This is a genomic window from Rubinisphaera margarita, from assembly GCF_022267515.1.
In the GTDB taxonomy this organism is placed as follows: domain Bacteria; phylum Planctomycetota; class Planctomycetia; order Planctomycetales; family Planctomycetaceae; genus Rubinisphaera; species Rubinisphaera margarita.
On the sequence record NZ_JAKFGB010000007.1, the window covers coordinates 173015 to 230685 of the forward strand.

The 57671-nt window shown below is 58.1% G+C and carries 40 protein-coding genes (2 of these 40 running past the window's edge); 22 read left to right on the top strand and 18 right to left on the bottom strand.

Features of this window, described 5'->3' with window-relative positions; genetic code table 11:
- Nucleotides 1-2335, top strand: the 3' portion of a protein-coding gene (locus L1A08_RS02975; protein ID WP_238754043.1) for a glycosyltransferase. 449 nt of this gene lie to the left of the window's left edge; only the last 2335 of its 2784 coding nucleotides appear in the window; its start codon lies beyond the left edge, outside the window; it ends in the stop codon at nucleotides 2333-2335.
- Nucleotides 2336-2350: 15 nt separating this feature from the next.
- On the opposite strand, the gene L1A08_RS02980 is transcribed toward L1A08_RS02975, so the two are convergent.
- Nucleotides 2351-4105, bottom strand: coding sequence for a hypothetical protein (locus L1A08_RS02980; RefSeq protein WP_238754045.1), 1755 nt, complete (start codon nucleotides 4103-4105; stop codon nucleotides 2351-2353).
- A gap of 306 nt (nucleotides 4106-4411) precedes the next feature.
- On the opposite strand from L1A08_RS02980, the gene L1A08_RS02985 reads away from it, so the two are divergent.
- From L1A08_RS02985 to L1A08_RS03015, 7 genes are all read left to right on the top strand, one after another.
- Nucleotides 4412-5041: a 50S ribosomal protein L25 gene (locus L1A08_RS02985; protein WP_238754047.1), complete on the top strand. Its 630-nt coding sequence runs from the start codon at nucleotides 4412-4414 to the stop codon at nucleotides 5039-5041.
- Nucleotides 5042-5182: 141 nt separating this feature from the next.
- A complete protein-coding gene (pth, locus tag L1A08_RS02990; RefSeq protein ID WP_238754049.1) occupies nucleotides 5183-5749 on the top strand; it encodes an aminoacyl-tRNA hydrolase in 567 nt (188 codons plus the stop codon).
- A gap of 208 nt (nucleotides 5750-5957) precedes the next feature.
- Nucleotides 5958-6401, top strand: a complete 444-nt coding sequence (gene rpsF / locus L1A08_RS02995) for a 30S ribosomal protein S6 (protein ID WP_238754051.1) — start codon at nucleotides 5958-5960, stop codon at nucleotides 6399-6401.
- A gap of 108 nt (nucleotides 6402-6509) precedes the next feature.
- The gene (gene ssb, locus L1A08_RS03000) at nucleotides 6510-7010 is read left to right on the top strand and encodes a single-stranded DNA-binding protein (RefSeq protein WP_238754054.1); all 501 of its coding nucleotides are present in this window, start codon (nucleotides 6510-6512) and stop codon (nucleotides 7008-7010) included.
- Nucleotides 7011-7151: 141 nt separating this feature from the next.
- Nucleotides 7152-7658 carry a 50S ribosomal protein L9 gene (rplI, locus tag L1A08_RS03005; RefSeq protein ID WP_238754056.1) on the top strand — a complete coding sequence of 169 codons (507 nt, stop codon included), beginning with the start codon at nucleotides 7152-7154 and terminating at the stop codon, nucleotides 7656-7658.
- A gap of 194 nt (nucleotides 7659-7852) precedes the next feature.
- A complete protein-coding gene (dnaB, locus tag L1A08_RS03010; RefSeq protein ID WP_238754058.1) occupies nucleotides 7853-9244 on the top strand; it encodes a replicative DNA helicase in 1392 nt (463 codons plus the stop codon).
- Complete coding sequence (locus tag L1A08_RS03015) at nucleotides 9231-10034, top strand: SDR family NAD(P)-dependent oxidoreductase (protein ID WP_238754060.1); 804 nt, start codon at nucleotides 9231-9233, stop codon at nucleotides 10032-10034. The genes dnaB and L1A08_RS03015 overlap by 14 nt, the downstream gene beginning before the upstream one ends.
- Before the next feature lie 86 nt (nucleotides 10035-10120).
- Here L1A08_RS03015 and L1A08_RS03020 read toward each other — a convergent pair whose 3' ends face one another.
- Entirely contained in the window at nucleotides 10121-10630 is a 510-nt protein-coding gene (locus L1A08_RS03020; RefSeq protein WP_238754062.1) for a hypothetical protein, read from the bottom strand.
- 155 nt (nucleotides 10631-10785) lie between these two features.
- A complete protein-coding gene (locus L1A08_RS03025) occupies nucleotides 10786-11136 on the bottom strand; it encodes an Hpt domain-containing protein (RefSeq protein WP_238754065.1) in 351 nt (116 codons plus the stop codon).
- Nucleotides 11137-11463: 327 nt separating this feature from the next.
- On the opposite strand from L1A08_RS03025, the gene L1A08_RS03030 reads away from it, so the two are divergent.
- Entirely contained in the window at nucleotides 11464-12642 is a 1179-nt protein-coding gene (locus L1A08_RS03030; RefSeq protein ID WP_238754067.1) for an LptF/LptG family permease, read from the top strand.
- An 80-nt stretch (nucleotides 12643-12722) separates the two neighbouring features.
- On the opposite strand, the gene L1A08_RS03035 is transcribed toward L1A08_RS03030, so the two are convergent.
- Entirely contained in the window at nucleotides 12723-14783 is a 2061-nt protein-coding gene (locus L1A08_RS03035) for a glycogen debranching protein (protein WP_238754069.1), read from the bottom strand.
- Between the two features lie 177 nt (nucleotides 14784-14960).
- Between L1A08_RS03035 and L1A08_RS03040 the strand changes: the two genes are divergently transcribed.
- Nucleotides 14961-16838 carry a sulfatase-like hydrolase/transferase gene (locus tag L1A08_RS03040; protein WP_238754071.1) on the top strand — a complete coding sequence of 626 codons (1878 nt, stop codon included), beginning with the start codon at nucleotides 14961-14963 and terminating at the stop codon, nucleotides 16836-16838.
- Between the two features lie 297 nt (nucleotides 16839-17135).
- Here L1A08_RS03040 and L1A08_RS22830 read toward each other — a convergent pair whose 3' ends face one another.
- From L1A08_RS22830 to L1A08_RS03060, 4 genes are all read right to left on the bottom strand, one after another.
- The gene (locus L1A08_RS22830; RefSeq protein ID WP_238754073.1) at nucleotides 17136-18152 is read right to left on the bottom strand and encodes a GspE/PulE/PilB domain-containing protein; all 1017 of its coding nucleotides are present in this window, start codon (nucleotides 18150-18152) and stop codon (nucleotides 17136-17138) included.
- A 66-nt stretch (nucleotides 18153-18218) separates the two neighbouring features.
- Entirely contained in the window at nucleotides 18219-19796 is a 1578-nt protein-coding gene (locus L1A08_RS03050) for an Hsp70 family protein (protein WP_238754075.1), read from the bottom strand.
- 335 nt (nucleotides 19797-20131) lie between these two features.
- Nucleotides 20132-20557, bottom strand: coding sequence for a diacylglycerol kinase (locus L1A08_RS03055; RefSeq protein ID WP_238754077.1), 426 nt, complete (start codon nucleotides 20555-20557; stop codon nucleotides 20132-20134).
- 29 nt (nucleotides 20558-20586) lie between these two features.
- A complete protein-coding gene (locus L1A08_RS03060; protein ID WP_238754079.1) occupies nucleotides 20587-23748 on the bottom strand; it encodes a hypothetical protein in 3162 nt (1053 codons plus the stop codon).
- Nucleotides 23749-24408: 660 nt separating this feature from the next.
- Here L1A08_RS03060 and L1A08_RS03065 point away from each other — a divergent pair.
- From L1A08_RS03065 to L1A08_RS03075, 3 genes are all read left to right on the top strand, one after another.
- Nucleotides 24409-24945: a heme-binding domain-containing protein gene (locus L1A08_RS03065; RefSeq protein WP_238754082.1), complete on the top strand. Its 537-nt coding sequence runs from the start codon at nucleotides 24409-24411 to the stop codon at nucleotides 24943-24945.
- Between the two features lie 34 nt (nucleotides 24946-24979).
- Nucleotides 24980-25363: a holo-ACP synthase gene (gene acpS, locus L1A08_RS03070; RefSeq protein WP_238754084.1), complete on the top strand. Its 384-nt coding sequence runs from the start codon at nucleotides 24980-24982 to the stop codon at nucleotides 25361-25363.
- 97 nt (nucleotides 25364-25460) lie between these two features.
- Nucleotides 25461-26150 (top strand): ABC transporter ATP-binding protein, encoded by a 690-nt coding sequence (locus tag L1A08_RS03075; protein WP_238754085.1) that lies wholly within the window; start codon nucleotides 25461-25463, stop codon nucleotides 26148-26150.
- Here L1A08_RS03075 and L1A08_RS03080 read toward each other — a convergent pair.
- The 4 genes from L1A08_RS03080 to L1A08_RS03095 all read right to left on the bottom strand — a co-directional run bounded on the left by L1A08_RS03080 (nucleotide 26141) and on the right by L1A08_RS03095 (nucleotide 29869).
- Nucleotides 26141-27004, bottom strand: coding sequence for a metal ABC transporter permease (locus tag L1A08_RS03080; RefSeq protein WP_238754088.1), 864 nt, complete (start codon nucleotides 27002-27004; stop codon nucleotides 26141-26143). The two genes, L1A08_RS03075 and L1A08_RS03080, sit on opposite strands and share 10 nt — an antisense overlap.
- A 194-nt stretch (nucleotides 27005-27198) precedes the next feature.
- Nucleotides 27199-28056 (bottom strand): sigma-70 family RNA polymerase sigma factor, encoded by an 858-nt coding sequence (locus L1A08_RS03085; RefSeq protein ID WP_238754090.1) that lies wholly within the window; start codon nucleotides 28054-28056, stop codon nucleotides 27199-27201.
- Between the two features lie 503 nt (nucleotides 28057-28559).
- Complete coding sequence (locus L1A08_RS03090; RefSeq protein WP_238754093.1) at nucleotides 28560-29429, bottom strand: hypothetical protein; 870 nt, start codon at nucleotides 29427-29429, stop codon at nucleotides 28560-28562.
- 260 nt (nucleotides 29430-29689) lie between these two features.
- Nucleotides 29690-29869 carry a TraR/DksA family transcriptional regulator gene (locus L1A08_RS03095; RefSeq protein ID WP_238754095.1) on the bottom strand — a complete coding sequence of 60 codons (180 nt, stop codon included), beginning with the start codon at nucleotides 29867-29869 and terminating at the stop codon, nucleotides 29690-29692.
- A 576-nt stretch (nucleotides 29870-30445) separates the two neighbouring features.
- On the opposite strand from L1A08_RS03095, the gene L1A08_RS03100 reads away from it, so the two are divergent.
- The 3 genes from L1A08_RS03100 (at nucleotide 30446) to L1A08_RS03110 (ending at nucleotide 35191) form a co-directional block, all read left to right on the top strand.
- Complete coding sequence (locus L1A08_RS03100; RefSeq protein ID WP_238754097.1) at nucleotides 30446-31987, top strand: sulfatase family protein; 1542 nt, start codon at nucleotides 30446-30448, stop codon at nucleotides 31985-31987.
- A 10-nt stretch (nucleotides 31988-31997) separates the two neighbouring features.
- Nucleotides 31998-33740 (top strand): hypothetical protein, encoded by a 1743-nt coding sequence (locus L1A08_RS03105; RefSeq protein ID WP_238754099.1) that lies wholly within the window; start codon nucleotides 31998-32000, stop codon nucleotides 33738-33740.
- 86 nt (nucleotides 33741-33826) lie between these two features.
- The gene (locus L1A08_RS03110; protein ID WP_238754102.1) at nucleotides 33827-35191 is read left to right on the top strand and encodes a sulfatase family protein; all 1365 of its coding nucleotides are present in this window, start codon (nucleotides 33827-33829) and stop codon (nucleotides 35189-35191) included.
- A gap of 3 nt (nucleotides 35192-35194) precedes the next feature.
- Here L1A08_RS03110 and L1A08_RS03115 read toward each other — a convergent pair whose 3' ends face one another.
- The 4 genes from L1A08_RS03115 to L1A08_RS03130 form a co-directional block, all read right to left on the bottom strand.
- Nucleotides 35195-39859 carry a PVC-type heme-binding CxxCH protein gene (locus L1A08_RS03115; protein WP_238754104.1) on the bottom strand — a complete coding sequence of 1555 codons (4665 nt, stop codon included), beginning with the start codon at nucleotides 39857-39859 and terminating at the stop codon, nucleotides 35195-35197.
- Between the two features lie 158 nt (nucleotides 39860-40017).
- The gene (locus L1A08_RS03120) at nucleotides 40018-41139 is read right to left on the bottom strand and encodes a sialidase family protein (protein WP_238754107.1); all 1122 of its coding nucleotides are present in this window, start codon (nucleotides 41137-41139) and stop codon (nucleotides 40018-40020) included.
- A 36-nt stretch (nucleotides 41140-41175) separates the two neighbouring features.
- Nucleotides 41176-42687 carry a DUF1501 domain-containing protein gene (locus tag L1A08_RS03125; RefSeq protein ID WP_238754109.1) on the bottom strand — a complete coding sequence of 504 codons (1512 nt, stop codon included), beginning with the start codon at nucleotides 42685-42687 and terminating at the stop codon, nucleotides 41176-41178.
- On the bottom strand, nucleotides 42684-44948 hold the full coding sequence (locus L1A08_RS03130; protein ID WP_238754111.1) for a PSD1 and planctomycete cytochrome C domain-containing protein: 2265 nt from the start codon (nucleotides 44946-44948) through the stop codon (nucleotides 42684-42686). The genes L1A08_RS03125 and L1A08_RS03130 overlap by 4 nt, the downstream gene beginning before the upstream one ends.
- A gap of 122 nt (nucleotides 44949-45070) precedes the next feature.
- Here L1A08_RS03130 and L1A08_RS03135 point away from each other — a divergent pair, with 122 nt between their 5' ends.
- Nucleotides 45071-46111: an ankyrin repeat domain-containing protein gene (locus tag L1A08_RS03135; protein WP_238754113.1), complete on the top strand. Its 1041-nt coding sequence runs from the start codon at nucleotides 45071-45073 to the stop codon at nucleotides 46109-46111.
- A 269-nt stretch (nucleotides 46112-46380) separates the two neighbouring features.
- Here L1A08_RS03135 and L1A08_RS03140 read toward each other — a convergent pair whose 3' ends face one another.
- Nucleotides 46381-46935 (bottom strand): hypothetical protein, encoded by a 555-nt coding sequence (locus tag L1A08_RS03140; protein WP_238754115.1) that lies wholly within the window; start codon nucleotides 46933-46935, stop codon nucleotides 46381-46383.
- Between the two features lie 313 nt (nucleotides 46936-47248).
- On the opposite strand from L1A08_RS03140, the gene L1A08_RS03145 reads away from it, so the two are divergent.
- From L1A08_RS03145 to L1A08_RS03155, 3 genes are all read left to right on the top strand, one after another.
- On the top strand, nucleotides 47249-49162 hold the full coding sequence (locus L1A08_RS03145; RefSeq protein ID WP_238754117.1) for an FG-GAP-like repeat-containing protein: 1914 nt from the start codon (nucleotides 47249-47251) through the stop codon (nucleotides 49160-49162).
- 96 nt (nucleotides 49163-49258) lie between these two features.
- Entirely contained in the window at nucleotides 49259-50728 is a 1470-nt protein-coding gene (locus tag L1A08_RS03150) for a sulfatase family protein (protein WP_238754119.1), read from the top strand.
- Between the two features lie 284 nt (nucleotides 50729-51012).
- Nucleotides 51013-51468, top strand: a complete 456-nt coding sequence (locus L1A08_RS03155) for a YiiD C-terminal domain-containing protein (RefSeq protein WP_238754122.1) — start codon at nucleotides 51013-51015, stop codon at nucleotides 51466-51468.
- Nucleotides 51469-51496: 28 nt separating this feature from the next.
- Here L1A08_RS03155 and topA read toward each other — a convergent pair whose 3' ends face one another.
- Nucleotides 51497-54193, bottom strand: a complete 2697-nt coding sequence (gene topA, locus L1A08_RS03160) for a type I DNA topoisomerase (RefSeq protein WP_238754125.1) — start codon at nucleotides 54191-54193, stop codon at nucleotides 51497-51499.
- Between the two features lie 269 nt (nucleotides 54194-54462).
- Here topA and L1A08_RS03165 point away from each other — a divergent pair, with 269 nt between their 5' ends.
- Both L1A08_RS03165 and L1A08_RS03170 read left to right on the top strand, forming a co-directional pair.
- Complete coding sequence (locus tag L1A08_RS03165; RefSeq protein WP_238754127.1) at nucleotides 54463-57066, top strand: hypothetical protein; 2604 nt, start codon at nucleotides 54463-54465, stop codon at nucleotides 57064-57066.
- 187 nt (nucleotides 57067-57253) lie between these two features.
- Nucleotides 57254-57671, top strand: partial view of an FHA domain-containing protein gene (locus tag L1A08_RS03170; RefSeq protein ID WP_238754130.1) — the 5' portion only. 173 nt of this gene lie beyond the right edge of the window; the window shows 418 of its 591 coding nt (coding positions 1-418); its start codon is at nucleotides 57254-57256; its stop codon lies beyond the right edge, outside the window.

Genomic DNA, 57671 nt, shown 5'->3' on the forward strand with positions numbered 1-57671 from the left:
AACAGGCGACGACTGGAGCCTGTTCCGCTGGATCAATTCCCAGGTCGCCACCTGGCTCTCTCGCGGACTCACCAGCGCCAGGGATCCGATGGCCGGTTTCTTCGCGCTGCGACGCACGAGCTTCGAGAGCGCTGAAGCACTCAACCCGATTGGATATAAAATCGGGCTCGAACTGATGGTGAAGTGCGGTTGCCGCCACGTGAGTGAAGTGCCGATTCACTTCCGCGATCGCCTGCACGGCGAAAGCAAGCTCTCCTTGAAGGAACAGCTCAATTACATCCGTCATCTCGGGCGGCTTTACAAGTTTCAGCTCGGAAAGTGGTTCACGCCCCTCGCGTTTGCCGTTGTCGGGGCTTCCGGAGTGATTGTCGACCTTGCTTTGCTGACACTGTTGATGCTCTGGGTTCAGTTTCCCCTGGCTCGAGCCGGCGCCATTGCCGGGGCCATGACGTGGAACTTCGCGGGCAATCGCTGGCTCACGTTCTCGGACCGCCGTGGTGAATCGGCCTGGAAGCAGTATTTGAAGTTCTGCCTTTCCTGCTCGCTGGGAGCGCTGATTTCCTGGGGCGTTTCGACGGCCGTCTGGAACTACGCGGCTTCCGTAGTCCACTCTCCGATGGTCGCCGCGGTCGCAGGGATTCTGAGTGGATTCGCGTTGAATTATCTGCTGAGCAACCACTTCGCGTTCCGGCAGAATGAAACCGTCGTCGACTCCCCTGCGGTTGAGTCGGCGGAACTAACCGCTCAGGAAGCGCCAGCCGCTTTCGGCTCGAAGGTCGCCACGACGATTGGCGCGTTGTCGGTCCTGGTGATGGCCTGCGTTCTCTCCGGCTGGAGTCTGAACCGTCAACAAATTGACGGACCCGATCAGGCTCACAATGTGATGACGAGCATTTTCTTTCACGATATGGCCCAAGATCTCCCGTCGAATCCCGTCGGTTACGCCTTTGAATATCAGCGTCAGTATCCGGCTCTGGGGCTGACATTCTGGCCGCCTCTGTTTCATGCGACAGCCGGCACGATCATGCTCATAACCGGTCCGGACCTGTTTGCTGTCCGACTGACCATGGTTCTGTTCACGGCTCTGTTCGCGATCGCAATGTTCGCCAGCGTGCGTCGTGGAAACTCACTTCTATCGGCGGTGCTGGCAGTCGGCCTGGCGCTTTCGACAGCGGTGATGTTCGATCTGACGAACACGACCATGCTGGAAGTCCCTTCGATGGCCATGGCTTTTCTGGCCCTCTGGCTCTACCGGAATGTTACGACGCGTGGTAGTTGGACACACTGGACGCAGGCGGTGCTGGCCGGAGCGCTGTGTGCGGCGATCGCCTACACCAAACAGCCGGCCGTTTTCGTGCTGGCCGCAATGGGAATCGATCTGCTCGTCAGCCATCGATCTCTCCTCAAAGAGGCCCGAACCTGGATCGCTGCCGCAACGACCGTCGTTCTTATGTTGCCGCTGGCCGCGTTCACACTGAAGTACGGACGCGTCAACATCGCCCAGTCGATCGGAATTCAGGGCAACATCTATGTCGACCATCATCGTGTCGCCGACCGCTGGAGTCTGGAAGGCTGGACGTACTATCTCGAACTGATTCCGACACAGTTTGCCCTTCCCGTTCTTTTCTGTGCGGCTGCCGGAACGCTGCTGATCTTGAGCAGTCGCGATCGCCTCAAGCAGAACGGGCTGTGGCTCTGGTGCATCGTCTGCTGGTATCTGATGTTCTCGTACTTCGACAACAAACAAATTCGCTTCGTGGCCTACGCCACTCCGTTTCTGGCGATTCTGGCGACGACGTTCGCGAGCTGGTTGTCGACGAACATTCGTCTGGCTGGACTGGCCGCCATGATTGTTCTGGCCGGACTGGGAATCAACTCGGCTCGACTCAACGCGATGAACGCCCCACGCGGCTATGATGAGATGAAGCCTCTGCTGATGTCCTGCTCCGAAGAGAATGAACCGGGGAACCTCGGCTGCTTTGGCGAAGATCACCACCTCTTTACCGCTCAGCTCCGCCTGCTGGATTCCAGGCGGCAACGCTTCAATGTTCGAGGCGACGATGCACTGCGGGAATCGGACCAGTCGCTCGTCGCAGCCGCACGTGATTACCAGATTCGCTGGTTGATCATTCAGCCGGAATCCGAACCGGGACAGTCCGCCCTCGCGCAGATTCATACGCACCCGGGACTGTTCACGCCACTGTCCGATGAAATTGTTATGGACAATGGAGAGAAGTCGTTCGCGGTCCAGATGTTCCGTTTCAACGGCGAGCTTGCAACCGAGATGAAGTCGATCGCGCTGAAGAGCCAGATGCTGGGAATCGCCGCCGACTGACCTCTGACAAATTCGCTACGGCATCGGCGCGAACAGCGGACCGTTTTCGGGTGATCCTTCAAACGTTCGCGGCGGCACGCTGTTATCCGGGACGGGTGTCAGCGAGTTAGGGATCGGCGTGACCGGCTGATTCGACGGGACGGGCGATTGCAGCGGCACTGCCGTGTCAGCCAGAACGAAGCTCGCAATCAACCAGCCGTTGCCCGAGTTCAACTCGGCGGCGCGGAACGCCTTTCCGGGGAACTTCTCCTGCGGCAGCGGAATTGTCCGCGGCAGATGCATCGGTTGCAGCTGAGCTTTGAGTTGCGATGCGATCGCACTTTGAGTCAACCCCGGCGGCTCGGGGTTCCCCTCTTTGTCCTCTTCAAAGACATCCACACCGACAGTCCGGAAGACAATGTGACTGTCGTCGAAGCTCGCGGAGATTTTCAGATGGATCTGCTGAATCTCAGTACCAGGAAGGTTTCCCGCCTGAAACGTCCCTCTCAACTGCAGCGACAGATGATCTTCCTCAAACAGCGCGACCAGCGGGGCCGTTTCGGCAAAGCGAAAATCGATTGGCACCGGGAACTGCTGCTGACTGGAGACATCCTCGTCGGTGTAGGCGCTCAGAAAACGGTCGACGATCGCCTTCAGATTATTCAGCGAGATGACCCGCCCGGCCAGAGAACGTTTCGCGGCAATCGTCGCAAACAGACTTTCGTGCAGATGCACTTCGAGATCGCTTTGTGATGTCGACGGCGCGGGGACGATGTTCGGATCGACTGACTGCGACAGATCCGGCAAGGGAACCGCGACGTTGAAAGGAATCATCTTCTCGGTGAGTCGGTAATCCCAGTAAAGACGATCGGCTGAGGAAAAGGCCGACTTCTGCTGAGGCGCGACGTTCCAGTCTTCGAGCCGGGCCCAGAGATCGTTCTGTAGCGAGCGATCGGCTTCGGAAAGCTGGCGGTCAAACTCGCTGTCGAGTTGCGGCTGCAACTTATCAAGCATTCGCTGCCCGGCAATCATGTTCGATTGAGGCGTCCGGGCGACGGCAGCGTTGTAGGCAATGCGGTCGGCGAGACGTCCGAAGATCGGCAGCCGGCCCTGCGGAGTGCGCGCATTCATCACCCGCTGATTGGGCATAACCTGAATCACGGCCTTCTGGGTGAGAATCTTTTCGCCATCGAGAAGGACAGGCTTCGTGGCCGTGAAGACCGAATTGCCCTGCTGCAGAACCTCCGCCTGCGCGGTCCGGGCGGTGATCGTCGACTCGACGTGACCATTGACGATGAAGAGGAACTTCGCCCCCTCCTGACTCGGCTGGCAATCGATATCGACCCGGGTCTGGGTTGTCTGGAGGCCATCGATAACCGCTCCCGGGACAACTTCCTGCACGGGCGAGCTGTTCACATCCTGCCGGGCAAGAAGCGTTTTCAAAGCCTGCTCAGAGAATTCGAAATGCACTTCGCCCTGATAGGCGGCACGATAATCGACGGGAGGCTCGGCAGCCGGAGGAACAAACGAATTTGGCGGCGGTGGACCCGGCACGGCTGCCCCGGGTGGCCCCATGGGAGGATAGGGACGCTGCGGCCGTGGAATCGGAAACTGACCCCAGAGGCGAATCGGTGCGACCAGCGTGACGACCAGGACCAGGAGCAATGTGCTCCCTTGAAAACGTGTGAGTCTGAGATTCGGGCAGCACACGATCATGATTCCTTCCGGTCGGTGCACGAACGTAATGAGCAGTTTTACAGTATCGGCGGCCTTGCCGATGGATTCTCTCATCCGACTGCTGTCTGTCTCGGCTGTTACAGGCCGTTCCCTCAATTTTTAGTAACTGTTCCCGATGAAAGGCTTGTACAAATCGCGGGACGACTCTATCCTCTCGGTTTCTTCTGCGGGACGTAAGTTTAGCTCCGCTCCCAATTGCGTCGAGCCCAATTTCTCCTGCGAAGCCGGTGATATTGTCCCCAGCGATTGCCGGAACGGAGTGACCAGCAGGTCGTGCAACAACGAGGAGAGTCCTTGTTGATCGCCGGGTAGACACACAGATTTTCACAGCAGATTTTTATCTCACAAAGTCGAACAGCAATGTCAGATGATCCCAAATTGGCAGCTCAGCGTCGCGAATCGCTGGGCAGTAGTGCGACCAAAAAACTTCGTCGCGAAGGTCTGATCCCAGGCAATATCTACGGTCACAAGGAAGAAACGATCGCGTTTGCTGTCTCTTCTGACACCTTGAACCCGATTATTGCCTCCGGCCACAAAGTGGTCGACTTTTCCCTGAATGGCAAGGAAGAGAAGGCCATTATTAAGGACGTTCAGTGGGACACCTTCTCCCAGTTCGTTCAGCACTTCGATCTGCTTCGCGTCGACGCCAACGAACGCGTCAGCACTGAAGTCGAGATCGTGGTTCGCGGTATCGCTCCAGGTGTCCTGGCCGGCGGCATCCTCGAACAGACTCACCACTACCTGCCGATCGAATGCCCCGTCATTCGTCTGCCGGAACAGATTATCATCCGCGTGACCGATCTCAAACTCGGTCAGGCCGTGCACGTCAGCGATCTCGATCTTCCGAAAGACTGTTCAACGACTCTTCCGGGTGAAGAAGTTGTTGTTCACATCGTCGAACCGCGGAAAGCCCCGGTCACAGACGAAGAAACCGAAGGCTCAGCTGAGCCGGAAGTTGTCGGAGCCGACAAGGACGCCGACGAAGAGTAATCATCGCCGTTCTTCACTTTTTCGAAGATGGCTCGCCCGGCAGCGTGATCTGATCGACCTCGCCGCAGGAATTCCTCCCGGGAACTCCCTTGCGGCGATTCGAGTTTACCGGCGAGCGTTCAGATCCTCCGAGCACCGGTTATGAAAGCAGTCGTTGGCCTTGGAAATCCCGGACGCCGGTATCAGGGAACACGACATAACATCGGTTTCCTGGTCCTGGATGAACTGGCACGGCGTCACGCCGCCAGCCCGTCGTCCTTGCGACACGACTCGGAGATCAAAGAGATTTTCCTGGGAGGCGAGAAAATCGTTCTCGCTGCCCCGCAGACATATATGAACTTGAGCGGATCGGCAGTCGCCAGCCTGGTGAACTTTCACAAGTTGCCCCTGGAAGACCTGCTGGTCATCTCAGACGACCTGAATCTGCCTCCTGGACAACTTCGCCTCCGGGCTTCCGGTTCCAGTGGCGGGCAGAAAGGTCTCAAAGACATCGCCCTGCGACTCGGGACGGAGGATTTTGCCCGACTGCGTTTTGGCATCGGGCGTCCGAGTGGTCCGATGGACATCTCGGCATACGTCCTGCAGAAGTTCAGCGGAGATGAAGACGACATCATTCAGGAAGCGATCCAGCGAGCAGCCGATGGCGTGGAACTCTGGATTCAATCCGGAGCGGTGGAAGCCATGAATCGCGTTAATCAGAAGGCGTAACGCCCGAGGTCAGGATTCTGGTAGGTCCGAAGATTGATTCTACAGCGAATTTCGCTAACCTAACGTTTTGCGAACGCCGCAAACGAATAACGATTTGATCAGGGCCGAGCTGGTAACAGACTTCGCATCGGTTGTGAATAAGGTCCCCGAGGGGACGTGGACAAGTGGAGTCCCTCAGGGGACAAGGAAACGATTGGGGAGAGACACGTTGGCACTGCGCAGTTATGAAATCATGTTTCTGCTGGACAGCGGAAAATACGCAACGGATCCAGATGGCGTAACTGCCGAGATTCACGGGATGCTCGAGAAAATCGGAGCAGAAATCGTGACGGCTCGTCCCTGGATGGATGGCAAACTGGCTTACCCGATCGAAGGGCACCGCAAAGGTCTGCACTATCTGACCTACGTCAAAGCCGACTCGAACGAAGTGCCGAAGTTGCAGCGTATGTGTCGCCTGAGCAACGTCGTGCTCCGCTACATGTGCATCGTTCCGCCTGAACAGCTGTTCGAGCCGATGTCTCACGCTCTGCTTGACGAGCACGCCAGCCACGGCCATTCCGAAGAGGGAGAAGGCGGCAGCGAAGAGGGCGAGAAGAACGAAAAAAGCGAGAAGAGCGAAGAGAACAAATCAGAAGAAGCCGCAAACGCCTGATCTGTTCCTGCTGCTCATTGAAGACCGGATCGGCCCGTCGAACAGACGCTTTGCCACGAGGCACTCGCGTTTCTCACGGGCAACGTACGGAGAACCAGGAGCTCAACCATGGCCAGCTTTAACCGGGTCATCCTTGTCGGAAACCTCACACGCGATCCACAGGTGCGTTACACCACCGGTGGAACGGCCGTCAGTGAGATTGGATTGGCCGTCAACCGTCAATGGTTTGACAAACAGTCGAACCAGAAGCGGGAAGAGACCACCTTCGTCGACGTCACACTTTGGGGACGCCAGGCGGAAGTGGCCGGCGAATATCTGTCCAAGGGACGCCCCGTGCTGATCGAAGGACGACTCCAGCTCGATCAGTGGGAAGACAAACAGTCGGGTGAGAAGCGCAGCAAACTTCGCGTTGTCGGTGAGACAATGCAGCTGCTGGGCGGACGTGGTGAAGGCGGCGGTGGTGGTGCAGGTGGCGGCGGACGTCCCGCGGGATCTCAGCGATCTCAAGGGGGCGGAAGCTCGGCTCACTCGTCTCGCGACGATGACATGCCCCCTTCTCCAGTCGACTCCTTTTACGACAGTGGCCCCGAAGACGACGTTCCGTTCTAAAGAACGGCCGAAAAACGACGACGGGAACCGAAGAGACAACAATTTTCGCTGCGTGTTTGCCGATTTCAGGGAAGAACTCAGGAAGACGCGACCAGGCAGATCTATCGATACTTTTACAATCCAGACGTTCAAGGTGTGATTATGCGTCAAGTCAAACGTAGACCAGTTTATTCGCCACGCACCCGAGGTGCGGTCGAATTGCTGCTGGCAGAAAACGTTCCCTCTCTGGGTGAGCAGGGCGAAATCGTTCGCGTGAAGCCGGGTTACGCTCGCAACTACCTGCTGCCTCACGGACTGGCCACGATCGCCACCGATGAAAACAAGAAGGCTGTTGAAGAGCACCGTGCTCGCCTCCAGGAAGTCGAGAAGCAGCGTAAGGGCGGTGCCCGCAAGCTGGCCGAATCGGTCTCCAAGTACTCGGTGACCCTGGAAGCGAATGCCAACGAAGAAGGCCACCTGTACGGCTCCATTCTGGGTGCCGACATCAGCAAGGCCCTGATCGCCGCTGGTTATCCGGTTGAGCCGGAACACATTCGCCTCGACGGTCCGCTCAAGGAACTGGGCATGTACACCGTTAAGCTGCAGCTGCACCCCGAAGTCAGCTCAGACGTCAAAGTCTGGGTGGTGCCCGTCAGCAGCCGAAAGTAAGCATCGACTGTTTGCCGCGGCACGTCGCCTGAACTGACGATGCCCGGACCAGTCGCAGAGAATCCGGGGTGTCGACTCTCTCAGGGATCGACATCCCTTTTTTACGCCCTCAGCGAATACCGAATCCGTTTTCGGACCTCGGCCAACACCGGGGTTGCTGAGTGCCGAAGTCGCCTCGACTTGCAGGAGCGTCCATGTCGACCGACACAAAACAGAATGCGATGCAGAGCCTGACCAGCATGCGTCCTCCCAGCAATGTGGATGCTGAGAACAGTGTTCTCGGCTGCCTGATGCTGGTGAATGATACCGTCGATCAGGTGCTCGGCATCCTGCATGTCGACCAGTTCTACGACGATCAGAACCGCCGGATCTTCGGTACGATCACCGAGATGTACGAGCGGGGTGACCGCGGCATCGATGCGGTCACGCTCGCCAACGAGCTGAGCAAACGCGGTTCTCTCGATTCGGCCGGCGGTGTCGCCAAGTTGCTCGAAATCATGGAGACGGTGCCCCACGCCGCCCATGCCGAGTACTACGCGAAAATTGTTCGGGAAAAGTGGCTCCAGAGGCAGCTCATTTACACCTGCAATGAGATCCTGAAGGAAGCTCACCACTCGCCGGACGATATCAACGATATTCTCTCCCGCTCCGAGCAGAAGATCTTCCAGATCGCCGAGCAGCAGGAATCGCTCAGTCGGATCGACATGCGATCGATCCTCATGGAAACCTGGGACCGCATCAACAGCCGCCGTGACCAGGAAGGAACCGTTAGTGGACTTCACTCCGGCTTCCTCGGACTCAATGAACTGACAAGCGGCTATCAGCCTTCGGAACTCATTATTCTTGCCGCCCGCCCTTCCATGGGAAAAACGGCGTTTGTCTGTAACTCGACCCTGGCCGTTTCCGGCATCGCCAAGAGTGGGGTCCTGCTCTTCAGTCTCGAACAGTCGAAAGCGGAGCTTGCCGAACGTCTGCTCTGTATCCACGCCCGCGTCGATGGTCACAAGGTTCGTCAGGGTAATCTCGACGAGATGGATCACCATGCCCTGCTGGAAGCATCGACCGAACTGAGCCAGTTCCCGATTTACATCGACGACGCCCCCGGACGAACCATGTCCCAAATCGCGGCGGTTTCACGTCGTATGAAGCGCCAGCACGATATCGGCATCGTGATCATCGACTACCTGCAGCTCATCGAAGCCGAGGACAAGAATCAGCCTCGTGAACAGCAGATTTCGTCGATCACCCGGCGACTGAAGTTCCTGGCCAAGGACCTCGATATTCCGGTGATCGCTCTGGCCCAGTTGAACCGAGGCGTGGAACAGCGGGAAGACAAACGACCGCGACTGGCCGACCTGCGAGAATCGGGGGCCATTGAACAGGATGCCGACGTCGTAATGTTCCTGCATCGTCCGGAAGCCTACGATCCGGAGGACCGCCCGGGCGAGGCGTTCGTGATTGTCGCCAAGAACCGAAGTGGTCCGATTGGTGACGCCCACCTGACCTGGGTGAAACAGCAATTGCGATTCGCCGATTACAGTCCATTGTCTCAGCCCGAAGGGGGATGGGTCGATGACGGCTTCTGATTCCCCATCGGACAAAGCCATGCCGGAAGAACGATTCGCCAGTCTCGACAGCCGGGCCGCGATGGTAACCGGCTCGTCATCGGGCATCGGTCGAGCCATCGCGCTGGAACTCGCCGCCGGCGGAGCCGACGTGATTGTCCATTACAACAGCAACCGCGATGGAGCCGAGGAAACGGCCAGGCAAATCCGCGATTGCGGACGAAGAGCGGTTCTGTTGCAGGCCGATCTCAGCAATGAAGCCGCCGCCGGGACACTCGTCGAGGATGCCTTCACGGCTTTTCCTCAGCTCGACATCTGGATCAACAATGCCGGCGTCGATCTGCTGACTGGCGAAGCTCGTGACTGGCCCTACGAGACCAAACTGCAGCGTCTTTTCGAAATCGACGTGCGGGGCACGGTTCTGCTTTCAAAATCGGCCGGCAAGCGGTTCATGGAATCGAAGCGAGGCACGATCATCAACATTGGCTGGGATCAGGCCGAACGGGGCATGGAAGGCGATAGCGGTGAACTGTTCGCCACGGCCAAGAACGCCATTATGGGCTTTTCCCGCTCCCTGGCTCTTTCGCTTGCTCCGGATGTTCGCGTGAACTGCGTCGCCCCGGGATGGATTCGCACCGCGTGGGGGGAAGGCGCCGGCAATACGTGGCAGGAGCGGGTTCTTCGAGAAACGCCGCTCAAACGCTGGGGGACTCCTGAAGATATCGCCCACTGCGTGCGGTTTCTGGTGTCCGTTGAGGCGAACTATCTGACCGGGCAGGTGTTCTACGTTAATGGCGGGGCCGAACGCTGACCCGGCCCGCGGAACGCAGCCTGAATTACCCGGCCGCCGGAACGACCGGGTTGTGCGTCGATGCTCGTACAGCTAAGGAATGACGCTTACGGCAGGATACGTTTTTCGAGAATTCTCTGGTGCATCTCATACCGTTTCTGCATCCGCTCGATGGAGTACATGCGGATCAGCCGACCTTTGTAGAGCAGCCGATTCTGCTCGTCGCGGGAAATTTCGTCACCCACTTCCCGCATGGCCATTCCGGCGTACAGCTGGGCAAAGGTGATTGGATCGACGCCATTCCCCTGCTCCAGATCTTCGATGGCGTCGCCGCCGCCGGTGAGAATCAGGAACGGATTCATTGGGACAGCTGCCGGATTGTAGCGTCCTTCGAGTCGCAGCGTTTCCATGGCCTGGGTGAGAGCTTCTGAGGCCATCTGGATCTGCTGGACGGTTTCGTTCGCCAGCGGGATCGCCTGATTTTGCTCGTCTTCATTGGTGGACGGAGGCTGAGCCGCGGTGTGCGACGGCTGCAAAATGTCCGAAGTTCCCAGGAAATATCCGATTCCGACCAGTGCCAGGGAACAGACGAGCCGCTGAACCATTGATTGAGACATCACGCGCATCACCAGACACCTTAACTCAGAAGTTGCAAAGCAGACTGCATACAAAGATCATGCACCGTGCACATATCGTGACGTGCGGACCGACTGCTTGCAACCCGAACCTGAGTCACCGGGGCGGGATATTTGCGTGTCCGGAACTCCTGCCGTTACAGGCAGATCCGTTCCATATAGTCGATCAAACTTTGCACGGCTGCCGGGACTTCCCGTGTGTGTCCCGCCTTGCAGATCGTTTCGAGGCGATGGGCGACGTCGGTGAGACCGGGATAGCCATAGCCCCCTCCGGCTCCTTTGAGTTGATGAGCGATGCCTTTGAGCATGGCAACATCTCCTTCTTCAAGGTTTGCCAGCAGTTGCATCCGTCGTTCCGGAAGTGCGCCAACGAAGTATTCGAGCAGTTCCTGAAAGTCTTCGTCTGCGGCGTACAGTGACCGTACAGGCGTAGACTGCAAGCTGGCGGAATCGGCGATCTTCGACGTTACTTGAGAATCAGTCAGCATTTGTGAGTTCCCCTCAACTCAGATAATGCACCGCCAGCCAGGCTGACGAACCGGCTCGGGACGAGTCCCAGGCTCGGCCATGGTTCTTGACAGGACCGCTCAGCCCTGCACGCATCTCAAACATAGGCCGAAATTGGTGCGTCGGACGATGACATGCGGAAATCCCCTGAAAACAAATACTGATTCTGCACTTCGGGCCCCAGATGGCGAACAACCCCTGTGTCTCAGACGGCACAACCGACAGCATCCGATCTTGACCTTGAACGGACGATTCTCCTATTAGTCCGCTTCCATTCTGATTGCCACATTCTCTCCAGTCCTGCCTCAATGCGTCTGTTACAGCGATACATCACGCTCGAGCTGCTACGCGTCTTCGTCATGGTCCTGCTGGCCATTTCGATTTTGCTGGTCTTCGTTGGCGTGTTCCAACAGGCGACCGAAAACGGCCTGGGGCCAATGGAAGTGCTGCAGATCCTTCCCTATGTGATCTACAGCCTTCTGCCGATCACCATTCCGGCCACCATGCTGCTCACGGTAACGGTCGTGTATGGACGCATGTCGGGAGACCAGGAACTGATTGCCGCCCGAGCCGCAGGCATTAATCTCCTCTCGCTGCTCTGGCCTTCCCTGCTAATGGGAGCCTGCCTGAGCGTCGGATCACTCGTCCTGACCGACCAGGTCATTCCCTGGTCGATCGACAAGATTCAGGAAACCGTGCTCCTGAAGATGGAAAAGATCTTTCTCGATCAGCTTCGCAGCGATCACCAGTTCATCGACGCCAATGGCGGGCTGGTCATCACCGTGATGGACATCGATGACAAGACGCTCGTCAAGCCGACAATTCGCTACACGACCAAGAACGGACGCACGTTTACCATCCAGGCCGACTCAGCCAACATTCATTTCAACCTGCAGGAGCGGCTCGCCAAGATTCGCGTCGTCGGCGGATATATCCACATGTCTGACGGACGGGGCGCGTGGATTCGTGAAGAAGAATATCCGTTCCCGTTGCCGATGATCGACAAGCAACGCAAGGCGCGTCACATGGCCGCTCAAGACATCACCACCGAGCTGGCCAGATTGAAGGACGTCGAAGAGTATCGGACGTCCGAGCGGGCAATTTCAGCCGCCATGAGTCTGACGACCGGACGTTTCGAAGAGTTCACGATGCAGGACTTCACAGACCTGATTCAGGGCGAAATGGTCGATACGCAACGGCGGCATAAGCTGGCGGCCGAATATCACGGGCGATTCGCGATGGCGGGCAGCTGCTTTTTCTTCGTCCTGGTGGGGAGTCCGTTCTCAATCATTCAGGCCAAGAAACAGTTTCTCACCACGTTCTTCATCGTGTTCATGCCAATCGTGTTCATTTACTACCCGATGGTCATGCTCTCAATGAACCAGGCGAAGAATGGCACTCTCGATGCCGCCTGGGTCATGTGGGTCGCCAACGCGGTCACAGGTGTCGTCGGTCTGTATCTGCTCCGCAGGGTGATGCAGAACTAGAGCGGAGCCGAGAACCTGCTGCCACGCGACCCGGCCGGTTGGACTCTAGATCCCCCGCCGGCCGAATCGACTCCAGTTGACTACGTATCCCGACAGAGCACAACGATCGATCGATCGCGAACTTCGTAGGTCGGCTTGTCCAGAACCTGCCAGCCTGCCGGTTCAGCGATGTCGTGAGGGGACTCGAGAGCGGTATCGATAATCCGCTTCCAGGTGATGGCGGAGCCTTCCATGATCTTGAAGTCGACCGGATTCGGCGAGCCGTTGATCATCACGTACAGGTCCCGACAATCGTGCTGCGTTCCAATCAGACTGAACGCCAGCACCTGAGAATTCGCACTCAGATCGCAATGCCCTTCTGGTCCGTACCAGCTGACTTCGTTCCGCCAGAAGCGGGACCGGCAGATGGAATTGAAAGACTTCCGGAACTCAATGATGAGTTTCGTGAACCGGAAGATATCACCGAACTGTTCTTTGCGGGACCAGTCGACCCAGCTCGTTTCGTTGTCCTGGTTGTAGGCGTTGTTGTTCCCATGCTGGGTCTGCATGAACTCATCGCCCATGCGAATCATCGGGGAGCCATTAGAGATCATCAGCAATGTCAGAAAATTCTTGACCTGCCGCCTCCGCGTGTGCATGACTTCGACGGGAGTTTTCTCTTCTCCTTCGTGACCGCAATTCCACTTGAACTCATGCGAGCCATCCCGATTCTCCTCGCCGTTGTCCCAGTTGTATTTTCCGTGATAGGTGACCAGGTCATTCAACGTGGAACCATCGTGAGATGAGATGTAATTCACCGACTGCCAGGGCCGACAGGAGTGCTGAATGTCATCGGGGAACAGATCGGCACTCCCGTAGATCCGGGTCATGAGTTCGGGAACCATGCCGCGTTCGCCGGCGACGAATCGCTGCAACGCATCGCGATAGCGCCCATTCCACTGCATCCACAGCCAGCCGGGGAACGAATAGCCGAGCTGATAGGTTCCGGCCGCGTCCCATGGTTCGGCGATCAACCGCACGTTGAGGAAGTCTTCGGCTGTGACGATCTGCGAAAAGATTGGCGGTCGATCCATCGAGATTGAACCATCGCTGCGGCGGGCGAAGATCGATGCGAGATCGAAACGGAACCCGTCGACATGCATCTCGTCCCGCCAGTACTTCAGGCTGTCGACGATCAGCTTTTTCACCGCCAGCCTGTTCGCGTCGAGCGTGTTGCCGCAACCGGAGAAGTTCGCGAAGTCCGCCTTTCCGTTCGCGCCGGGGGTCGGCATGTAATACATCGCATTGCCGATTCCCTTGAAGCTGTAGTTCGGGCCGCGATCGTCGCCTTCACAGGTGTGGTTGTAGACCACGTCGAGAATGACTTCGATGCCCGCTTTGTGCAGTTCACGCACCATCGTTCGGAATTCATCCCGGACATCGCGGCTTTCGTGGTTCATCGCGTATTCGTGATGCGGCGCGAAGAAGTTCAACGGCATGTAACCCCAGTAATTCCCTTCGGCCGGGTCGTACTGGAAGACCGGCATCAGCTCGACAGCCGTCACGCCGAGATCACGAAGATGTGGAATCTTGTCGACAATACCCGCGTAGGTGCCGCGTCGGACTTCAGGGACCCCGGAGTTCGGATTCTGTGTGAAACCGCGAACATGCATCTCGTAAATCACGAGATCGGAATCGTGGCGAATATAGTGATCATCACCCCAGTCGAACGCATCGTCGGTGTCGATCACCCCGAGTGGCGCTCGGCCGATGTTGCAGCCGGGCTTCTTGGCCAGCTCCCGGTCGAAGTCGGGCGGGAAGTGGACCGCGCGGGCGTACGGATCGAGCAGGAGCTTGTCGAAGTCGAAACGATGGAACCCCGCCTCGTTCTTCTGAGGGCCGTCGACCCGGTATCCGTAGTAGAAGGCTTTCGGCGCTCGCGACTTCGGAATGCGGCAATGCCAGACCGGTCCGGACTTATTGGCGAAGTGATCGAACTCGTACACCAGCTCCGGGGTGTAGTAGTCGTCCTGGGAGAACAGCATCAGAAGGACCCGGGATGCCTTTTCGGCATACAGCACGAAATTCCAGGCTTCCTGCTTTTCAATCCAGCTGACTCCGGGTGGATCGTGCCAGCCCTCCGTCTGATGCCAGTTAATCATCGTGTTCCACTTCACTGTTTTGGCTGCGAACGTTGTCCTGTCAGTCATGCACCATAGATGACTTGCGGCCAGTTCACCAGTTCGCAATGATGGATCAATGACCGGCCATATGAAAACAAGGAGCCGTTCATTCCCGGTTTCGCCCCGTCCTGCACCCTGTTCCACGGATATCGGAATATGCGACTTCTCGCCTTCACTCTTACAGTGCTCACCCTGGTTCCGTTCGCATCCTCGCTGGCTGCTGATCGTCCGAATATCGTGTGGATCACCAGTGAAGACAACGGCATCGAGCTCGGCTGCTATGGCGACGATTATGCCACGACACCGAACATCGACGCGTTTGCAAAGATGGGAATGCGGTATTCCACCTGCTGGTCGAATGCCCCGGTTTGTGCCCCGGCCCGGACGACCATTATCTCCGGCATGTACCCTCCCAGCATGGGAGCGCAGCATATGCGGTCGCATCTGAACATGCCTCAGGCGTTGAAGATGTTCCCTCAGTATCTGCGCGAAGCCGGCTACTACTGCACGAATAACAGCAAAGAGGACTATAACCTCGAGAAGCCGGGCGAAGTCTGGGACGAGAGCAGCCGCAATGCGCACTGGAAGAAGCGGGAAGGTGACCAGCCGTTCTTCGCCGTCTTCAATCATACGATCAGTCACGAAAGCCAGCTGCGGAAACGACCGCATTCGGCCATTCACGATCCGGCCGGCGTCACGGTTCCGAAGTATCACCCCGATACACCCGAAGTGCGACAGGACTGGGCTCAGTATTACGACAAGCTGACCGAGATGGATGAGAAGGTCGGAAACAACATCAAGGAACTGAAAGACGGCAACCTGCTCGAAGACACCATCATCTTCTATTACGGGGATCACGGCTCGGGCATGCCGCGGCACAAGCGCTGGCCCTACGACAGCGGGCTGCATGTGCCAATGATCGTCTACTTCCCGAAGAAGTACGAGCATCTCGCTCCCGAAGAATATTCGGCTAATGGTGTCTCGGAACGACTCGTGAGTTTCGTGGATCTGGCTCCGACGGTGCTGAGCATCTGCGGGATCGAGCCTCCGAAGATGCTGCAGGGTTCAGCCTTCGCCGGGAAATTCGCCACCGAAGACCCCGACTACATCTATGGGTTCCGCGGACGCATGGATGAACGCATCGACCTGGTTCGCAGCGTGCGGAATGAGCGTTTCGTCTACCTCCGTCAGTTCCAGCCGCATCGTCCGTATGGCCAGTTCGTGCATTACATGTTCCAGACCCCGACCACGCGAGTCTGGTATCAGATGCATCTCGACGGCAAGCTGACACCGGAACAGGATCACTTCTGGCAAACCAAACCGGTGGAAGAACTGTACGACGTCGAAAACGATCCGGACGAAGTGAACAATCTCGCCGGTGATCCGGAATACAGAGACACGCTGAAAAAGATGCGAAACGCGCTCTTCAGCCACATGAATTCCACGCAGGACCTGGGCATCATTCCGGAAGCGGAACTGCATGCCCGCGTGCCCGAGGGATCGCCATACGACGCCCAGCGAAACGGACAGCTGCTGGACAATTACGGCGAAGTTCTGTTCGCGGCCGCTGCTGCTTCGCAGGCCCCGGTTGAATCGGCGACCAAAGAAACCATCCAGATGGCGTTCTCGCATCCCGAGAACACGGTTCGGTACTGGGCCTGCCAGTGGGCCTTGATCAACAAGGAAGATGGCGTGTCTCGCTCGCGGGATCAGCTGCTTCGACGTCTCGATGATGAGTCGTCGAGTGTCCGCGTCGCGGCAGCCGAAGCACTCGGACAGTACGGCAGGAAAGAGGACCTGCAGAAGTCGCTGGATGTGCTCGTTAAAGCCGCCAATCTGGAAGAGAGCGATGTCTACACGGCGATTGCTGCCTTGAACGCCCTCGACAACCTCGATGACAAAGCGTCATCGGTCCGTGATCAGATTGCGGACCTCCCCGCCAAGGTCAAGAAGATGCCGCCGCGTACCGATTCGTACGTGCCGCGACTTCTGCAGAAAACGCTGGCCGACCTGGATGGTGAACCGCTGCCGTAAACTTCTTTGAATGGGATCGCCCCCGTTGCATCCGTAACCGGGGTTGATTTGGCTTGCTGAAGCGCGGGATAGCCTCGTTTGAAAGCCGAAGGAAGAGCCTTCCACGATTACCGATAAGGCCATATCGATCGGCATGCTTGCCCTGCTTCGCGATGCAAGCATGGCACCCTCAAAGCATAACTCTACCAGAGTAGACCGCAAAACGATTTGTAGGCTGGGAAAGCCGCCAGGTGTATCCCAGCAATTGTCCTCGCTACTGAGCTACAGTTTCGCGTCGCCCAACGGACTGAGCCAGCATCACTTCAACTTGAGGTGGCTGTCCTTGATCAGGAAGAACGTAACGGGCGGAACGATCAGGACCAGGCCGACGAAGAAGCTCCAGCGGGGAAGCAGGTATTCCTTGATCACAAACTGGTCAACGACAGCTGCGCCGATGGTTGCCCAGCAGAGGATGATGTAGCCGAGCATTTTCTTCTCACGCTTCTCGGCATCAGACATGTCTTCGACCGGCTTCGCCGTGCCGGTCTTGGTCGACCTGGATTTCGACTTCTTACCGCCGCCGGACACGTTCTGGATCGCGACGGCTTCGTCCCGGGCTCCCGGGGCGTAGTACTTGGCGATGGCCTGATTAATCTGCAGCGGCGTCGCGATCACCGCTCGCATCGGCTTACCGAAACGCAGACGGAATTCGTCTTCCAGCTCATGGTCAGGTTCATCCGTGGCTGCGATCAGCACGACATCGTCGTCGACGAACAGCGGCAGGATGGAATACCGTTTGACCAGTTTTCGAGGGACCTGGTCGAGTACATTGTCGTCCGGCAACGTCGATTCCAGATCGACAAAGGGGCGTCCGAGTTCCTGGGCCAGAGCCTCGGCGGCTTTGTCCGGAGTGGCGAGCTTCATCTGCACGACGGCATCGCGGTGCGTGAGCCCACGACGATCGGCAAATTCCTTGATCTCGGAGATCTGACCTTTGCTGATCTCGCCATTCACAGCCAGATACCGCAGCAGCGGCTGACCACCGCTCGTTTCCGGCTCCGCGAATTCGCGGCCCAGACTCTCATCATATTCGCGTTTACGATGCGTGTCAGTCAGGCAGAGCATCGCCTTGGCCAACTCGTTGAGCAAGTCCTGCGACTCGATCATGTAGTCCCCGGTGGCGTACTGCCGAACCAGCGCGTTCAGCTTCTTGTAGTGCCCCCGAATTTTCTCGGGATCATCTTCAAAATCGACCAGCCGAAGCAGCTGGTAGTGGTTGGGCGGGCGAAATTCTTCCGGAATGCCAAGCCACTGCTTGTAGACATCGATTGCCACGACAGATCACTCCCTGAAAGCAAACTGGACGGCCGAAACCGTCCAGTTCGTGAAGAGACAGCGAATTTATTCGACCGAGTATTCGGAGGCGAGGACCTGCATCGCATCGACTCCACCGGAGTCGAGTCCGGAATCCCGGACGATTTGCGTGGCCGCCTCGTTGTTCCCCGTCAGCTCGCGAGCAGTCGCGTTGATACGGCCGCTCGAGTCGTAGCTGTAGGTCACTTCGACAGGAGAGTTTTGCGGCAGATTCGGTGGCAGGTCGACGATCCGGAAATCGCCGATCAGCGTACAGGCGGAAGGATCCTTGGCTTCCCCTTCGAGGATGTGCACATGGATCGATCGCTGATTCGGAGCATTGGTCACGAACCGTTGAGACACGCTGAATGGAATCTGCGTGTTCTTGGGGATCATGATGTGATTGATCTTTCGCGAACGCTCATTGGGATCGGTGATCTTGATCCCGAGTGAGTGCGAGTTAACATCGGCCGTTTCAACGGACTGCAGTCGATCGATCGCCGCCTTGGCCATTCGCGATTCTCCGCCGGTCACCCGGGCTTCGAGAATGGCGGCGTGGATTGCAGCGCCCTGGGACACGGCTTCTTCTGGAGAAACATCGCGGGACGGCTCGCGTCCCCCCACTTCTTTAAGCATGAGTTCGACAGCCGGCATGTAAGTCGAACCACCGACCAGGACGATGTCATCGAGCTGCCCCGGTTTGACGCCGGCCTGCTGCATCACCAGCTCGGTCGTGTCGCGGGTTCGCTGCATCAGGTCGCCGGTCATCCGCTCGAAGTCGGACCGGGTCAGAGCCACCGTCAGCGTTTTGCCCTGGTAGTACAGACTCACGGGAACCTGAGAGTTCTGGCTCAACTGCCGCTTGGCGTCTTCACACTCCTGCGTGAACTGCAGCAGAGTCTCGGGATCTTCGCGAGGATCGCTGCCGTGCTTCTGCAGGTACTGCTCGGAGACATGGTCGACGATACGCCGCGTCCAGTCGAGACCCCCGAGCATCACGTCCCCGTCGGTTGCGAGCACTTTGAAGTTCGTCGGCGTGTACTGCACGACGGTCACGTCGAACGTACCACCCCCGAGGTCGTAGACCATGATCGTCTTGGGCTTGGAATCTGGCTTCTTGATGCCGAGTTCGCCCTTCATCCAGGCATAGGCCAGCGTGGCCGCCGTTGGCTCGTTGATAATATCGACCACGTTCAGACCGGCGATTCGACCGGCGTCCTGTGTCGCCTTACGACGAACGTCGTTGAAGTAGTAAGGCACAGTGATCACGGCGTTGGCAACCGGCCCGATGCGGGCCTCGGCGTCCTGTTTGAGTTTCTTCAGGATCAACGCGGAGATGAATTCCGGCGTCAGCTTTTTGCCCTGATAGACAACGAAGAAGTCCTTGTTGCCCATCTGACGTTTGACGGCTTCGATGATCCGCTGCGGATCTTCAACCGACATTCGTTCGAAGGTCGGCCCGACCACCACCTGGCCTTCCTCACTGAGAATTACGATCGACGGCGTGATCGTGCGATCGTCGGCATTCGGAATGGCGACGGGATTACCGTGTTCATCGAGCTGAGAAAGCGAAGAGTAGGTGGTTCCCAGGTCGATACCGACCGTATTTCCCTCGAGAAATTGCATATTAAATCCTGATGTCTGTTAAATCTCTGCGTAACTCTCAGCATCCCGGAGCTCATGAACGGTCCACACCGGACAGCGTCGGGAACGGACCCATCAACCCTGGCTGATCTATCTACCCAAGATACTGAGAAAACTGATGTCGTTTCAACGATGGGAATGGCAGAAATGCACACTCCACAGGAATCGGAGCGCCTCTAACTCTGCCCGTTGGAGAACTGACGAGTGCTTATTGTGGTCGGCAGAACTGGACGTTTCAAGACTCAACGCAACTTCGGCAGCCTTTTTGCAGAGCCCGAATAATGCGGTCGCGGCCCCTCCGCGACGCACCGATGAGCTTAGAACCAGTCGAGTTCGATGATTCGAGCGGCAAGCACGAACAGCACGGTGATGGCCGAACCGCAGATCAACATCATGCAGGCTGCACAGATGACGTTGAGCAATTCTACGGTCTGCAAACCAAGCCGTTTCTTCTCCAGATGCACAAACCTCTGCACGGAATCATACGTCATTTCCGCGGCCAGAGCGGTCAGAACGCAGAAGATCGTCAGAGCCCACTCAACTACTCTCAGCTCCACAACGACTGCCACACTGATGAGCGTACAGACGGCGAAGAAGTAGAAGAAGAGTGTGCTGCTGGAACGAAAGCAGGTGGTAAAACCGCGTTCGGCGGCGACAAACCGTTGCCGCCACGCCGACCGCTGCCGCGTCTCCGGCTTACCGGTCTGTTCGGTCAACAACTCATCAACTTGAGACATACTCATGCCATGACCTCATACGGCCTGAAGGTCCATCAATACTGCGTACCGAGCAGCGAGCTGAGTCGATCCGAGGAGGAATCCAGCGGACCGAGTCGCGGTTCAATCATGAAGCCGACACCAAAATTGCCCTTACTGCTGTCGACCGACATCCCCAGATGGATGAGGAAATCGGATCGGATCCCGGTGATCGTCAGCGACTGCCCACGATCCTGATGCTCGGCGATGTCGTAGGCGGTGCCAAACGTGGCGATCCACTTCTCGCTCATCGCATAGCTGACACTTCCGGTGATCAGCTGACTTTCCAGCGGACCGGCCTGAATGTTGCGATACCCGACATACATGCTGCCACGTTCGCTCCGCTGCGTGAGAAAACCGATATCCCAGGTCTGGGGAGCATCTTCGAAGAAATCGAACTGACCGTTGGCCAGGAACTTCGTTCGCGATCCAACATCCCAGCTGTAGTTGGCGGTCAGCAGTCCGAAATCCTCACCGAAGTTATCGGCGTCGGCATCCGGAAAGTAAGAAAGTCCCAGATCGAGCGTCATCCAGTCTTTCACCCGCTGCCGTTCCGGCGGACCGACTTTCGTCTGCAGACGATGACTCCAGGTGAAGCGGGCCACCTGTTGATCATCGACGAGTTCGAAGTAAGGCGAGCTGACATTGCGAGCCGAGCCGGAACGAACCGCGTAGTAACGCGGATCATACTTGTCGGAAAGTAACCCGTAGTTGTTCAAGCCGAACGTATTGAAGATGAGCCGCGTGCGGAAACGCTCCTGCGAGTTCTCATCAAACTCGTTGTACTGTGGGACGTCGCCCAGATCCTGGGTCGAATCGGCAAAGTAGTAGTCAACACCCAGATTCTGCTTGTGAGCCAGACCATTCAACCCGAGCAGCGGGCTGAAGATATGCGGGTAAGCTTTCCAGAGCATAATGTTGGCGCGCACCCCGGCTGAGCCGTAGAAACGGTTCAGACTGTTGTTCGTATAGCCATCGTCCTGCCAGTAGGCGGCTTCGCCGAGCACGTAAGGATCGATCTTGATTGGTCCGAGATTGAACGGCATTGAGAGTTCATGCCGCGAGGAAAGCACGACGCCGTCGGCTTCGGGATAATACGGCAGCGGAACGAACAGATCGTTGGGATCATCGGGAGCTTCCGCCGGACGGATCTGCCCATAGCCAGCGGAACTGCGAGAGCTGTAAACCAGTCGATCCCAGAGCAGCGGCTCACCCAGAATCGTGAGATCGCCTTTCGGCAACCACTGGGTTTCGTATTCGAATTCATTAAGTTGAAACCGCGTCATCAGCGAGGCGGCGACGTTGTCTTCCTGGTAGTTCAACCCCAGTAGAGTCTCGTTATCTTTTCCAGAATCCCATTCTTCTTCGTAGTACTGTTCGAGGAAGTTGCGATCGCTAAGGAAGCCGAGCTCGCTGGTCATCGACAGGGAATCGGTCCAATGATGCCGATGCCGCCAGAGGGCGCGGCCACGCGTGTTGTGAGGCACATCGAGATCGCGGCGGTCGAGTCCGAGGTTGTCATTGCCGAAGTCGTTAATCCAGACCCCTTCGGCTTCCCCGAAATAGCTGCCCGATGATCCCAGCGGTTCGGTTCCGGCGTAAACAGCGTCGGTTCCCAGCCAGGCACCACGTTCGGTGTAAACGTGCGTCTGCAGGTTCCAGTCGAGTTCGCCGTCCGGGCAGATGCCGAGCAACTTGGACAGATTCCAGACCGTTTCGACCTGCCCGCCGTAAATGCTGTCCTGGGCCAGCGTCATACTCTCGAGCGGAATGTGAGGGTCTTCGGCTGGTCCGCTGATGTAGGGAGCCACGAAGAGCGGTGTTTCACCGACGCGAAAGCGGTTATTGAGACTGGTCACCCAAGGTTTCGGACGAGCGATCTGCAGACCGGTTTCCGGATCAATCTCGGCATCGCCGCGTCCGACCCAGCCACGGTCGTAACGGTTTTCGATGAAGATGTCGCCGGCTTCCATCCGGTAAGTCGGCACACCGAATTCGCTGCCCGTCAGCCAGGCATTCTGCGCATGGAAACTGTCGTGCGAGATCTGGCGAATCTCCTCAGCTCGCAGTTTGATGTCGCCCTGCAGCTCGGGCATGTGGACCCGCAGTTCACTGTCCAGCAAGACCGCCCGGTCTTCACGAATGTCGTAAAAAGCTTTCGTCGCCCGTAGAACATGATTTCCCTGACGGATCTCGATGTTGCCTTCGAGATACAGCTGCAGTGGAGCGTTCGCGTCCTGGAACATCTCCGCGCTGAATGCTCCTTCGCTGCTCGCCTGCGTCCAGATCACCACCTGGTCGGCGGAGATGTCGAGCGTGCCAACATCGATCCCCTGCACTGCTCCGATCCCATCGATCACGATGTTCACGCCCTGGGAGATGACGGTGATCTGTTCCGGCGGAGAGGACTCGTTGGAAAGAAAGCTCTTCACGTCGAAGCCGATGCCGAAACTGCGAGGTGAGATGATTACATGCCGAGTCGGCCTGGCTTCCTGCTGTGGTGCCAGACTGTCGAAGTCGATCTCGCCCTGGTTGAGCGGAACCGCATTGGTGGGCGGAAGCAACTGCGGCTGGTTCATTGCCGTAGCCGAGTGCCGTTCCCGAGCCGCCGTGGCACGGTCGAGCAAGGGATCGCTGCCGGCAGAAACCTGCTGACTGGTGAATCGGGCCATCTCCTCCACCGTGGTGGAGTAGAGTTCGAGGCAGATCGTCGGTCGCGACTGCTGCTCCGGCCCTTCGACGAGAACGACGTCCTGCTCGCCGTAAACGACCAGCCGTTCCATCGTGCGGTTGTGAACCTGCACGGTCGAACGCCACACGACCATCTGGCTGGCTCGAACTTCCGAATTCCCCTGGCGGATGCGACATGGGTTTCCCCGCAGGACGAACACGCGTTCGTTGCCCTGCGGAGCAGGAACCGAGGTCGACTCGCTGGTCCGGTAGAGTCGATCGGTGATGTCGACTGCGGCTGGGGTGTGCTCGTGCAGCATGTCGCAGCTGATCACGATGGGATCGCTCGCCGTTGGCTGATTGCTCGAAGTCAGAACCGGATTTTCGATCGTGGCCACGCCTGGCGAAGCGGTCCCCAGCGAATCATTGGCGCCACCCTGAGCTCGAAGCGGTGTTCCCCAGGCGAGCGCAAGCAGCAGGACCATCGGCAGGATGCCGACAGACTGCAAGCGTCTGCTCAGGGAGCGCTTATTCGGGAACATTTAGCAGGCGATCGGGGCAGCGGTGAATGGAGAATTCAGTCGCAAATCGGAACCGCACGAGATGGGAGGGTCGCCGTCCTGGCTGAACACGGAAAATCATGGTGCCGGAGTGTACTGGAAAGCGGAAAAGGGGGTCAACGGGGATCACAGCTCCCGGAAATGTTGTAAGTTGAACTTATTTCTTCAGATACGCTAAAGCACACGCTCCCCAGGTGTCGGGGAAAACCCGGATTTCAGGAACGAGCACCCCGCTGGCCATAACTAACTACGCGCAGGCGAGTTACGACAGACCCACCTCATGCGGACGGCGGCTCTTCCAAGGCACTCTTCAAGGCACCTGAAAAAGTCGTCGAGAGAGCGTTCGAGGATGCAAAGATTGCAGGCTCTCAGAACGTCAAATGAGAGGCCTCGACCGACCGTTCTCCGGCGGGCTCCCGACGGGAATCCCCGGATTCAGGACCGTTCAACAAATGGCGTCCACAACTCCATTTCCGTGCCCCAGGGCCCATTTTGCCGGAATCTGATAGCATTTTACCTGGAACGATGAGTAGTGTATCATTTAACCAACCATCAATATGATGGTCCCACCACCGACATTCCCACCGCTACCTTCAACAGGAGGTTCCCGTGAATCAGACGTCCCCCAATCCTGATGAAGCACAAACTCCAGACCTTGTTCGCCCCAAAAAGGGAAGCATTTTCCGCCGCATCATCGTGGTGGCGATTATCGTGTTTCTGGCTCTGCAGCTCGCGCCGGTAGACCGCCACAACCCCGAGGTTGTCGCCGATATCAATGCTCCGGACGATGTGAAGCACATTCTTCGCCGCGCCTGCTACGACTGTCATTCGAACGAAACCAAGTGGCCCTGGTACAGCTACATCGCCCCGGGCTCGTGGCTGATGGCCAAGGATGTTCGCGAAGGCCGCGACTATCTGAATTTCTCGGAATGGGGCGACTACTACGAAGCCGAAGAAACGCCCGAATTTTTCCTGGACGAATGCTGGGGCTCGATCGAGAACGGGGAGATGCCGCTCTGGTTCTATATCCCGATGCATCCGGAAGCCAAACTGACGGAAGAAGACCTGGCCGTGCTGCGAAAGTGGTGCCAGATCGACGAGTCGCTGGCCGAGAATGAAACGGAGTCGGAAGACGATTCCGAATAGACGTCCCGACGCGGCGCGAGCTGAAAAGACCCCCATGCAGATTCTCGGACTCGGGACCGACATTGTCGAAATCAGTCGCATTGCGAGCATGATTGACCGGCACGCTGATCATTTTCTCGACCGGACATTCAGCAAGTCCGAGATCGAATACTGTTCGACCAAGAAGAATGCGACGCAGCATTACGCCGGCCGGTGGGCCGCCAAAGAAGCGGTCATGAAATCCTTCGGCACGGGCTTCGTGAAGGGGATTCACTGGACCGAGATCGAAGTGATCTCGCAACCCTCAGGCCGCCCGGATGTGCGTCTGTCAGGTGACACCGAACGGTTCGCCGCGGACTGCGGCATCGCGAAAATCCTCCTCTCGATTTCCCACGGCAAAGAATACGCAACCGCGACTGCGATCGCGTGCTCTGAATAGCGCCCATCGTGACTGAAAGGCGCCACAGCTGGGACATGAAGGAGCGAACGGACGCTGATTCCCCGGTCAATTTACGCATTCCGCCGACGAGTCCTCTATGCCTGACACCGCCTCCATCGTCGATCTGAAGCAGCTTCGGTACGAAACCGCCAACCGACAGTTTCAGTTGCAAGTCGACTCGTTTCATCTCGGAAGCGGAGAGTCGCTCGCCATCACGGGCAAGAGCGGATCAGGCAAGACAACCTTGTTGTCGCTGATCGCGGGGCTCGAATCGCCGACATCGGGATCGATTCGAATTCAGGATGAAGAGTTGAGTCAGCTTTCGACCGAACAGCGGAACCGGTTTCGCCTGCAACGACTGGGCATCATCTTCCAGGACTTCAGGCTCATCGAGTACCTCACGCTTCAGGACAACATTTCGGTCACGCTGAGACTTGGAGAAGTCGCGGACAAAGCGGCGAATTGCGATCGGGTTCAGAAACTGGCGGAGCAGTTCGAGATCGGACACCTGCTCAAGCGGTATCCGCATCAGGTCTCGCATGGTGAACGTCAGCGAGCCGCGATCGCACGAGCGTTGTTTCATGATCCGGCACTGATCCTGGCCGACGAACCGACGGGAAATCTCGATCCCGCAACCGCTGCGATCGTGCTTGATCTGCTGCTTCGCGTGGCAAAAGAAGGCGATCATGCCCTGCTTCTGGTCACGCACGATCATTCCTGCCTCGACCGATTCGATCGCACAATCGACATGTCGTCACTCAACAGTGCAGCAACCGCTCATGCCTGAGTGGAGTGTTCGCTCGCATCCTGAAACCGGATCGACTGTCGGATCGCCAGGCTGATGACGTAACAGGCCGTCGCCACAAGAACGGTTGTCGCCCCGGCGGGAACCCGGGTGTCGAGCGAGGAGAACACGGCTCCTGCTGCAGCCGAACCCGCTCCGATGAAAGCCGCGATCACAATGATCACTCGCAAATGATCGGACCAGAGGCGGGCGGTTACGGCGGGCGTTATCAGCAGAGCCACAATCATCACCACTCCGATGGCCGGCAACCCGACGACAATCGTCGTCGTCAGCAGCAACAGATGCATCCAGTCGATCCACACGGTCGGCAATCCCTGCACAGACAGAAAACCGGAATCGAAGGCGACGCCAACACTGAGTCGGAACGTTAACGCCACGACGAGAACAGTGCAGATGCAGACCGCCCCGATCAGGTAGACATCGCGAATCAGCAGACTGCCTGGCGAACCAAACAGAAAGGCATCGAAACCGCCCCCCCCCGTGAACTGTCCGCTGTTCTGAATCATTCTTCGGAGCACGACCCCGGCTCCAAAGAAGACGCTCAATACGCCGGCGACTGCGGTCTCGGTTTGGGTCCGGCTGATTCTTGGCAACAGTCGAATCAGAAAGACCGCCAGCAATCCCGTGAGAAAAGCCCCGGCAAACTGCAGCAGTAAATGCTGCCCGCCGGCCAGCCAGTATCCTATGCACACGCCCGGCAATGCCGCATGAGCCAGGGCATCTCCGGTCAGAGCCCGCCTTCGCAGAACGGCAAACGTGCCGACTACTCCGCAAGTCGCTCCCACGAGAGCGGTGCCCATGAGGACCACGGAGGTGTTGTAGGGAAGGCCGAACAAAGGAAACAACTTTCGACGAACTGGCGGAAGAAGCAGGATTGCCCGTTCATCTTAGACGCCATCGGAGTCGCTTGCGAGAGTCGCTAACACCAACCGGTTAAACAAAAACACCGTCGATGCGTCCCACGCATCGACGGTGCGATCCCAAGTTGACCCCAAGGGATAGAGAGAGTTCAGGCTCAGGTCGTCTGGTTTCAGTCGCCGAGTAGTCCGCGGTTCAGGCGGTTGAGTGCTTCCTGTTCGATCTGACGGACGCGTTCCCGGGTCAGTCCAAGTGACTCGCCGATCTGCTTCAGCGTTTTTGGCTCCTCGTCTTCCAGGCCGAACCGCATCCGGAGAATTGTCGCCTGGCGATCCTCCATTTCATCGAGCATGCGGTAGACGTGCTTCAGATTATCGGCATTGAGCAGATCGGCTTCCGGTCCGTCTTCGCGAGTATCGGCAACCATCTCGCCGAGCGACCAGCCGTTTTCGTCGTCGTCAGACTGCGGTGTTGTGTTGTAGAGTTGAATCGCTTTCTTGACGATGCCAAGTTTCTTCTTCGGAATGTCGAGTTCGCGGGCCACTTCTTCAGCGGTCGGCGTGCGATTCAGTTCGTCCTGCAGACGGGCGGTCGCCTTTCGCCATTTCGAAAGCAGTTCCACCATATAGGCGGGAATCCGAATCGTCTTGGCGCAGTTGACCAGAGCCCGTTTGATCGATTGCTTGATCCAGTAGCTGGCGTAGGTACTGAACCGCGTATTCATGTCGGGGTCGAACCCTTCGACGGCTCGCAGCAGTCCGAGGTTCCCCTCTTCGATCAAGTCCTGCAGCGGCAGGCCTTTGCTCGAATAGCCGCGAGCGATGTTCACGACCAGTCGCAGGTTGGCGCGGACCATGCGATCGCGGGCTTCGACATCGCCCATGGCGATGCGGCGGGCCAGATCCTTTTCCTCGTCGGCTGTCAACAGAGCCGTCTCGTTGATCTCACGCAGGTAAGTTTCGAGAGGGTTCTGAACCGACGACGATAACCGTCGGCGGCGGGTCCGGGGACGCAAAGGAGTGCGAGTCATGACAAGGCTTTCATTTTACTCTGAAACCGATCATCGCGGTTTCGGTCGGCGGCGTCGAGATTATGTGATAACCGTATTGACGTCGTTGTCCCACACGAGCGGCCATCATCGAACTTGCGTCCTGCAAAGCGTACTGGTAGAGCTTGTATCGTCGCCGCCCCAACGACGACTGCACAGCGGACGTGTCGAAATCCCCCATGTTCGAAGACGCCCCGGCAGTCACAGCAATCGTGCCAGCCTTTCATAATGTTCCGTCGCGGACTACTCGCAACAGCCATGCCGAAGCCGTCGATTGCACGCGTTCCCGCATTGCACTCAATCCACCGTCGATAGCGGATTGGCCGATTATGTCGGCTGTCGGTATCAGAACGTTTGCTCCATGAAACGGAGACGTTGCCCACCTGCCACAAGGGAGCTCTCTGCATCTCCGTCGATGCCCAACCGGGACACGAACCAGCAGAAAGTGTTCGCGGAGTGCCTGCCTCTCTGGCAGTGCAGCGGACCTACTCTTCGTAGAGCGGGTGGATCTTCTTCATGTCCGTCAGTCGGATCGCCACCATATAGCGTCGGGGGCGTTGAGCATTGCGATTGACGAAGAAGGTTTCCCCAAGCTTGCCAGCGGCTGAGCTGTCCGCCGAAATCACGAGCATCTCCCCGACATTCATCGTGACAGTGAACTCGAGATTGCGAAGCTGTTCGATGTGCTGGCCGCCTTCGTACTGGAACTCGGTTCGACCGGCGACAGGCCGCAGCTGTGCCAGACCGTGGTGCAGCTCAGGCATCAGATGCAGACGCACCCAGCCATCCTGAAGTCGTTCCACTTCCGCCTGCAGCACGCCGTGCGCGTTCTCAAGGACTTTCTCTTCTTCTTCGTCGGGCAGTCGCACCTTCACTTGGGGAGCGGGCAAACTGGTTTGAATCGCCGTGGTTCCGCCCGAAGGCAGAAAGGTACGACGTCCGATCAGATCAGTATGTCGGGACGTACCGGCTGCATCGGTCAGATCGTTCTTCAGACCGAGCAATCTCTGCAGTGTCCGGGGAGGCGTCATGCCGACGAGTCCAACGCGGAATCCGTACTCGCGAAGTTTCGAACGGGTCTTGAGATCGACGGTGCCGACCTGGTCGACATCATCCCAAACCAGTTGAGAGAGCAGCGGATCTTCAGCGTCGCGTTCGACATAAACAATATCGAGCTGCACGGTGTCCATGCCGGGCCGTAACGGTGGCAGAAAGGACTGCCCGTCGGGGGCGGTGTTGGTCACCGAGGTCTGACAACCACACAACGACAACGCAAACGGAACCATACCCCGGAGAAAATCTCGCCGGTGAATGTGTTCGCTGGCCTTGCGGGAGCTGGGTGGTGGAACAGGCATAAAAAAGGTCATTTCGGGGCCATGCGGGGGACCCCGAGATTTCCTGAGGGGGGGGAGGGATTCAATTGGTTGAGCGAATGCTCTGTGAGGAAGGTGAGGGCCTTGTACGGCGGATTCGCCACGACTGTCAACGAAAGTTGAAATGAAGGAATCGTGCGAAAGAAATACAAAAACGCCACGGCTCGACCTGAATCAATGTCAGATCGATACGTGGCGTTTCTGTCGCATGGCAGCGGCGGAGAAAACTCCGAGCCGTCGATTTACCAGTTCGAGCCCTGCTCTTCCATGGCGCGCTGGGCTTCAACGGAATAGCGTGTCAGCGGCATCGCTTCGAGACGAGCGATCGGAATCGGACGTCCAGAGACTTCACAGACACCATACTCTCCTTCGTGGAACTTCTTCAGAGCCGATTCGATCTCGGAGAGTTCGTCTGCTTCCATGGAAATCAGGTGTGTATTCAAGTCGCTGGAGACGTTGTATTGGGCAATGTCCGCTGCGTCACCGATGGCTGAATCATTGCTGCTGTACGATCCTCCCGCGCGGCGGCGGAGTTCATCACGTCGAGCGAGGAGTTGTGCCCTCAGTCTTTCCAAACGTTCTGTACGAGTCACGGGTGCTAGCTTTCTGGTTGCCTGTTAGTTTCTACGGTTCCTGTTCTTCCGTCGCGGGTCTGCTTGAGAACGCGTGCTGCATTGGCGACCCGCAGCGGGCAGGGTATGATCAACAACCACCAATGCGAATGCAAGTCCGCAGAGGTCTGTTCATCCGCACATTGGCAGGAAAAAATGATCGCCCCCGGCAATATTGTTTACGCCTCCCGAGCGGTTTTCATTGGTTATTTAACTCGGACGCTCCAGATTTCCTAAATCTCGGCCGCCCGGACTGAACAGAAAATTGATCGTTGACACTTGGGATTTTCTTATTGGGAATCCCTCGCGAGCCGGAATATACTGAACTTTGAACAGTTACAGGGGGAGTCCTTCGTGGAGTCTCTCCCAAAACTTTGGATGAATCTTATGAAGTTTCTCTCCTCGTCCCCCGGATTGTTCCTGGCACTCTGGAGCGTGTTCGCCATCGTTTCCGAGAGCCCGGCAGATGATGACCGGCCCAATGTGCTTTTTGTCATCAGTGACGACCAAAGCTGGCTTCATGCCTCCGCTTATGGCACGACGGGAATTGAAACGCCAGGCTTTGATCGAGTAGCGAAGGCGGGTGCCCTGTTCAACAATGCGATCGCCGCATCACCGGGGTGCAGCCCCTGCCGCGCTGCCATTTTGACCGGTCGTCACACCTGGCAGATCGAAGAAGCGGGGACCCACGCCAGTTCGTTTCCGAAGAAGTATCCGGTATTCACGGACCTGCTCGCATCAAGTGGCTATCACGTCGGTTACACCGGGAAAGGCTGGGGGCCGGGCAACTACAAAATTTCCGGCTGGGAGCAGAATCCCGCTGGTCCCAGCTACTCGAAGCGGAAAACCAAAGATCACCCTCCGAAGTCCAGCAACCTCGACTACTCGGCGAACTTCGAAGATTTCCTCAGTGAAAAAGAGGAAGACCAGCCCTTCCTGTTCTGGTTTGGTGCCCAGGAACCGCATCGCCCGTATGAAGTCGGCCTCGGCAAACAAAAGGGACGCGATGTCGCGTCCGTGGAAGTTCCTCCGTTTCTTCCCGACCGCGAAGAGATCCGCTCCGATGTCCTCGATTACTACATCGAAATCGAATATTACGACTCGCATCTCGTGCGGATGCTCGACCTGCTCGAGGAACGGGGCGAGCTGAATAACACTGTCGTCATCGTTACCTCGGATAACGGCATGCCGTTCCCCCGAGCCAAGGCCAACTGCTACGAGTATGGCATCCACATGCCACTGGCCATCTGCTGGCCGGAGAAGATGCCGGGCGGTCGAACAGTTGATGACCTGATCGGCTTTGTCGACATCACAGCGACTATTCTGGACGTGGCGGGCGTTGAATATCCTGATAACCCGTTCGGACTTTCCGGGAAGAGCTTTCAGGATCTGCTTGTGAGCAAGAAGTCTGGCGTCCTGGATCCGTCGCGAAAAGCGGTCTATTCGGCGCGGGAACGTCACTCCTCTTCGCGTTATAATAATCTGACGTACCCTCAACGGGCGATCCGCACTTCGAAGTACCTGTTGATTCACAATTTCCGGCCTGAACGATGGCCGGCTGGGGCCCCCCAGGTTCTCGAGAAGGAAGGTCGCCCCGGGCCGCCGCACGGCGGGTATCATGACATCGACGCCGGTCCGTCGCTCAGTTTTCTGGTCGACAACCGCGACGACTCCGAGATCAGCCCGTACTTTCACATGGCGGTCGACAGGCGGCCTGAATTTGAATTGTTCAATATCGAGTCGGATCCTGGCTGCCTCAAGAATCTCGTCGACGATCCCAAATCGCGGCAAACTCTGCAGCAGCTGGCCAGCCAGCTCAATGACTACCTGAAGAAAACGGGTGACCCGCGGGTTCTCGATGGAGGTGACATCTATGAGAGCTATATCCGCTACAGCCACATCCGCAGCTTCCCTCCTCCGGAAGAATAAGGAACTCCGCTTGCCGCCCAGCTGGATTCGCTGTCTGTCGCCTCTTCTCTGTACGCTGATTGTGTGGAGCTGCGGAGCCAGTCGCTTGATGGCCGCTCCGCCGAAGACCGGAGATCCGCGCATCGATGCCGCGATCACCAAAGCGGTCGAGAACCTGAAGAGCGTCAAGGTCGACCACAAATACGTCGTCGGTCTGGTGACCTACACGCTGCTTGCCGCGGGAGAGGATCCGGAATCGCCGGCCGTTGCGGAGGGTCTGAAATCGATTGCGGCGAAGTGTCAGGAGTCGAGCGGTGAGTACCGCCCGTCCGGGCATCACATTTATGAAGCCACCATCGACATCATGGCCCTTGAAGCCGCTGATCCTGAGCTCTACATCGAACAGATCGAGATCATTGCCAACTATCTTCTGGGTGAGCAGGAGGCTCACGGCGGCTGGTACTATCCGGATCGACGGGGTGGTCTGGGCGATACCAGTCTTACCCAGTACGCCCTGCTGGGATTATGGGCGGCCGATCGAGCCGGCGTGCGGATCGAGAATGAGGTCTTTGAACGGGCGGCCGCGTGGCACTTCGGAACTCAGACTCCCAGCGGCGGCTTCATGTATCACCCGCAGGGCGAGAACCCGGTGAACCGTCAGATTCGGGGCACGATGACTCTGGCCGGCATCGGCTCGCTCGCAATCATCCGCACAATTCTTTTCAATCGAGCGATTCCCGAACCCGTTTCAGACACGAAGTCCAACCCCCTCCAGTTTCTGGAGCGACTCAACCCGGCAGACAAAGACAAAGGAAATCGCGACCGACGTCCGCCCAAAGCGATTCGCCCCCAAATCGATAAGACAATCGACTCATCCTATAACTGGATGACGAGGAATTTTCCCATCGCTGCCCCGCAGCCGGTCGAGGGGAACTATTACTACTATTTTTACACCATGGAACGAGCAGCCGCTCTCAACGGGTGGGCGAAGTTCGGGACCGTCGACTGGTATCCATATGGCGTCGACGCCCTGCTGGCCCGGCAGGCTCCTGACGGATCCTTTCCGGAAGCAGTCACCTACCGGCAATATGCCCCCAGTGGCACCTGCTTCTGCGTTCTGTTTCTGCTGAAAGCCACCACCAAGCTGATCCCCCAGCCAAGCAGCGGTCCAGTCGACCTGGGAGCGGGAACACTTGCCGGCGGACGGGGCCTGCCGGACGATCTGACCAAAGTCGAGTTCAAGAACGGCAAAATCAAAACCGAAGAGCCTTCTTTGGGGGACTTCAACCAGATCCTTGCCGGTCTTTCTATGATCGAACTGCCGGAAGCCGAAGGGGATGATTCGGCAAAACTCGAGGTCGATCTGACGAAACCGGAAAAGCTGATCGGCGACATCGATCTGCTTGAACGGATGGCCGTCCATCGCCAGCCTGAAATTCGTCAGGTTTCCGCCTGGGCCCTCGGACGAACCGATCGACTGGAGCATGCTCCGATCCTGATCGATCTGCTCCGCGACCCCGACCTGAGTGTGGCAATTGAAGCCCGGTATTCTCTCTGCTGGATCGCCCGGCTGCCCAATGGTTTTGGACATGAACCGGACCCGACCGAGAAGTACATCGATTACGACGTCGCGGTGGACGTAAAGCCGATTGTTAAAGAATGGCAGGAGAGTCTCTACAAAGACTGGCGGGCATGGTATCTTGAGCAGCGACCGTATGATGAGCGGGATGATTTCGATGATCCCGCCCAGATCAAGTTCCGCCGTAAACGATAGCCGCTCACGAGCCGAGTTCCGATTCCATGCTGCGTACCACCTTTCTGATTTGTGCTGCGTTGTCCTGTTTTGTCCTGGATTCCAGAGTGACCAGCGGCCGCGAAAAGCCGAACATCATCCTGATCAACTGCGATGACCTCGGCTACGGCGATATCGGCTGCATGGGCTCGCGGAAGCATCGCACGCCGAACATCGATCAGCTCTCCGTCGATGGGCTCACGCTGACCGACTTCTATGTCACTTCCGGCGTCTGCACGCCGTCGCGGTCCTCGCTGATGACGGGGTGTTATCCCAAGCGGATCGGCATGCATACCAATGGCGAGAACAAGTGGGTCCTGTTCCCGGGGAACCGACGGGGACTCCACCCCGGTGAAGTCACGATCGCAGAGCAGCTCAAGCATGCCGGCTACGCGACCGCGATCATCGGCAAATGGCACCTGGGAGACCAGCCCGAATTCCTGCCGACGCGGCAGGGCTTCGATACATGGTTCGGGATTCCCTATTCGAACGACATGGGCATCGGCCGCCGGGACTACCCTCCACTCCCGTTGATGCGAAACGAACAGGTCATCGAAGAAGAACCGGACCAGACCCAGCTGACGAAACGCTACACGGCAGAAACAGTCGGGTTCATCGAGGCCAACAAAGACCGACCGTTCTTCGTTTATTTACCGCACACCTTCCCCCATGCCCCGCTGCACGCATCGGAGGACTTCAAAGGGAAAAGTGAGAACGGGATTTACGGAGACGCTGTCGAAGAGATCGACTGGTCAGTCGGGCAGATCGTGCACGCACTGCGTCAGCGAAATCTGGAGGAGAACACGCTCGTGATTTTCACCTCCGACAACGGAGCGTCTCAACGATGGGGCGGCCGCAATCTTCCGCTGAAGGGCTTCAAGGGATCGACCTGGGAGGGGGGCATGCGAGTACCCTGCATCATGAAATGGCCGGCTGCCATTCCCGCCGGGACCGTCTCGCGGGAGATCGTCAGCTCGCTCGACATCATGCCGACGATCTCGGCCCTTGTCGACCAGCCGCTGCCGGACGATCGCAAGATCGACGGGTACGATGTCTCCGCCCTGCTCCACAATCCGCTCGAAGCCGAATCCCCGCGGCAAACGATGTTCTACTACTACCGCGAGCACCTGTGTGCGGTCCGGCACGAGAACTTCAAACTGCATGTCCGCCCTGCCAGAGCGAGAGCCGACAGGAACTTTGAGCCTCAGCTCTACAATCTTGCCAACGACATTGGCGAAACCCGCAGCGTCGTTCAGGAAGAGCCGGAAGTGATGACCGAACTGATGATCCTCGTCGAGGAATGCCGACGGGATCTCGGCGATGGCGACCAGCCCGGGCAGCACACCCGTCCGCCGGGACAGGTCGATCAGCCCCGAACGTTGACCCCACGGCCGTCCACAGATCAGGCTCAACCCGAAACGAAGTCGAACTGACGGTCAGTCCTGCGACGCTTTCGATGGCTCGGAAGCAGCCGGCCTCACTTCGATTCGGTCGATCCCGACCATGAATCGCGGTAATGCTTTCGGGTTCGTCCCCGTGATTTCGACGGTCAGTGTGAGTTCGCCGGCTTGTTCCACTTCAACGTTCTCCAGCACGACAGTCGGCCCTGGAAGAACGTCGGCTGTATACAGGTCGGCGGTGCCCGCTGCTTCGCCGGCTTTCACGGAGATCTGACCGTAGTCTTTGGCCGTGGTCGTGAAGCAGGTGACGGTGCAGGGGCCCGGCGGCAGTTTCTGCAGCGTGACCTTGAGCGTGTCGCCCGGCTCTCCGCCCGTCCACCAGAGTTGATTATCCCCCGACCAGTACGGGCCGAAACCACCCATCTGCTGAGGCCGAACGTTTCCACCAGTCACTTTCGCCGAACCGGTGATCGCTTCCCCTTCGATCCGCAGCACACCCGGTTCAACCGGCGGCACGCGAGAGAGCTGAACTTCTTTCGATGTCGCGGCGTCTTCGGTGGCCGTCAGATAGCGGAACAGCTGCAGCACCTGCGCATCGCTCATTGGTTTTAACTGGTTCTCCGGCATCAGCGATTTGTCGGATGTCTTGCGAATCTCGATATCGTCCAGAGCCAGCACGAGTACTTCGTTGGTCGTCTGGATTGTGACCGCCGAATCGTTCTCGGATTTCACCAGCCCGTTCACAACGCGGCCATCGGTCGTGACAAAGGTCGTCATCAGATAGTTCCGGCCGATAACGGCGTTCGGTTCCAGAATATTCTCAAGCCAGTAGTCGATGTTCGTGCGATTCGCCCCGGTAATTTCAGGACCAATCTCCCCTCCCTTGCCGAACAGCCGATGGCACTTGCCGCAGTTGGCTTCATAGAGCTTGCGACCTTCACCGAGATGGGCATCGGCAATCGCGCGAGGCTGCAGCAGTTTCCGATACTTCGTGAACGCCGCTTCCTTATCGGCGGAAGCCGTTCCGATCTTCCCCCAGACCTTCTCCAGCCGAGCCAGCAGCTTCTCATCGTCCAGCGACACAACCTGCCGCACGATGTAAGCCGGCACCGTGGTCGGATCGATCGCTCCGTTTTCCATCGCGGTGATCAGCGTCTCGGCGTATCCCTTCCGGGAGACGAGCACGTTCAGAACTTCCGTCTTCTGGTTCGGAGGCAGCTGGCTGTAAACACTCAACAATCGCGGGGCGGCTTCGGGATGAGTGACGCGGGCCAGTGCACGAATGGCTTCGCTCCGCAACGCCGGATCATCCAGCAGATCGAGACCGAGGCTGGCCAGTTCAGGATCCTTCGCTTCCGCCAGCAACTGCAGAGCATCTCGACGAGCCACGAACGGTTTGCTGCGATCCCGCACCAGCGAACGGAAATGGGGAAACGCGGATTCATCGCCAAAGCGGATTCCGAGCGAAAGAACCAGTCGGTCGATCTCGGCATCCGAACGGTTCTGCAGATCGCCGGCGGCCTGTCGCCAGTTCTCCGGCATCGGTGCCCCGGCCCGGCTGATGACAATCGCCTGCATCTCGTTGAGCACGAGCAGCACGAACTCACGCGGCACGTTCGGCATCAGCATTTCGGTCAGAAGATTCCGTCCTTCTTCACTGGACGACATCCGCCGCACGACAAATTGAGTCAACTGTTTCCAGCCGCTCTTCCGGGCGAGGTTCAATAGTCGAACCGGATCGACATCGGCCAGCGGTTCGGCTCCATACCAGACGAGCAGCGGAATGTTCTTGTCGAGTTCATCTGAACGATGCGATGTCAGCCCTTCCAGGATTCCCCATCGCTGCCCGGCCGGAAGTCGCTGCAGTTGAGCCGCAAGTGCGAGTCGCGTGCGTGCTTCCGACTCCGACTTCGCCAGATTCTCAAGTCGCTGCAGCACCGGAGCAGCGACGCCCTTTCCGCTCTCCATCAGAAATTGCACCGCCCAGCTGCGAACGACCGGATCTGCATCATCCAACTTCTCGGCAACACCCTTTGCATCAAGCAGCTGACACGACCAGGCGGTCCAGAACGCTCGCAATCGGAGCCCGCGAAGATTCCGGCCATCCATCAACTCACGGAGACTCCCCGCGACGTTGGTCCGATCCAATTTCCCCTCAGCAGATCGCTCCTGCAGAATCCGTTGAGCCTGACGGGCATAGAACGCATTTGGATCATTGAGGAGCGTCACCAGTTCGGCGTCGCTCTTTTCCCAGAGGTTGAACCGGTACGGCTTCAAGTCGCCGTAACGAATGCGGAACAGCCGGCCGTCGGTGCGATTCCAGATTTCCGGCGTACGGTTGTGGCAGGTCTGGGGATCGTGCCAGTCGGACGTGTACAGTGCGCCGTCCGGTCCCTGCATGACGGTCACGCCGATCTGCTGATGATCGTGCGACAGCGAGAAGTCCGGCCGATGCCGTCCCACGTACCCGGAGCCATCCGGCTCGACCGCTTCCCGCACCATGCGATGCCCGTGCAGATTGTGGAAGAACAGATCGCCCCGGTATTGCGGCGGGAACTCGTCGGCCTGATAGATCGTCAGCCCGCAATGGGCATGGCCGCCGCCGACATCCGAGGTGCTGTTCGGATTATCGCGAACGAGCGCCCGATTCACTTTGCCGTTCGACGCCGAGGAAAAGGTGCCGTCTCCATAATGAAGGTGATCGGCAATGGTGGGCAGATCGGCGTAGGTGTGCGGATTGAAATGCGTCCCCGCCTGCCGGAAGTAACGGGCTCCGGGAATGACGTGATACAGGTGCGGAATCACACAGGCGGTGATGAACCAGTCGCCATCTTCATTGAAGTCGACTCCCCAGGGATTGCTCGATCCGTGGGCGAACACCTCGAACTCGTGCCGCGTGGGGTGATACCGCCAGACGCCGGCGTTGATCGGAACCCGCTGATCGTCCGGCGTGCCGGGCTTGCCGACGCGGGAATGGGTGAAGACGCCGTGACAGCCATACAGCCAACCATCCGGTCCCCAGGTGAAACTGTTGAGCGTCTCGTGCGTATCCTGATACCCCCAGCCATCGAGCAGCACGACCGGCTCGGAATCAGGCACATCGTTCTGATCGCGATCCGGGTAGAACAGAAAATGCGGAGCCGCTCCGACCCAGACACCGCCGAATCCGATCTCAATGCCACTCGCCAAATTGATGTTCTCGGCGAAGACCTTGCGATTCTCAAAGCTGCCGTCGCCATCCGCATCTTCCAGAATGAGGATGCGGTCCCGCCCTTCTCCTTCCGGAGCCCGTCGCGGATAGGTGTGTCCCTCGATCACCCAGATGCGTCCTCGGGCATCGAAACACATTGCGATCGGCTGCGTCAGTTCGGGCTCAGCGGCGATTAGATCGACCGAGAACCCGTCGGGCACCTGCATGTTCTTCGCGGCTTCTTCCGGGGAAAACCCGTTTGTGTATTCTTCAACCGGGCGATGCGGGAACCGCCATTTCTCGGCGACGACCGGTTCCACTTCCGTGGACTGCACATGAATCGTCAGCCCCTTCTTGTTGGACGAGACGACATCCGGAGAGCCGTCTCCGTTTAGGTCCTGCACGGTCACTTCGGTGCCGATGCCGGAGTCGTTGTGAATCAGATGCGGCACGAACTCGACGCCGTCGTCGCCGCGCACACAGCGAAACCAGTAGACCGCGGCCGGCTCCCGCGAACCGGGATCATGCCCGTTATGGGCTTTCCAGCGTTTCCCGGTGACGATGTCCTTCACGCCATCGCCATCGACATCGACCATCTCGACGGCGTGCAGCTGGCTGACGGCAATGCCGTAAGCGTTGAGGATCGATGAGTCGCCCATGATGTCGTGGCGTTCGAATCGGGCTTCGGACTGCCGCTCGAACCAGGCCAGTCCATAGCCGTGCGCATTGAGTGAAGTCACGATATCCTGATCGCCGTCGCCATCGACATCGGCAACGTGAATCTGGGCTCCGCCCCGGCCGCATTCGCCAAGGCACCACCGCTGCATCGGCCATTGCCCCTGCGGATTCTCCGGCTGCTCCCACCAGCTGGTCCGGTCGACGATATCGAGCCGTCCGTCCTGATTGACATCGCCCACGCCCAGTCCATGTCCAAACGGTTTGGGAGCGATTCCCGTTTCCGAGATCGTGTGCCATCGCCACGGCTGCAGGGGATCGTCGCCGGCTTCGTAATACCCGTAGGCGGTGTCCCGCGAACAGACGATCTCCGGCAGGTCACCGGCAATGAGATCGACAAACGCAGGCGACTCATTCGACACCTGATCGGCGACGACGACTTTCTGCCAGGGTGTGCCTGAAGCGATGTCTCCCGGGTTGAGATACGCACGGGCCTCCCGGCCGGGAAAGCCAATCACGAGGACATCGTTCTTACCGTCGCTGTTCAGATCGACGACATGACTGAAGAAGGCGTTGCTGTACCCGGCCACCGGAAAGACCTGCGGCTCATCGATGGCAATCCGCTCTTTGAACTCCGGCCCGAGAAAGACAAAGGGGCCGCTCGTGAGATCAGCATGGCCATCGCCGTTGAGATCCCCGACCGCCGCCCCTTCAGCGTAAAACTCGCCGTGAAGCTTCGTCGTCTTCCAGCCCCGAACGTCCGCCTGCACCGGAGTGGACCAGAAGGGCATCGCACAGAACGCGACAATCACCAGCAGACGAACAAGGTTGAGCACGAGACCACTCCAGTAACAACGAATCAATTCATCCGGCAGCCGAGCCACCGCCAACGCTGTTCAATTGTCGCGATGCATCAACACCTGTAAATGAGAAATGACGCAAAAGACTTGAGAAATTTTCCGCGAGTCTCAACCTTGCTGTCGTTCATTTCGTGCTAAAAAGAACCCGACAAAGGCACGAGTTGAGACACCGGAAACCGGGATATCTCCGTCGTTGCCAGATGCTGTCCCGGCTTCTGTTCGCCCGCAACGTAGCCCAACAGCACATAATCGTCCGCGAAGGTAATCGCTGTGTAACAGTACCAGCCATCCTTAGCAGAGCGGACATTCTCGACGATCTTCCACGTCCGTCCCTCGTCGCTTGAGACCGCCATCGTCAGCGGCGTCCGGAGTTTTCGCTCTTCCGGCGGAAGCGTGTCGTGATTGTTCCAGACAGCAAGAAGCGTGTCGGTTCCGGGAATGTATTCAATTGAAGCCGGCGAGACAGGCGAGGCGAGGCCCATCGGCTTCAAGCCCGACCACGTATTGCCGCCGTCGCTGGAGTAGCTCTGGTACTGCACGCCCGCGTTGGTTCTGCACCACAGCAGCAGCCGGCCGTCCTGCAGTTCAACGACACCTGGCTCCTGTGTCACGATCCGTTTCCCGTCTCTGTTTGTCCCTTTCAGCAGTGATTCCGAAGCCTGCCAGGTCTTTCCGGAGTCGTCGGAGAAGTAACAGAGAATCTGTCCCTGCCAGTCCATCTTCTCCCAGCCGGGGCGATTGTGCAGGCACAGCGGCAGAACCAGACGACCACTCTTCAGTTGGACTACCCGATCATTGTTCAGAACGTAATAGCCGTTGTCGCTGTCGGGGATGGTCTCTGTCGGCTCGCTCCAGGTCTTCGCCTCATCGGTCGAGAACCGTACAATCGGGCGGCAATCGGCCAGCGAGTTTTTCTGCAGATAGAACAACGCAATCCGGCCATCGGCCAGTCGCAGCAGCGACACCGACATCACATTCATGTCGCCTTCGTTCTTCACGACCAGCTTGTCGTCGGTCGACCAGGTTGCTCCGCCATCGGTGGATTCTCTGCTCATCAGATCGGCTTTGTCGTGATCGCTGCCGCCTCCGGTAAAGCGGGTGTAGATGAAGAGCAGCCTGCCGTCTTCGAGCTGAATGAAATCGCCTTCGCTGTTGCGGGGATTGCCTTCGCCCGGCGGAAGTGTGAGCACGACCTCGGCCGAGACGGGAGCCGTGAGCAGGAGAAGAAGCAGAACGGCAGGCAGGAATCGTTTCATGGGAGAAGTCTCCAGGCTGGTTTGAGGAGGTGGGATTTAGGCCAGGATCTCGTGAACCACGCGGCCTTCTTCGGTGGGGCCAATGAGGCGCTGATTAAGCCCCTGATAGGGAAAACTGAATCGGTGGGGGTCGATGCCGATCTGATGCAGGATGGTCGACTGCAGATCGCGAACGCTGACCGGATTCTCGGCGATGTAATACCCGATGTCATCGGTCGAACCGAAGACGCCCGGCTTGATGCCGCCGCCCGCCATCCACATCGTGAAGGCATACGGGTGATGATCGCGACCGATGAAGCCCTTCACCAGTTCGGTGTTCTTGTTGTTCTGCATCATCGGCGTGCGGCCGAACTCGCCGCCCCAGATGACGAGCGTTTCATCGAGCAGTCCCCGCTGCTTCAGATCGGTGATGAGTGCGGTGACCGCCCGGTCGATCTGGCGGCACTTGATCGGCAGCGTTTCATCAATCGACTCGCCAGGAGAGGAGCCGTGATGGTCCCAGCCCCAGTCGTACAACTGCACGAACCGCACACCACTCTCGACGAGCCGGCGGGCCAGCAGACAGTTATTGGCGAAGGTCGGGTCATCGCCTTTGTAGAGCACCCGCGGATCGGCAGCCGACTCGGCTTCGGAGACATAGCCCGGCTGGGCTCCGTACATCTCGAGCGTCTCTTTCGTCTCGCGGCCGATGTCCATCACTTCGGGCACGGAAAGCTGCATGCGGAAGGCGAGTTCGTACTGCGCGATGCGGGTCATCGTTTCCGGATCGCCGACGCGCTGATGCTGGAACTGATTCAGATCGGCCAGGGCGTCGAGTGTCTTCCGCCGGGCGGCTCGCGACATGCCGGGCGGATCGGAGAGGAATAAAATCGGGTCGCCGCCATCAGTCCGGCACTGCACGCCCTGATAGACAGTCGGCAGAAAACCACTTCCCCACAGCGACTTACCCGCGCTGGGTGTCTTCCCGCCCGACGACAAAACGACAAAGCCGGGCAGATTCTCGTTTTCGCTGCCAAGGCCGTACGTGACCCAGGAGCCCATCGCCGGATAGCCGAGCAGCGAGTTGCCCGTGTGCATGAACAGCTGTGCGGGAGCGTGATTGAACTGGTCGGTGTGGACCGAACGGATGACGCAGATGTCATCGAGAATGGTCGTGAGATTCGGCAGCAGATCGCTGACCCACTGCCCGGCTTCGCCGTACTGCTTGTACGGGAATTGAGCTCCGAGCATCTTCGGCACGCCCTTGATGAATGCGAACCGTTTCCCTTCCAGATACTCCTGCGGGCACTCGGTGTTGTGCAGACGTTGCAGGTCCGGCTTGTGCTCGAACAGATCAACCTGCGAGGGCGAGCCGGCCATGTGCAGATAAATAATCGACTTCGCTTTCGCCGGAATCTTCCACGCGGGCTCGGTCGCGGCTGTGGACTCTCCATTCAACAGAGAACTGAGAGCGATCGCACCGAGTCCGAGTCCGGCCTGTCCGAAGAAATGCCGGCGGGTGGTAGCGCGAACCGATTCGAGGCCGGGGGGAAGTTGTTCGTTCGTCATGGCTTCATTACCGTTTCATCGAGATTGAGCAGCACGTTCGCCACTGCGACGAGCCGGGCGTCGCCCTGTTCAATATCCGCCGCCTTCAGCAGTTCCTCGGCATCGAGCAGGTCGCCGTCGAGAGAATCATACAGCTCGACGAGTCGATCGAGTTCCGCTGCGGTCGCTGGTCGAATGAGAACCCGCCGGAATCCGTGGGCGATTCGTGCGCGAGTCGTATCGCCAGCCTCGTCCATCCGTTTCGCCAGAGCCCCCGCGGCTTCGACGAACGCGGTATCGTTCAACGTGACGAGCGCCTGCAGGGGCGTGTTTGTTCGCACTCGCCGCACCTGACAGACCTCGCCGCTGCCGGCATCGAAGGTGATCATCGCCGGATAAGGGCTCGTCCGTTTCAGGTAGGTGTAGAGAGCTCGCCGATAACGATCCGGCCCTTCCGCGTTCTGCCACGACTCGCCGCTATAGGTCGACTTCCAGATGCCATCGGGCTGCGGCGGCATCACCGAGGGGCCGCCGATCTTCTCGGTCAGCAGACCCGAGACCGCCAGCGCCTGATCGCGGACAACTTCGGCCGGCAACCGAAAATGGGGTCCACGGGAGAGGAGCCGGTTGCGGGGATCGGCTTCGATCAGCTCCAGGGTCGTCTCGGAATCCTGGCGATAGGTCCGAGACATCACGATCGTTTTCAGCAACTGCTTCATCGACCAGCCGTTCTCGCGGAAGTCGACCGCCAGCCAATCGAGCAGTTCCGGATGCGAAGGCGGCGTTCCCTGCGTGCCGAAATCTTCTTCCGTTTCGACAAGGCCGACACCGAACAGCCGTGCCCAGAGACGATTGACCATCACGCGGCTCGTCAGTGGGTTGTCCGCCTGCATCAGCCACTTCGCGACGGCCAGCCGATTCGGTTCGACCTCCTCGGGAGCATCGACAAATTCCGTCAGCACGGCCGGCTGGACTTCGTCCCCCTGATCGAGAAAATTGCCCCGGTTATGCAGTTTCGTGAGCCGCTGTTTCTTCGGAGCCAGTTCGAGCATGACCGGCGTTTTCGGGATGCTCTCCTGAATCGCCTTGAGTGCTTCCTCGGCTTCCTTGATCGCCGCCTCGTCGGTTTCCGGCTCGGATTTCAACTCCTGCAGCTTCACCTGCTGCAACTCGAGTTGACGGGCCTGCTCGGCTGTTGGCGTCGGATAAAACGGAGCCTCGGCGTCGGCATCTTGAGTCTGATTGAAGAAGGCGTAGAACGAGTAGTAATCGTTAATCGTAATCGGGTCGTACTTGTGCGAATGGCATTTCGCACAGCCCATCGTCAGCCCCATCCAGACCTGCAGCGTGGTGTCGACACGGTCCTTCACGGCGGCGACTCGGAACTCTTCGTTATCGGTGCCCCCCTCTTCGTTGGTCATCGTATTGCGATGAAACGCGGTCGCCAGAAGCTGCTCGGTCGTGCGGTCCGGCAGCAGATCCCCGGCCAGTTGCTCGATGGTGAACTGGTCGTAAGGCATGTCCTCGTTGAAGGCGTTGATGACCCAGTCGCGATACCGCCAGATGTCCCGATGCCGGTCCTTTTCGTAGCCCTTCGTATCGGCATAGCGGGCCAGATCAAGCCACATCCGCGCCCAGCGTTCGCCATAAGCCGGAGATGCGAGCAGCCGGTCGACGACCTTCTCGTAGGCGTCCGGCGACTCATCCGTAACGAACGCCTCGGCTTCCTCAACCGTCGGCGGCAACCCGGTCAGATCGAGCGACACCCGGCGAATGAGCGTGAGGCGATCCGCTTCGAACTGAGGTTGTAACCCGGCTTCTTCGAGCCGCCTGAGCACGAAATGATCGATCGCACTGGCGGGCCAATCGGCCTGTTTGACCTGCGGTGGCTCGACTTTGACGGGCGGAGAAAACGACCAGTGCTCTTCGTACTCGGCTCCTTCGGCAACCCACTGGCGGAAGAGCGCGATCTCCTGTTCTGTCAGCGAATGCCCCGAATCGACGGGCGGCATGACGAGAATGGAATCATTGGTCTCCACCCGGGCGATCAGCTCGCTCTCGTCGGGTTCGCCGGGCACAATCACCCCGGCTTCCACGGCAGTTGAGCGTTGATCAAGCCGCAGATCGGCCTTCCGACTGCCGGCGTCCATCCCGTGACACGCCAGACAGTTCTTCGCCAGCAGCGGCTGAATATCACTGCTGAAATCAACCTTCTCCTTCGCCTCCACTCCTGTTGAAGCGATGAGAAGAATCCCGCAGCAGAATGCAATTCGAATCATCATGAGCCCGGCATCCCGATTCCGTGTGTAATGGACGCGTCCAGCGTACCAGATCAACGGTTGCTGATGCTACCAAGGCGCCACTCCGGTATCATGGACGGCAACGTCTCCCATGGCTGTCATTCATGCTCACTGCCATCCCGATGTCTGCACCTGTCGAATCACTCCCGATCAGCAAGCTGGCCAAACTCGGCCACTTCGAAGAATTGATCCGCCGGGATTTCGAGCGGGATCAGAAGACGCTTGCGACCATTTTCGAGCTCGCCGTGACTGACTTTCGGACTGTGAAACGGACTTCCGGACATCAGCGGATACTGGAGTTGTGTCTCGATGTGGGGCTCGATCTTTCGAGCCGTGCGGGGTGGTTGAATCAGTCGGTGGTCTGTCTTGCGGCCGCGGCCGGGGATTGCGAGATCATCGAGCGGATGCGTCAGCAGGGGCTGCCGGACGATCCGTTTGTTTGGGCTTCGGTGGGCGACGTTGGCGAACTCATGAAACTGTCGCTGACCGTCGACCTCGGCTCGCTGCGTGATGCGAACGGATTCAACCTGCTGTTCAATTGCGCTCAGTCGGGTCTTGGTCGAAGCGATCCGGAGATGAAGCAACAGCTGACGGAGACCTGCAAACATCTCCTGTATCACGGCGTGGAGGCTCAGCATGAGGTGGCGAACGCACTGCCGATTTTCCCGGCGTTTCTCTGCGCCTGGACCGGGGGCAACGAGGAAATCATGCGACTGCTGATTTCCGATGGCGGCGTCACGCCTGAGCGTTTCCATCAGACGCTCGAACACTGCCTCGAACCGCACCAGCGCTCCGGCGAGCCGTTCTACGATGTCGCCGAGGTCGTGCTCGAAGCAGGGTTCGACATCAACGCGATCCATCCGGACCAGGGCCGCACTCTACTGCACGGGGCAGCCAATCGCGGGACGGTCAAAGCGGTTGAATGGCTACTGAGCCGGGGAGCCGATCCAAACGCCCGGGATCGTGAAGGACGAACGCCGCTGCATGCGGCAGCGATGCGGAATACATCAACGGCGGTTGTGAAGATGCTCATCAACGCGGGGGCAGATGCGAATGCGGAAGATGATGCGAATCTAATTCCGCACGACTATGCCCGGGAGAAGAATAGAACTTCTGTGGTACGATTTCTGTCTGGATTGGAATAGAACTCACGCATTAGCAAAACCAAAGTGATCGCTTCTGTTTTTTTACTCCGTTACGTATGACCGCCGAGCACGTTATGTAAGACTTCAGACTCGTCGTCTAACATTAATGCGTATGCGAGTATCTGCGGCTGAATCTTCGCTATTCTTTTCAAGTTCTGGCTTCTCCTCGCCTTCGTGACGAATTTCAGCTTCATATTCTCAGTTGAGATGTTCAACTGGCTCAACGAAATGACCAAGATCCCACTTGTCAGCATTGTCGAGGCATCCGGTTATGTTTTCGGGTTCACTTTGCTCTCGATCATCTTTCTGGGACTTGTCTGTGGATACGCCTGCGGAAACAGGCTGGCAAGAGCTGCGTGGCGGCGCGGGTACGCCCGGAGCTTTGCCGGGGGAATCATCTTATTGATCGTTGCCTCCGTGTTTTTGGTGACTCGAATGGCATAGTCACAATCTCTTCCGCTGTTTGCTCCGATCAAACCATCTTTCCTGTAAGGGCGACGATACAACGTCTCAAACAGACAGAACCATAACACGAAAACGATTCCGATGCCGTAGAGAATCCCCAGCGCGTAGCCTGCCCAGGGGGAGGTGATTCGAAGTCTCGCAACCGTCCAGATGAAATATGCGGTTCCGACGCAGAAAGCCAACGGAACGCCGATCAACAGCACGATGAGAAAAAGCAGGCGTGGAGCGTTCAACTGCTCAACAAGAGCGAACACCCCCAGCCACAGTAGCAACACGATCGTCCATCCAGCCACAATCGCAAAACAGCAGACGCCGACTTGGCCAAGAAGATCCAGCACTCGTCGAGTCAGCGATGGCATCCAGCTCTCCGTTCGCTGCTGAAACCTCAATAGAAATCCCCGGCCACACCCCCCTCGACAAATGTCGACACTTTTTCGAACTTTCTTCTGGCTTTTGGGTGTGCGCCCGTTCTATCGTCGGGAGTAATGGATACCGATTTCGTTTTCGCAGTTCAAGCGTCTGCGCAGGCGAATGTTGAGAACGGAGTGATCATAAACTCGCGAGATTAGACTGCAGGGCAATCGAGAGACGATGACCGGAGTGTTGCAAACTTTCCGGACTTTGTGGAACCGCCGGGGCACTTCCTGCTCCACTCGGAGGCGACGATTCTCGATGACGCCGTCGGTGACGACCGCAATTCTGGGATCACCCGCGCGGCGACTTCAGAGCTTCGCCCGGCTCGGCTCGGCTTCCGAACAATGTGAGCCGCGACTTCTCCTGAGTGGAGTGGCCGACGATCAGGACGACGGAACGGCTCCCGAGCTTCAGCTCTCAGAAAGTACGATCCTGGGCCGCAATCTGGCGACCGGGATGTGGACGATGAGTCGGCACGTCGGCTCTGAGATCATCAATCTCGAGATCGGCGTCTGGACGCCCGACAAAGCCTGGAGCTACATCAATACAGGCGACTTCAACGGCGACGGTCGGGCCGATCTGTTTGGCGTCGATCAGTACGGGGAACTGTTCGTCAGTCTGATCGACGAAGCGATCCTCGATGGCGACGCGACGCTGCAGGTGCAGTCGTACGGCAACTGGGGAACGCAGGTGCCGTGGGTCGATGTCCGTGTTGGCGACTTTAACGGCGATCAACTCGATGATATCGCTGTGCGGAACTCCAGAACCGGTCGCTGGGTCGTTGGTGGAAATACCGGCGACGAGCAATTCTCGCTGGCCGTAGCGGGAACGTGGCCGACATCGCGGACCTGGGTGGATGTCCGTGTCGGCGACTTCAATGGCGATGGCTTCGACGACCTGATTGGTCGGGATCTCCAGTACGGACGATGGATGCTGGCCCAGTCCGATGGCCAGCCGCAGCCGACCTTCACATACGCCTACTACGCGGAGTGGTCCAGCTCGGTCGACTGGCAGGATGTCACAATTGTGGACCTGAATCACGACGGCCGTGACGAACTTCTCGCTCGCAACGCCAGTGCCCAGGTCTGGTGGAACACGCTCAGCACAGACGAGGCGGCGATCACCCAGAGCTACGGCAAGTACTCGAACACGGCCGAGTGGACCGACTGGTCGATCATCGACACCGACAGCGAACGTCCGCCGATGGTGCTGGCCCGTCACGTGGCGAGTGGGTGGTGGTTTCTTGGTGAACGGATCGAGGACCGGCTTGTCGTCCGCCGCGTCAGCAAGTGGGCTCAACAGGTCGAATGGACCGATGTTTCGACCGTCGATCTGCGGGGAACGGGAAACTATCAGGTGATTGGACGCAATCCGATTACCGGAGCCTGGGTTTCATCGGAACTGATCCGTCCTTCCATCGCTGCTCAAACGGGGCTCGACTACGCGACGTCCGCGAAAGTGGCCTTCCGCTGGGATCCGACGACACTCTGGAACAATGTCGGATCAACAGACGGACTCCCACCAGGCGGCAAGGCTCCAGGCTACGCGGAATCGATCGCTCCGGTGGATGACGATCCTGATCTGTCGCGTGTACTGATTATCGGTGACTCGATTTCGATCGGTTATACGCTGACTGTTCGCGAGGAGCTGGCCGGCGTGGCCAATGTGCATCGTCCAGCAGACAACGCGCGAATGACAACCTATGGTCTCGAGCATCTCACCGAATGGATCACGGTGAATGGCAACCGAAGATGGGATGCCATTTACTTCAATTTCGGCCTGCACGACATGGTCTATGTCGATGAGAATGGGATCGGGACCACTCCGGAGCTGGGGACCTTTCGCACGACTCCCGACCAGTATCAGCAGAACCTGATGCTGATTGCGACGCTGCTGCAATCGACCGGAGCGACTGTGATCTTCGGCAATACGACCCCGATTCCCGAAGGAGCACCGAACCGATTGCCGGAGACCGTCGACATCTATAATCAGGCCGCCGCAGAAGTCATGGCTCAGCTCGGCATTCCGATTCACGATCTCAACAGTTTCGTCGCCGGTCATTCGATGCCGCTGCACATCACCTCGGACATCCACTTCACCGAGTACGGCTCCATGGAACTCGGCAAGGAAGTGGCGAGATATATCGGCGATGCACTCAGTCAACGGCCATAACGAGAAGCCGCTGACTGACTTGCCGGGGATCTGGTTGTCGATGATACTCGACGGATCATTCTACCCGTCGATACTCCTCCTCGAAGAGATCTCCGCATGCGCCTTGCCGAAATCATCTCCTGTCTTCATCGCCTCTGTTTTGTTGCAACTTTGGCTCTGCTGATAACGTGCCTGAACGGAACGAAAGTTCGATCGGCAGAGAAGTCGACTCAACCGAACATTGTGCTGATTCTCGTGGACGATATGGGGTACGGCGACCCGGGCTGTTACAACCAGCAGTCGAAATGCAGAACGCCGCACATTGATCGACTGGCAGCCGAGGGGATGAAATTCACCGATGCTCATGCGGCCGGGGGAGTTTGTCATCCGTCTCGATACGGCCTGCTGACTGGTCGCTATCCGTTTCGTCACAATCGGAACTGGCGGCACGAACCACTGATCGCTGAAGAGGACGAGACGATTCCGGAGATGCTGCAGCGAGCCGGATATACGACGCACATGGTCGGCAAATGGCACCTCGGCTTCGACAATGGCCCCGACTACAACTTCGAGAAAGGCCTGACCGGCGGCCCGGTCGATCGCGGTTTCCAGACTTACTTCGGCATGCCGGCTTCGCTCGATATCCCGCCGTACTATTACATCGAAGGCCGGATGGCATCGCCGCAGCCCACTCTGCCGATTGCGGCGAATTCGTCTCCCGGATGGAGTCCGATTCAGGGCGCGTTCTGGCGAGCAGGACTGCGAGCCGGCAATTTCATTATGGAAGACGTCCTCGACGAATTTGGCCGGCACGCGGTCGAAACGGTGGAAACATCGTTCTCGAAGGAGGAGCCGAGTTTTCTCTACCTGGCGCTCACCGGCCCGCACACTCCCTGGTTACCGGCTGAGGAATTCCACGGCAGTGGAGGAGCTGGGCTCTACAGCGAGTTCGTCGCCCATGTCAACGCCGTCGTCGGGCGAGTTGTCGAAGCGATCGACGAGAGCGGCGAAGCCGACAACACGATGGTCATCTTCTCCAGCGACAATGGTCCGGTCTGGTACGAGAACGACGAAGAGCGATTTCAGCACGACAGCACCGGCCCGCTGCGAGGGATGAAGGGCGACGCCTGGGAAGGCGGACATCGGATGCCGTTCCTGATTCGCTGGCCCGCTCAGCTTCGAGGCTATTCGGAATCGGATGAACTCATCGGCTTCATCGATCTCCTGCCGACCCTGGCTGAGATCACCGGCACCGAACTTGAAACGGCTGACCGCATCGACGGACGCAGCTTCGCGGCCCTGCTCGATCTGCCGACGAAAGAGCCGTGGCCGCGTGGAGAACGGGTGATGCTGCAACACCACAGCGGCAGCGTGATTCGAGCCGGCTCGTGGAAACTGATCACGCGGCTCGGCTCCGGAGGGTTTTCGAAACCGAGCAAAGAGAAACCGCAGCCCGGCGGCCCGAAGGGGCAGCTGTACGACATGGTTTATGACCGTGGCGAAGCCGACAATCTCTGGCTGGAACACCCGGAAATCGTCGAAAAACTGATGCGTCAGCGGCAGGAAATCATCGACGCACACGAATAACAAGGGAGCCTGCACGATCGGCACAACCGGTTCAGCTTGAGCCGATTCTCTGGTTCAACCCGCTCCCACTCCGCAGGCAGGTGACAGCGATCGCGGGGTGCTCGTAAAATGATGGCCGCACGTCATCACGCTCTCGTCTGAGCAGCTGGAGCGGAACGCTTTACCGGATGTCCGCATAGGATCGAGTTTTCGCCTGAAACATGGCAACTTATGCGAACGGAACGGATAGGCTTTCAGTATTCTGCTCTATTGCACCGTGAACTTCTCTGCCTGAAATTGAATCGATGTCCGCGCTCTCCCCTGAAGAATGGACCCGTTATCTTCACGAACACATTCCGGTCAGCCGGGCGATGGCAATTACCGTTCTGACCGCAGAGCCGGACGAGGCCGTTATTCAACTCCCGTTGACTGAGAATCTGAATCACCGGGAGACGGCGTTTGGCGGGAGTATTTCGACGGCCGGCATCCTCGTTTGCTGGCTGCTGTTCAACATTCGCATGCGCGAGAGGAACGAGACGCCGCGGCTCGTCGTCCGCAACAGCAACACGTCGTTCCTGAAGCCAATCGCCGACAGCTTCACCGCGAGCTGTCGATTCGATGACAATGCTGCCTGGGCGCAGTTCCTGAAGATCTACGAGAAGAAAGGCCGGGGGAAACTTTCGCTGACTTCCGAACTCTCCTCAGCCGGGGAACGCTGTGCGATTCACGCCGGCGAGTTCGTTGCTCTGCGAAACGACTGAGCCTCTCTCGGCACGAATCGTTCAGGAGTCAGTCGTCGGTTTTCTTTTTCTTGGTCGACTTCTTCTTCGTCGCTTTTTTCTTGGCCGATTTCTTCTTGGTGGCTTTCTTCTTTGTCGCTTTTTTCGTGGTTTTCTTGCCGGTCTTGGCGGCCTTGGCTTCGATCCACTCCAGCGCCTGGGCCAGCGTCACCGATTCCAGATCGGTATCCTTGGGAACCGTGGCATTGATCTTGCCATGCTTCACGTAGGGGCCGTACCGGCCCTCGAAGATGCCGATGACTTCTTCGTCCTCCGGATGCTTGCCGAGTTCGCGGATGGGCTTCGGAGCCTCTTTGGTGCGGGCCTGCTTCAGAAGTTCAACCGCCAGATCGAGACCGACCGTCAGCACGTCGACATCCTTCGGAAGTCCCTTGTACTTGCCCGAATGCTGCACGTAAGGACCAAAGCGGCCAATGCCGGCTTTGACCACCTTGCCGTCCTCTGGATGCTGCCCTAGCGTGCGGGGCAGTTCCATCAGCTTGATGGCGGTGCTGAGTTCGATCTGCGTCGGATCGATGTTCTTGGGGATGGAAACCCGCTTCGGCTTCGCGCCGTCTTCACCCTGCTCTCCCAGTTGGAGATAAGGACCGAACGGACCACTTAATACGAAGATTGGCAGCCCTTCCTCGGGATGCATGCCGATGGACTGAGGCCCCTGCTCTTTCAGCAGAAACAGCTTTTGAGCCAGTTCCTGGTTGACGTCTGCCGGGGAGATTTCCTGCGGCAGCGACGCGGTTTTCTGCTCGCCGTTTTCTTCTTTCTCCAGGTAAGGTCCATAGCGTCCCACGCGGACCGAAGAATCGAGGCCGGCGAATTCGAGCGTACAGGCTTTGCGCGGATCGATTTTCTCTTCGCGTGTCTTAACCTGTTCGACGAGACCATCATCGCCGCCGTAGAAGCGTCCCAGATACGGCACGCGCTGCGCCTGTCCGTTCGAAATATCGTCCAGCGTCTGCTCCATCCCGGCCGTGAACTGGGTGTCGACCAGATTGGGAAAGTTCTCTTCGAGCAGGCGTGTGACAGCCATCGCGGTGAAGGTGGGGATCAGCTGATTACTGTCCTTGCGGACGTAGCCGCGATCCTGAATCGTGCTCAGAATACTGGCGTACGTCGACGGACGCCCAATCCCTTCTTCTTCGAGCTTGCGGACGAGCGATGCTTCCGTGAAGCGGGCGGGAGGCTTGGTTTCGTGGCCGACTGGATCAAGCTGCGAGCAATTGAGCGGCTCCTGTTCCTTGAGATCCGGCAGCATGGAATCACGGTCATCGAGAGCCGCTTCCGGATCGTCACTGCCTTCCACGTAAGCACGGAAGAAGCCGGGGAACACAACCTGACGGCCGGTCGCTCGGAACTTCGCGTCTTCGACTTCCACGGTCACGTTGAGAAACTTCAGTCGCGCTTCGGCCATCTGGCAGGCCATGGTCCGCTTCCAGATTAGCGCGTAAAGCCTGGCTTCAACGCCTGTAAGCCGCAGCTCTTCGGCGGTTCGCATCTCCGTGCCCGAAGGGCGGATCGCTTCGTGAGCCTCCTGCGCGTTCTTCGATTTCCCGGTGTACTGGCGGGGACTGTCGCTCAGATAATTATCGCCATACAAATCCTGAATCCGGCCGCGAGTCGCCTGCACCGCTTCGGAAGAGAGGGCGACGCTGTCGGTTCGCATGTAGGTGATGTAACCGTTTTCATACAGCCGCTGAGCAGTCTGCATCGTCTGCCGGGCCGTCATGTTCAACTTACGGTTGGCTTCCTGCTGCAGCGAACTGGTGATGAACGGAGCCGGCGGCTTCCGGTTCGACATCCGCTCTTCAATTTCGCCGACCGACCAGTCGGCTTTCAGCAATCGCTCCTGAAGCGACTCGGCTTCCTGCTGGTTGAGCAGCAGGACATCAGCTCCCGGCTTCAGCTTGCCGGTCGCTTCATCGAAGTCTTTTCCGGTGGCGAGCCGTTTGTCATCGACCGAATGCAGAATGGCTTCGAACTGTCCGCCCGCTCCAGTCCGCAGCGCGGCTCTCAGGTCCCAGTACGTGGCCGAATGGAACGCGAGCCGCTCGAGTTCCCGTTGAACGAGCAGTCGCACTGCGACAGACTGCACTCGCCCGGCGGAAAGTCCGCGAGCGATCTTCTTCCACAGAAGTGGACTGAGCGTGTAGCCGTAAAGACGGTCCAGAACGCGGCGGGTTTCCTGAGCCTCGACGAGATCCTCGTTGATGTCCCGGGTGTTGTTGATGGCTTCCTGAATGGCGGATTTGGTAATTTCCGAGAAAACCATGCGACGAACGCTGACTTTTGGCTCCAGCAGCTGCACGAGATGCCAGCCAATGCTCTCCCCTTCGCGGTCTTCATCGGTCGCGATGATGAGTTCCTGAGCGTCCTGGAGGAGGTCTTTGAGTTCCTTGATCAGCTTTTTCTTTTCCGACGGAACCACATAAAGAGGTTCAAACTCCTTTTCGGGGTTCACGCCAAGCGTCGCCCAGGACTCCTTTTTATATTTGGAGGGGATATCTGCGGCCTTGGCGGGAAGATCACGGACGTGCCCGACACTGGCGCGAACGATGTAATCGCTGCCCAGAAAGCTACCGATCTTCTTTGCCTTTGCCGGGGATTCCACGATCACCAGCGCCTTATAGTTTCCGTTCTTCGCCACCATATGTGCGCTGCTCGCCTCCATCCTGACGCGGCCATCGGCCATGGCTGCGTCTTTGGGTTTCACTCTTGCGGCGCGGTCACTCGATCGGAGCAGGATGTCTCCACATCGTCTCCTCCGACAACAACCGCGGGCGGAATCGACAAAGGGTTAAATGATTGCAGGGCCGACTGTCAAGGCTGCGACTCTCGGCAAGAATGGTCCAAACTCGCTTGTCGGACCATGTAAAAATTAATTACAGTCCGGCTTCGCCCCTTTTCCGCCATCGTTGACGATGGCGGTTTTTCGCTCAGAGCAGTTTGTAAGGATACAGGATGAAGTCTCCGTTCGCGGTCTTTCGCAAACACCAGAAAGTCTTGATGGTCGCCCTGACCGGGCTGGCAATGTTTGCGTTCATTGTCCTCGACTCTCTGACGCAGAACATGGCCGCTTTCCCGCCAATCTTCGGGGCTTTGGTCGGTGTGGGGCTCGGCTGGTTGATCCTGAGAAACTCCAAATACACCTGGGTCGCACTGACCGTCGGGGGCGTGGCCGGAGCATTGATCGGCCTTCAGTTCCAGACCAACTCGACCACCCAGGCCGCCGTGACGACGTCGTTTGGTTCGATCAGCGAGATCGAACTGCAGAACGCCGCACGCCGCCGCGAAACGGTTAACCAGTTCCTCGTGCAGGCCTTCCGAGCCGCTCATGCGGGGGAAGAGAATCCTCAAATGTTCATGCTGCAGAGCTATCTGTTCGGCGGCAACGGGGATCCTCAGCAGGAAGCGTTGATGCACATGCTGATGATGCGGGAAGCCGACAAGGTCAACTTTTATGTGAGTGACCAGCAGGTTTCCGATTACATCAGCCAGGCGACAGCCAACAAGCTGAGCGGCGGCGATTACGTCAAGATTCTTCGCCAGATCGGCTTGAGCGACAGCGAACTGTTCAACCTCATCCGCGAACAGATTGCCTCACAGAGCCTGCGTCGCGAGCTGATGCCCCGATATGTGGCCACGCCGGAAAACTTCTGGGATTATTACCAGAAAATGAATGTCCGTCAGGAACTGGCGACTGTTTCGGTCGCGGTCGAAGCCTTCAAATCTGAAGTTGGCGAGCCAACGGACGAAGAACTGAAAGCCCTGTTCGACGAACACCGAGAAAAATTCCCCTCCGGTTCAGATCCAGGCTTCCGACAGCCGCCACGGGTGAAGCTGGCTTACCTCGAAGTCGATTACGACACGGTGGCCAAGACCGTTAAGGAAGTAACCGACGAAGAAGTCAAAGCCTATTACGAAGCCAATAAAGAGGATTACCGGAATCAGACCGCCGATCCATTCCCGTCGCAGTTCGGCGACGAGATGGAAGGCCTGGATGATGCCAATCCGTTTGAAGCTCCTGGCCTGGAAAGCCCGATGCTGGCTCCGGGACTGCCTGCTCCTGTCGGCACGGATACGCCGGCCATCGAATCGGGCGACCTGCCCGGACCGGTAATGACTCCTCCGGCGAACACCTCGGAGAGTTCCGCCACCCCGACCGCTCCCCCGCAGCCGGAATCGACCTCGACGCCTGCTCCGGAAGGAACCACATCAGCAATCGAACACCGTCCGTTCGGCAACGCGTTCGCCTTGATTCAGGATCAGCCGACTCCGTCCGAAGGATCGCCGACACCGGCTTCAACATCGACTCCGGCTCCCGCGTCGACTTCGACACCGACTCCGGAATCCACCTCCCGCCCTGCTCCAGAGATGACTGCTCCAGCTCCGGCTGGAACTTCGACGCCTGCTCCTGCGACGACCACAACTCCTCCGCCAGCAACGACTTCGACGCCAGCTCCGGAAACGACGTCCACCATGACGCCGCCGCCGGCTGCAGACCCACTTCCCGAATTCCAGCCTCTGGACGAAGCTCTCACCGAGCGAATTCGCGCTCAGATCAAGCGGGAAAGGGTGATGGCGAAGATCAACGAGATTACGCAGGAATCTCGCGGAGCTTTGTTCAACATCGTTTCGAAGTACGCCAACGCGGAAGACGACAACAAGGAAGCGATTGCAGCCGAGATCCAGAAGGCTGCTCAGGCTTACGCGAAGGAAAACAAGCTGCGGTACGTGGAGACGCCATTCCTGTCTCCGGAAGAACTGCAGGAATCCGAAGATCATCCGATTGGAAGCTCGACCGAACCAATTTCGATCCGTTTCCAGCGGGAGAACGCCCGGACCGTCGTTGAACAGCACTTCAGCGGACCGGATCTGGCCTCCATTGAACGGCAACGTTACCTGATCTTCGAAGCGGAAGACCCTTCGACGCTCAACCGCTTCCTGCACTGGCAGGTCGCGTTCAAGCCCCAGCACGTCCCAACGTGGGATGAAGACGGCGTGAAGGAACAGGTCCAGGAAGCCTGGAATGCGATTCAGGCTCGTGAACTGGCCCGCAAACGTGCCGAAAAGATCGCCGAAACTCTGCGAAACGCCGGCGACAAGACCTGGAAAGAAGCCCTGGCCGACGTCACCGAAACCGGAAAAGAGGGTGGGCAGAAACTGAATGTGGCCTACACGAGCCCGTTCACCTGGTTGACTCGCTCATCGGCGGCGAATCCGAACCCGTTCGCGCCGCCGCCGCTGGAACTGCCGGAACTTCCGATGATTTATGGCGGAATCAGCAACGAATTCATGGAAACGGTGTTCCGGGACCTGGAACCAGGCCAGGTGGGCGTCACCGAGAGTGCCGATGGACGTTACCTCCATGTGGTCCGGGTCGATAACCGGACTGATCTCGCAGAGATCCGCGCCTCGTTCCTGGCGGCTCAGGGCAGCCTGTTCTCGCCATTCTCGCCGTTCCAGATGATGACCTACGAAGACTCGCGTGATCTGGTTCGTCAGTGGAATTCGGACATCTACGAGAAGTACGAGGTCAAATGGGTGGGAAACGAATCGGAGTGATCGGAAGATTCCCGATTTCATCACCTCTGTGATTTGATCCTCTTGCATTGCGAGAAGATTCTGGAACAATCTACTTCATTCCCCGCGTTGAAAAATGGCATTGAAAGCATGTCTATTTATTGATAGGCTGCGATTAACGGTGTCATTCCACGCCTCAGAGAAGTGAGATTCCCGCCGGAACATACGCATGCATATCGAACTTGAAGTCAGCAATAAACGATCCAACGTCAAACGGCTTGTCATCCGGGAACGTGCCATTATCGGTCGCCAGAACCACTGCGACATTCGTGTCGTATCGGGCGAACTGAGCCGCGAGCACTGCCGGATTGAAGTGGATCATGACGATGCTCACCTGATCGATCTCGGCAGCACGAACGGGACGTATCTCAATCGCAAAAAGCTCGAGGCGCACCAGCCCTACGAACTCAGCGAAGGGGATACGATCCAGCTCGGCCCTGCGGCGTTCTCTGTGCATATCATTCACGAGTCGGAGAGTCTGCAGGAGAACGAAACCATCTCCTCGATCTCCGATGAAACGCTGACCGGCGATCTGGACAGCCACGTCAGCGGTGCTCACGTGGGAGCCGGAGACGAAACGATCCCGG

What these genes read in the sequence shown, in the direction of transcription:
- L1A08_RS02980 (WP_238754045.1), bottom strand. Translation starts at nt 4,105, where the DNA reads ATGAGAGAATCCATCGGCAAGGCCGCCGATACTGTAAAACTGCTCATT.
- L1A08_RS02985 (WP_238754047.1), top strand. Translation starts at nt 4,412, where the DNA reads ATGTCAGATGATCCCAAATTGGCAGCTCAGCGTCGCGAATCGCTGGGC.
- pth (WP_238754049.1), top strand. Translation starts at nt 5,183, where the DNA reads ATGAAAGCAGTCGTTGGCCTTGGAAATCCCGGACGCCGGTATCAGGGA.
- ssb (WP_238754054.1), top strand. Translation starts at nt 6,510, where the DNA reads ATGGCCAGCTTTAACCGGGTCATCCTTGTCGGAAACCTCACACGCGAT.
- rplI (WP_238754056.1), top strand. Translation starts at nt 7,152, where the DNA reads ATGCGTCAAGTCAAACGTAGACCAGTTTATTCGCCACGCACCCGAGGT.
- dnaB (WP_238754058.1), top strand. Translation starts at nt 7,853, where the DNA reads ATGTCGACCGACACAAAACAGAATGCGATGCAGAGCCTGACCAGCATG.
- L1A08_RS03015 (WP_238754060.1), top strand. Translation starts at nt 9,231, where the DNA reads ATGACGGCTTCTGATTCCCCATCGGACAAAGCCATGCCGGAAGAACGA.
- L1A08_RS03020 (WP_238754062.1), bottom strand. Translation starts at nt 10,630, where the DNA reads ATGTCTCAATCAATGGTTCAGCGGCTCGTCTGTTCCCTGGCACTGGTC.
- L1A08_RS03025 (WP_238754065.1), bottom strand. Translation starts at nt 11,136, where the DNA reads ATGCTGACTGATTCTCAAGTAACGTCGAAGATCGCCGATTCCGCCAGC.
- L1A08_RS03030 (WP_238754067.1), top strand. Translation starts at nt 11,464, where the DNA reads ATGCGTCTGTTACAGCGATACATCACGCTCGAGCTGCTACGCGTCTTC.
- L1A08_RS03035 (WP_238754069.1), bottom strand. Translation starts at nt 14,783, where the DNA reads ATGATTAACTGGCATCAGACGGAGGGCTGGCACGATCCACCCGGAGTC.
- L1A08_RS03040 (WP_238754071.1), top strand. Translation starts at nt 14,961, where the DNA reads ATGCGACTTCTCGCCTTCACTCTTACAGTGCTCACCCTGGTTCCGTTC.
- L1A08_RS03050 (WP_238754075.1), bottom strand. Translation starts at nt 19,796, where the DNA reads ATGCAATTTCTCGAGGGAAATACGGTCGGTATCGACCTGGGAACCACC.
- L1A08_RS03055 (WP_238754077.1), bottom strand. Translation starts at nt 20,557, where the DNA reads ATGAGTATGTCTCAAGTTGATGAGTTGTTGACCGAACAGACCGGTAAG.
- acpS (WP_238754084.1), top strand. Translation starts at nt 24,980, where the DNA reads ATGCAGATTCTCGGACTCGGGACCGACATTGTCGAAATCAGTCGCATT.
- L1A08_RS03075 (WP_238754085.1), top strand. Translation starts at nt 25,461, where the DNA reads ATGCCTGACACCGCCTCCATCGTCGATCTGAAGCAGCTTCGGTACGAA.
- L1A08_RS03085 (WP_238754090.1), bottom strand. Translation starts at nt 28,056, where the DNA reads ATGACTCGCACTCCTTTGCGTCCCCGGACCCGCCGCCGACGGTTATCG.
- L1A08_RS03090 (WP_238754093.1), bottom strand. Translation starts at nt 29,429, where the DNA reads ATGCCTGTTCCACCACCCAGCTCCCGCAAGGCCAGCGAACACATTCAC.
- L1A08_RS03095 (WP_238754095.1), bottom strand. Translation starts at nt 29,869, where the DNA reads ATGGAAGCAGACGAACTCTCCGAGATCGAATCGGCTCTGAAGAAGTTC.
- L1A08_RS03100 (WP_238754097.1), top strand. Translation starts at nt 30,446, where the DNA reads ATGAAGTTTCTCTCCTCGTCCCCCGGATTGTTCCTGGCACTCTGGAGC.
- L1A08_RS03120 (WP_238754107.1), bottom strand. Translation starts at nt 41,139, where the DNA reads ATGAAACGATTCCTGCCTGCCGTTCTGCTTCTTCTCCTGCTCACGGCT.
- L1A08_RS03125 (WP_238754109.1), bottom strand. Translation starts at nt 42,687, where the DNA reads ATGACGAACGAACAACTTCCCCCCGGCCTCGAATCGGTTCGCGCTACC.
- L1A08_RS03130 (WP_238754111.1), bottom strand. Translation starts at nt 44,948, where the DNA reads ATGATGATTCGAATTGCATTCTGCTGCGGGATTCTTCTCATCGCTTCA.
- L1A08_RS03135 (WP_238754113.1), top strand. Translation starts at nt 45,071, where the DNA reads ATGCTCACTGCCATCCCGATGTCTGCACCTGTCGAATCACTCCCGATC.
- L1A08_RS03140 (WP_238754115.1), bottom strand. Translation starts at nt 46,935, where the DNA reads ATGCCATCGCTGACTCGACGAGTGCTGGATCTTCTTGGCCAAGTCGGC.
- L1A08_RS03145 (WP_238754117.1), top strand. Translation starts at nt 47,249, where the DNA reads ATGACGCCGTCGGTGACGACCGCAATTCTGGGATCACCCGCGCGGCGA.
- L1A08_RS03150 (WP_238754119.1), top strand. Translation starts at nt 49,259, where the DNA reads ATGCGCCTTGCCGAAATCATCTCCTGTCTTCATCGCCTCTGTTTTGTT.
- L1A08_RS03155 (WP_238754122.1), top strand. Translation starts at nt 51,013, where the DNA reads ATGTCCGCGCTCTCCCCTGAAGAATGGACCCGTTATCTTCACGAACAC.
- topA (WP_238754125.1), bottom strand. Translation starts at nt 54,193, where the DNA reads ATGGCCGATGGCCGCGTCAGGATGGAGGCGAGCAGCGCACATATGGTG.
- L1A08_RS03165 (WP_238754127.1), top strand. Translation starts at nt 54,463, where the DNA reads ATGAAGTCTCCGTTCGCGGTCTTTCGCAAACACCAGAAAGTCTTGATG.